Source organism: Nostoc sp. WHI (assembly GCF_015714725.1).
In the GTDB taxonomy this organism is placed as follows: Bacteria; Cyanobacteriota; Cyanobacteriia; order Cyanobacteriales; family Nostocaceae; genus Nostoc.
In genome coordinates, this window is the sequence record NZ_WBKM01000245.1 from 1 (window position 1) to 57,671 (window position 57,671).

48 protein-coding genes and 1 pseudogene (1 of these 49 running past the window's edge) are annotated in these 57,671 nt (G+C 41.0%); 20 read left to right on the forward strand and 29 right to left on the reverse strand.

Annotated elements, in window-relative coordinates; all coding sequences use genetic code 11:
• Together F8S12_RS24770 and F8S12_RS24775 are read left to right on the forward strand one after the other, a co-directional pair.
• Nucleotides 1-3,080: Ig-like domain-containing protein (locus F8S12_RS24770; RefSeq protein WP_196518960.1), on the forward strand; the 3,080-nt coding region annotated here is incomplete at its 5' end.
• A gap of 460 nt (nucleotides 3,081-3,540) precedes the next feature.
• Nucleotides 3,541-3,720 (forward strand): hypothetical protein, encoded by a 180-nt coding sequence (locus F8S12_RS24775; protein WP_196518961.1) that lies wholly within the window; start codon nucleotides 3,541-3,543, stop codon nucleotides 3,718-3,720.
• Between the two features lie 135 nt (nucleotides 3,721-3,855).
• Here F8S12_RS24775 and F8S12_RS24780 read toward each other — a convergent pair whose 3' ends face one another.
• Nucleotides 3,856-5,148 carry a dicarboxylate/amino acid:cation symporter gene (locus tag F8S12_RS24780; RefSeq protein WP_196518962.1) on the reverse strand — a complete coding sequence of 431 codons (1,293 nt, stop codon included), beginning with the start codon at nucleotides 5,146-5,148 and terminating at the stop codon, nucleotides 3,856-3,858.
• Between the two features lie 185 nt (nucleotides 5,149-5,333).
• Between F8S12_RS24780 and F8S12_RS24785 the strand changes: the two genes are divergently transcribed.
• From F8S12_RS24785 to F8S12_RS24795, 3 genes are all read left to right on the forward strand, one after another.
• Entirely contained in the window at nucleotides 5,334-7,964 is a 2,631-nt protein-coding gene (locus tag F8S12_RS24785; RefSeq protein ID WP_196518963.1) for a DNA polymerase III subunit alpha, read from the forward strand.
• A 111-nt stretch (nucleotides 7,965-8,075) separates the two neighbouring features.
• Nucleotides 8,076-8,282: a DUF433 domain-containing protein gene (locus tag F8S12_RS24790; protein WP_331001441.1), complete on the forward strand. Its 207-nt coding sequence runs from the start codon at nucleotides 8,076-8,078 to the stop codon at nucleotides 8,280-8,282.
• Nucleotides 8,283-8,393: 111 nt separating this feature from the next.
• Complete coding sequence (locus tag F8S12_RS24795; RefSeq protein WP_196518964.1) at nucleotides 8,394-9,338, forward strand: S66 peptidase family protein; 945 nt, start codon at nucleotides 8,394-8,396, stop codon at nucleotides 9,336-9,338.
• Here F8S12_RS24795 and F8S12_RS24800 read toward each other — a convergent pair.
• Nucleotides 9,333-10,112 carry a class I SAM-dependent methyltransferase gene (locus F8S12_RS24800; protein ID WP_196518965.1) on the reverse strand — a complete coding sequence of 260 codons (780 nt, stop codon included), beginning with the start codon at nucleotides 10,110-10,112 and terminating at the stop codon, nucleotides 9,333-9,335. The genes F8S12_RS24795 and F8S12_RS24800 overlap by 6 nt on opposite strands.
• A gap of 455 nt (nucleotides 10,113-10,567) precedes the next feature.
• Nucleotides 10,568-11,285, reverse strand: a pseudogene (locus tag F8S12_RS24805) (hypothetical protein).
• A 299-nt stretch (nucleotides 11,286-11,584) separates the two neighbouring features.
• On the opposite strand from F8S12_RS24805, the gene F8S12_RS24810 reads away from it, so the two are divergent.
• Nucleotides 11,585-13,678 (forward strand): hydantoinase/oxoprolinase family protein, encoded by a 2,094-nt coding sequence (locus F8S12_RS24810; protein WP_196518966.1) that lies wholly within the window; start codon nucleotides 11,585-11,587, stop codon nucleotides 13,676-13,678.
• A gap of 201 nt (nucleotides 13,679-13,879) precedes the next feature.
• Here the strand turns inward: F8S12_RS24810 and F8S12_RS24815 are convergent, their stop codons facing one another.
• On the reverse strand, nucleotides 13,880-14,365 hold the full coding sequence (locus tag F8S12_RS24815) for a GNAT family N-acetyltransferase (RefSeq protein ID WP_331001442.1): 486 nt from the start codon (nucleotides 14,363-14,365) through the stop codon (nucleotides 13,880-13,882).
• A gap of 36 nt (nucleotides 14,366-14,401) precedes the next feature.
• Here F8S12_RS24815 and F8S12_RS24820 point away from each other — a divergent pair, with 36 nt between their 5' ends.
• Both F8S12_RS24820 and F8S12_RS24825 read left to right on the forward strand, forming a co-directional pair.
• The gene (locus F8S12_RS24820) at nucleotides 14,402-15,976 is read left to right on the forward strand and encodes a hydantoinase B/oxoprolinase family protein (protein ID WP_196518967.1); all 1,575 of its coding nucleotides are present in this window, start codon (nucleotides 14,402-14,404) and stop codon (nucleotides 15,974-15,976) included.
• 124 nt (nucleotides 15,977-16,100) lie between these two features.
• Nucleotides 16,101-16,781: a Uma2 family endonuclease gene (locus tag F8S12_RS24825; RefSeq protein WP_196518968.1), complete on the forward strand. Its 681-nt coding sequence runs from the start codon at nucleotides 16,101-16,103 to the stop codon at nucleotides 16,779-16,781.
• Nucleotides 16,782-16,874: 93 nt separating this feature from the next.
• Here the strand turns inward: F8S12_RS24825 and F8S12_RS24830 are convergent, their stop codons facing one another.
• From F8S12_RS24830 to F8S12_RS24845, 4 genes are all read right to left on the reverse strand, one after another.
• On the reverse strand, nucleotides 16,875-17,015 hold the full coding sequence (locus F8S12_RS24830; RefSeq protein ID WP_196518969.1) for a hypothetical protein: 141 nt from the start codon (nucleotides 17,013-17,015) through the stop codon (nucleotides 16,875-16,877).
• A 226-nt stretch (nucleotides 17,016-17,241) separates the two neighbouring features.
• Complete coding sequence (locus tag F8S12_RS24835) at nucleotides 17,242-17,400, reverse strand: hypothetical protein (protein ID WP_196519010.1); 159 nt, start codon at nucleotides 17,398-17,400, stop codon at nucleotides 17,242-17,244.
• A gap of 104 nt (nucleotides 17,401-17,504) precedes the next feature.
• Complete coding sequence (locus F8S12_RS24840) at nucleotides 17,505-17,918, reverse strand: putative toxin-antitoxin system toxin component, PIN family (RefSeq protein ID WP_196518970.1); 414 nt, start codon at nucleotides 17,916-17,918, stop codon at nucleotides 17,505-17,507.
• Entirely contained in the window at nucleotides 17,915-18,154 is a 240-nt protein-coding gene (locus tag F8S12_RS24845; protein ID WP_196518971.1) for a hypothetical protein, read from the reverse strand. Before F8S12_RS24845 ends, F8S12_RS24840 begins: the two co-directional genes overlap by 4 nt.
• 270 nt (nucleotides 18,155-18,424) lie before the next feature.
• On the opposite strand from F8S12_RS24845, the gene F8S12_RS24850 reads away from it, so the two are divergent.
• Nucleotides 18,425-19,186 (forward strand): ferritin-like domain-containing protein, encoded by a 762-nt coding sequence (locus tag F8S12_RS24850; RefSeq protein WP_196518972.1) that lies wholly within the window; start codon nucleotides 18,425-18,427, stop codon nucleotides 19,184-19,186.
• Nucleotides 19,187-19,206: 20 nt separating this feature from the next.
• Here F8S12_RS24850 and F8S12_RS24855 read toward each other — a convergent pair whose 3' ends face one another.
• Together F8S12_RS24855 and F8S12_RS24860 are read right to left on the reverse strand one after the other, a co-directional pair.
• Nucleotides 19,207-20,028 (reverse strand): alpha/beta fold hydrolase, encoded by an 822-nt coding sequence (locus F8S12_RS24855; RefSeq protein ID WP_196518973.1) that lies wholly within the window; start codon nucleotides 20,026-20,028, stop codon nucleotides 19,207-19,209.
• A gap of 80 nt (nucleotides 20,029-20,108) precedes the next feature.
• On the reverse strand, nucleotides 20,109-21,380 hold the full coding sequence (locus F8S12_RS24860) for an MFS transporter (RefSeq protein ID WP_331001443.1): 1,272 nt from the start codon (nucleotides 21,378-21,380) through the stop codon (nucleotides 20,109-20,111).
• A 151-nt stretch (nucleotides 21,381-21,531) separates the two neighbouring features.
• On the opposite strand from F8S12_RS24860, the gene F8S12_RS24865 reads away from it, so the two are divergent.
• Nucleotides 21,532-22,884 (forward strand): pentapeptide repeat-containing protein, encoded by a 1,353-nt coding sequence (locus F8S12_RS24865; RefSeq protein ID WP_196518974.1) that lies wholly within the window; start codon nucleotides 21,532-21,534, stop codon nucleotides 22,882-22,884.
• Between the two features lie 480 nt (nucleotides 22,885-23,364).
• Here the strand turns inward: F8S12_RS24865 and F8S12_RS24870 are convergent, their stop codons facing one another.
• The 4 genes from F8S12_RS24870 to sbcD form a co-directional block, all read right to left on the reverse strand.
• Nucleotides 23,365-24,540, reverse strand: a complete 1,176-nt coding sequence (locus tag F8S12_RS24870) for an MFS transporter (RefSeq protein WP_196518975.1) — start codon at nucleotides 24,538-24,540, stop codon at nucleotides 23,365-23,367.
• 185 nt (nucleotides 24,541-24,725) lie between these two features.
• Complete coding sequence (locus tag F8S12_RS24875) at nucleotides 24,726-25,079, reverse strand: thioesterase II family protein (protein WP_331001444.1); 354 nt, start codon at nucleotides 25,077-25,079, stop codon at nucleotides 24,726-24,728.
• On the reverse strand, nucleotides 25,045-25,563 hold the full coding sequence (locus F8S12_RS24880; protein ID WP_230968252.1) for a restriction endonuclease subunit R: 519 nt from the start codon (nucleotides 25,561-25,563) through the stop codon (nucleotides 25,045-25,047). Before F8S12_RS24880 ends, F8S12_RS24875 begins: the two co-directional genes overlap by 35 nt.
• 93 nt (nucleotides 25,564-25,656) lie before the next feature.
• Complete coding sequence (gene sbcD, locus F8S12_RS24885) at nucleotides 25,657-26,910, reverse strand: exonuclease subunit SbcD (protein ID WP_196518976.1); 1,254 nt, start codon at nucleotides 26,908-26,910, stop codon at nucleotides 25,657-25,659.
• Between the two features lie 237 nt (nucleotides 26,911-27,147).
• On the opposite strand from sbcD, the gene F8S12_RS24890 reads away from it, so the two are divergent.
• Together F8S12_RS24890 and F8S12_RS24895 are read left to right on the forward strand one after the other, a co-directional pair.
• Complete coding sequence (locus F8S12_RS24890) at nucleotides 27,148-30,951, forward strand: AAA domain-containing protein (protein WP_196518977.1); 3,804 nt, start codon at nucleotides 27,148-27,150, stop codon at nucleotides 30,949-30,951.
• Nucleotides 30,936-31,292, forward strand: coding sequence for a hypothetical protein (locus F8S12_RS24895; protein WP_196518978.1), 357 nt, complete (start codon nucleotides 30,936-30,938; stop codon nucleotides 31,290-31,292). Before F8S12_RS24890 ends, F8S12_RS24895 begins: the two co-directional genes overlap by 16 nt.
• Nucleotides 31,293-31,410: 118 nt before the next feature.
• On the opposite strand, the gene cysH is transcribed toward F8S12_RS24895, so the two are convergent.
• Together cysH and patD are read right to left on the reverse strand one after the other, a co-directional pair.
• Nucleotides 31,411-32,136: a phosphoadenosine phosphosulfate reductase gene (gene cysH, locus F8S12_RS24900; protein WP_196518979.1), complete on the reverse strand. Its 726-nt coding sequence runs from the start codon at nucleotides 32,134-32,136 to the stop codon at nucleotides 31,411-31,413.
• Nucleotides 32,137-32,761: 625 nt separating this feature from the next.
• Nucleotides 32,762-33,115 (reverse strand): heterocyst frequency control protein PatD, encoded by a 354-nt coding sequence (gene patD, locus F8S12_RS24905; protein ID WP_196518980.1) that lies wholly within the window; start codon nucleotides 33,113-33,115, stop codon nucleotides 32,762-32,764.
• Between the two features lie 298 nt (nucleotides 33,116-33,413).
• Between patD and F8S12_RS24910 the strand changes: the two genes are divergently transcribed.
• Nucleotides 33,414-35,684: a RelA/SpoT family protein gene (locus F8S12_RS24910; protein WP_196518981.1), complete on the forward strand. Its 2,271-nt coding sequence runs from the start codon at nucleotides 33,414-33,416 to the stop codon at nucleotides 35,682-35,684.
• 150 nt (nucleotides 35,685-35,834) lie between these two features.
• Here F8S12_RS24910 and F8S12_RS42445 read toward each other — a convergent pair whose 3' ends face one another.
• On the reverse strand, nucleotides 35,835-37,475 hold the full coding sequence (locus F8S12_RS42445) for an RICIN domain-containing protein (RefSeq protein ID WP_196518982.1): 1,641 nt from the start codon (nucleotides 37,473-37,475) through the stop codon (nucleotides 35,835-35,837).
• 162 nt (nucleotides 37,476-37,637) lie between these two features.
• Nucleotides 37,638-37,919 carry a tectonin domain-containing protein gene (locus F8S12_RS24920; protein ID WP_196518983.1) on the reverse strand — a complete coding sequence of 94 codons (282 nt, stop codon included), beginning with the start codon at nucleotides 37,917-37,919 and terminating at the stop codon, nucleotides 37,638-37,640.
• Nucleotides 37,920-38,354: 435 nt separating this feature from the next.
• Between F8S12_RS24920 and F8S12_RS24925 the strand changes: the two genes are divergently transcribed.
• From F8S12_RS24925 to F8S12_RS24935, 3 genes are all read left to right on the forward strand, one after another.
• Entirely contained in the window at nucleotides 38,355-39,071 is a 717-nt protein-coding gene (locus F8S12_RS24925; RefSeq protein WP_196518984.1) for a class I SAM-dependent methyltransferase, read from the forward strand.
• A gap of 369 nt (nucleotides 39,072-39,440) precedes the next feature.
• Nucleotides 39,441-40,520 carry a M4 family metallopeptidase gene (locus F8S12_RS24930; protein ID WP_196518985.1) on the forward strand — a complete coding sequence of 360 codons (1,080 nt, stop codon included), beginning with the start codon at nucleotides 39,441-39,443 and terminating at the stop codon, nucleotides 40,518-40,520.
• A gap of 175 nt (nucleotides 40,521-40,695) precedes the next feature.
• Nucleotides 40,696-40,995 carry a protealysin inhibitor emfourin gene (locus F8S12_RS24935; protein ID WP_196518986.1) on the forward strand — a complete coding sequence of 100 codons (300 nt, stop codon included), beginning with the start codon at nucleotides 40,696-40,698 and terminating at the stop codon, nucleotides 40,993-40,995.
• A gap of 95 nt (nucleotides 40,996-41,090) precedes the next feature.
• On the opposite strand, the gene F8S12_RS24940 is transcribed toward F8S12_RS24935, so the two are convergent.
• The 3 genes from F8S12_RS24940 to F8S12_RS41750 form a co-directional block, all read right to left on the reverse strand.
• The gene (locus tag F8S12_RS24940) at nucleotides 41,091-42,236 is read right to left on the reverse strand and encodes a hypothetical protein (protein ID WP_196518987.1); all 1,146 of its coding nucleotides are present in this window, start codon (nucleotides 42,234-42,236) and stop codon (nucleotides 41,091-41,093) included.
• Nucleotides 42,237-42,584: 348 nt separating this feature from the next.
• The gene (locus F8S12_RS24945) at nucleotides 42,585-43,169 is read right to left on the reverse strand and encodes a hypothetical protein (protein ID WP_196518988.1); all 585 of its coding nucleotides are present in this window, start codon (nucleotides 43,167-43,169) and stop codon (nucleotides 42,585-42,587) included.
• A gap of 404 nt (nucleotides 43,170-43,573) precedes the next feature.
• On the reverse strand, nucleotides 43,574-43,744 hold the full coding sequence (locus F8S12_RS41750) for a hypothetical protein (protein ID WP_196518989.1): 171 nt from the start codon (nucleotides 43,742-43,744) through the stop codon (nucleotides 43,574-43,576).
• Nucleotides 43,745-43,961: 217 nt separating this feature from the next.
• Between F8S12_RS41750 and F8S12_RS24955 the strand changes: the two genes are divergently transcribed.
• Entirely contained in the window at nucleotides 43,962-44,222 is a 261-nt protein-coding gene (locus F8S12_RS24955; protein ID WP_196518990.1) for a hypothetical protein, read from the forward strand.
• Between the two features lie 394 nt (nucleotides 44,223-44,616).
• On the opposite strand, the gene F8S12_RS24960 is transcribed toward F8S12_RS24955, so the two are convergent.
• The 5 genes from F8S12_RS24960 to F8S12_RS24980 form a co-directional block, all read right to left on the reverse strand.
• Nucleotides 44,617-46,293, reverse strand: a complete 1,677-nt coding sequence (locus tag F8S12_RS24960) for an iron uptake porin (RefSeq protein ID WP_196518991.1) — start codon at nucleotides 46,291-46,293, stop codon at nucleotides 44,617-44,619.
• A gap of 125 nt (nucleotides 46,294-46,418) precedes the next feature.
• Nucleotides 46,419-47,051, reverse strand: a complete 633-nt coding sequence (locus F8S12_RS24965; RefSeq protein ID WP_196518992.1) for a Crp/Fnr family transcriptional regulator — start codon at nucleotides 47,049-47,051, stop codon at nucleotides 46,419-46,421.
• 470 nt (nucleotides 47,052-47,521) lie between these two features.
• On the reverse strand, nucleotides 47,522-48,190 hold the full coding sequence (gene phoU / locus F8S12_RS24970; RefSeq protein WP_196518993.1) for a phosphate signaling complex protein PhoU: 669 nt from the start codon (nucleotides 48,188-48,190) through the stop codon (nucleotides 47,522-47,524).
• A 32-nt stretch (nucleotides 48,191-48,222) separates the two neighbouring features.
• The gene (locus F8S12_RS24975) at nucleotides 48,223-49,542 is read right to left on the reverse strand and encodes a sensor histidine kinase (RefSeq protein ID WP_196518994.1); all 1,320 of its coding nucleotides are present in this window, start codon (nucleotides 49,540-49,542) and stop codon (nucleotides 48,223-48,225) included.
• Nucleotides 49,543-49,595: 53 nt separating this feature from the next.
• Nucleotides 49,596-50,348 (reverse strand): winged helix-turn-helix domain-containing protein, encoded by a 753-nt coding sequence (locus F8S12_RS24980; protein WP_196518995.1) that lies wholly within the window; start codon nucleotides 50,346-50,348, stop codon nucleotides 49,596-49,598.
• 1,176 nt (nucleotides 50,349-51,524) lie between these two features.
• On the opposite strand from F8S12_RS24980, the gene uvrA reads away from it, so the two are divergent.
• From uvrA to F8S12_RS24995, 3 genes are read left to right on the forward strand one after another with little or no spacing between them, the layout of a single operon-like run.
• On the forward strand, nucleotides 51,525-54,467 hold the full coding sequence (gene uvrA / locus F8S12_RS24985) for an excinuclease ABC subunit UvrA (RefSeq protein ID WP_230968253.1): 2,943 nt from the start codon (nucleotides 51,525-51,527) through the stop codon (nucleotides 54,465-54,467).
• Between the two features lie 37 nt (nucleotides 54,468-54,504).
• On the forward strand, nucleotides 54,505-55,698 hold the full coding sequence (locus F8S12_RS24990; protein ID WP_196518996.1) for an ATP-binding protein: 1,194 nt from the start codon (nucleotides 54,505-54,507) through the stop codon (nucleotides 55,696-55,698).
• Complete coding sequence (locus F8S12_RS24995; RefSeq protein WP_196518997.1) at nucleotides 55,695-56,759, forward strand: ParA family protein; 1,065 nt, start codon at nucleotides 55,695-55,697, stop codon at nucleotides 56,757-56,759. Before F8S12_RS24990 ends, F8S12_RS24995 begins: the two co-directional genes overlap by 4 nt.
• A 158-nt stretch (nucleotides 56,760-56,917) precedes the next feature.
• Here the strand turns inward: F8S12_RS24995 and F8S12_RS25000 are convergent, their stop codons facing one another.
• The 3 genes from F8S12_RS25000 to F8S12_RS25010 form a co-directional block, all read right to left on the reverse strand.
• Nucleotides 56,918-57,322: a helix-turn-helix domain-containing protein gene (locus tag F8S12_RS25000; RefSeq protein ID WP_196518998.1), complete on the reverse strand. Its 405-nt coding sequence runs from the start codon at nucleotides 57,320-57,322 to the stop codon at nucleotides 56,918-56,920.
• Entirely contained in the window at nucleotides 57,306-57,605 is a 300-nt protein-coding gene (locus F8S12_RS25005) for a type II toxin-antitoxin system HigB family toxin (RefSeq protein WP_196518999.1), read from the reverse strand. The genes F8S12_RS25000 and F8S12_RS25005 overlap by 17 nt, the downstream gene beginning before the upstream one ends.
• Nucleotides 57,606-57,669: 64 nt before the next feature.
• Nucleotides 57,670-57,671: a 2-nt sliver of a DUF2358 domain-containing protein gene (locus F8S12_RS25010; RefSeq protein WP_196519000.1), read on the reverse strand. Its footprint extends 427 nt past the window's final position; only 2 of the gene's 429 nt are visible here; its start codon lies off the right edge, out of view; its stop codon straddles the right edge of the window (only 2 of its three bases are visible, at nucleotides 57,670-57,671).

Consider the following 57,671-nt stretch of genomic DNA (forward strand, 5'->3'; position numbering starts at 1 on the left):
ATGGCAGTAACGGCTTTGTGCTCAACGGCATTGATGAAGGTGACGGCTCAGGCTCCTCAGTCAGCAATGCCGGAGACATCAACGGCGACGGCTTCGATGACCTGATTATCGGGGCATTTCGTGCCTCCCCCAACGGCAACCGCTATGCTGGGGAGAGCTACGTGGTGTTTGGCTTTGCAAGTACTAAAGTTCCTAATCAACGTCCAGTCGCGGTTGCCGACACAGCTACCACCGATGAAGCCACTGCCGTTAACATTTCAGTGTTAGCCAATGACAGCGACCCAGATAACAACCCCTTAACGGTGACAAACGTCAATGATAATGATAGTCGTGTGATTGTTGGTATTCCTATTACCCTAAGTTCCGGCGCTTTATTGACTCTTAATGCTGATAATACCTTCACTTACAACCCCAACGCTCAATTTGAAACTTTAGGTGTAGGCGAAATCGGCAGCGAGAGCTTTACTTATACTATCAGCGATGGTAGCTTTACCAGTACAGCTAGCGTTAACCTGACCATCAACGGGGTGAATGATGCACCCAGGCTTATTTCTATTTTCAATCTCTCTGACCTTAATGGCAGCAACGGCTTCGTAATCAACGGCATTGAGGTGGGTGACCGCTCAGGCGCTCCTGTCAGCGGTGCTGGAGACTTCAACGGTGATGGCTTCGACGACTTGATTATTGGGGCATACCGTGCCTCCCCCAACGGCAAAGGCTACGCTGGGGAAAGCTACGTGATATTTGGTAGCAGGAGTGACTTTGGAGCTAGACTCAATCTTTCGTCACTCGATGGCAGCAACGGCTTTGTGATCAACGGCGTTGATCAGCTTGACAACTCAGGCAAATCCGTCAGCAATGCCGGAGACATCAATGGTGACGGCTTTGACGACCTAATTATTGGGGCATTTATTGCCTCCCCTAACGGCAATAACTTTGCAGGGGAGAGCTACGTGGTGTTTGGCAGCAGCAGTGGCTTTGGAGCTAGCTTTGAACTCTCGTCACTCAACGGCAGCAACGGCTTCGTACTCAACGGCATTGATGCAGGTGACTTCTCAGGCAGCTCCGTCAGCAATGCTGGAGATATCAACGGTGACGGCTTTGACGACCTAATTATTGGGGCAAGTTCTGCCGACCCCAACGGCAATAACTTTGCAGGGGAGAGCTACGTGGTGTTTGGCAGCAGCAGTGGCTTTGGAGCCAGCCTGAATCTCTCATCACTCGATGGCAGTAACGGCTTCGTACTCAACGGCATTGATGCAGGTGACTTCTCAGGCTCCGTTAGCAATGCCGGAGACATCAACGGCGACGGCTTCGATGACCTGATTATCGGGGGAAGTGGTGCCGACCCCAACGGCAATGATGATGCAGGGGAGAGCTACGTGGTGTTTGGCAGCAGCAGTGACTTTGCAGCTAGCCTTAATCTCTCGTCACTCAATGGCAGCAACGGCTTTGTGATCAACGGCATTGATGGAGGTGACAGTTCAGGCATCGACCTTAGCAGTGCCGGAGACTTCAACGGTGACGGCTTTGATGACCTAATTATCGGGGCAAGCATTTCCGCCCGTTACGATTCATTTAATTTCGGGGAAAGCTACGTGGTGTTTGGCAAGGGCAGCAATTTTGAAGCTAGCCTTAATCTCTCCGATCTCAATGGCAATAACGGCTTCGTGATTAAAGGCATTGATGATGATGACAATTTCGGCTACTCAGTTAGCAGTGCCGGAGACTTTAACGGTGATGGCTTTGATGACGTGATTATCGGGGCATATAATGCCAAATCTGTTGGGGAGAGCTACTTACTGTTTGGCAGCAGTAGCGGCTTTGGAGCTAGCTTCAATATCTCGTCCTTGGACGGCAGCAATGGCTTTGTGATCAAGGGTATTAATACGTTTGAAAGATCAGGTTTCTCTGTCAGTGGTGCTGGGGACATTAACAGTGATGGATTTGATGACCTGATTATTGGGACACGTTTTAACGATCGCGTCACTCAGTCTGATGTTGACAAGAGCTACGTCATCTTTGGTTTTGGGGCTAATGCTATAATTGATGAAGATACCTCTGTTAATATCCTTGTCAGCACTATTATAAATATATATGCAGATGCCGAAAGCGATACCTTAAGCGTTAGTGGTTTCACTAACCCTGCTAACGGCACACTCACCTTCAACGACAATGGCACTGTTGGCAACACCAGCGACGACTACTTCACTTACACCCCAAACGCCAACTACAACGGAACTGACAGTTTTACATACACTGTCAATGACGGCAATGGCGGCATCATTTCTGGAACTTTTAACTTGAACGTCAAACCAGTCAATGACGCACCCGTTGCAGTCAATGATACTGTTACTGCTGCTAAAAATACTGCTGTAAGTATTCGAGCTAATACTCTACTAGCTAATGATACAGATGTCGATCGCACCAACCTTAGCATTACTGCTGTTAATAATGCAACCAACGGGACTGCGGTACTTAACAATAACGGCACTGCCAACAACTCGGCAGATGACTTTATCCTATTTACCCCAACTACCGGGTTTAGTGGTGCGGCTAGCTTCAATTACACCATCACTGATGATCAGCTTACCAGTACTGCTAAGGTTACTGTCCAAGTAGGCGATCGCATTTTTGGTGGCAACGGCAACGATGCACTCCACGGCACAAAAGGTAATGACTACCTCAATGGCGGCAATGGCAAAGACACCCTTAATGGTGGCAATGGTAATGATACCCTTGTTGGCAGTAATAGTAATGACATCCTCTGTGGCGGTAATGGCAAAGACACCCTTAATGGTGGCAATGGTAATGACAGATTGTTTGGTGGTTTTGGTAACGATACTCTTACAGGTGGCAATGGCAAAGATAAATTTGTCTTGGCTGCAACCCAAGGTACTGATACTATTACCGACTTCTGCAAGGGCACTGACTTGATTGGCTTGTCTAGTGGTTTAACCTTCAGCCAACTGAGTTTCTGCGGTAATCAGATTATTGTGACTACTACTGATGAAATCTTGGCAACGCTGACTAGCATTAATACCGTCACACTGACTGCCGCTAATTTCACTAGCGTCTAGTATCGAAGTCGGGGAGCAAGGTCTTGCTCCCCCAAAAAACCAATAATTAATATAAAATTAGCCTTTTCGTCAAACTGACTGTAAATTTATAGTTCGTAACATAAATAACAAGTTTTTTAAAAGTCGTAATTCATTACAGGCAACCGAGTTAAAATTTTGGATAGCAATGCGATCGCTTCCAAAAATCTTTGCAACAGATGTACGCCCTTTCCAACGTATCTGTAGCAGGAATGTCGTGAAATGGTATGACTTTTCACGGGATATCGAATCAGAAAAATGGTGTGCGGAATTTCAGTATTAAAGCGGAAGGAAAACGAATTCACTTGCTAAAATTCCGCAATTGCCGCCAAGACAATTGCAAAAACGCAGTGTAGTCTTTAACTATAAAAACACTATCAGGCGGTTCCTAGACAAAATGTCAACTATTCCCACTAAACTTTTATAATATTTTGTTGTTCTTATGACTCCAAAACACACCAAAATTAAATTCCCCCTTTGGCTGTATCTGAACCAGCCTTTATTTAGTCGTGATACTAAATTAGTATTAAATCCCCATCGCTTTGCATTAATCTGGCGTCTTCAACTTCTAGAACGCTGCTGGGCTAAAGAATGCGATGCTAAGGGGCCTCAACAGCATTAGATACCTTTAAAGCTGCTGCACTCAATTAAAAGCTGGCAAACTAAGTACAACATTTCATTTATTCGTAGCGAATTAAATTTGGCAAGACCTGCGTCCCCCTGCGTTTAAAAACGCTACGATTTTAAGCAAGATGTACTAAACCTCGTCTACAGAACGTGGCTTTTTGCCGTCAAGTAAAGCACTGACAGTCATATCTCCCATGACATTAATTGCAGTGCGGCAGCGATCCAGAAACCAATCTACAGTAACTAGCAAAGCGATGTACTGGGTAGGTAAGCCTACAGAAGTGAACACTAGTGTCATTGTTACCAGTCCAGCATTGGGAATATTTGCCGCACCTACGGATGCAAAAATCGAGGTAAGGATGACAATTAACTGCTGTCCTAAACCCAAATGTTGCCCAATCAGTTGGGAAATATACAACGCAGACATTGCTTCATAAAGGGCAGTGCCATCATTATTGAAATTTGCCCCGACTAATGCCCCCAAAGCAGCAGAAGATTCCCTTAAACCGATTTTTGTTTGTAAAACCTCAAAGGTTACGGGCATTGTAGCCGCAGAGGAAGAAGTTGAGAAAGCTGTCAAAAAGGCATTAGAACCACCAGAGAGGAATTTTAGCGGGTGTACCCAAGAACCGAATTTTACTCTGGTGAGGTAGTAGCAAGCTTGCAATGCCAGCGCTAACAGCACCGCTACGATAAATGCACCCAAAGATTTAAATGGTGCAAAGCCTTGCATAGCAACAGTCTTTGCTACAATCCCAAATACTGCCAAAGGCACTAAGGCAATTACCCAGTTGAGGACGCGGACTACCGCCTCAAACAAAATGCCGATGACATCCTCTATCGGCTGGTATCCCTTTTTCCCTTGGGCAATTTGTTCAGATTTTAATCCCCGCAGGACGATGCCAAAACTCAGGGCAATAACAATTAGTTGGATAACATTATTATCAACTAACGGCTTGAGGACAGCTTCCGGTACAGCATCTTTGAGTATTCCCCAAGGGTCAAGACTTTGAGGAGCTATTTCTGTATTTATTGAGGTAGCTACATTGCCCCAAGTCCCCGGACGCAGGACATTTGCTACAAAAAGTCCTACTAAAATAGCTACGGTTGTGTTGGTTAAAAGCAGCACTGCTAGCCGCCGTCCGGCTGTACCAGGGATATCTGTAGTCATTAAGGTATGCAGCACAGCTACCAGAATCAGGGGTGTAGCTAAGGCACGGAGAGCCTTTAGTACTAATTCAGCCGGAATTGCTAAATTGTTGATTAAGGCGGCGTTACTTGGATTGGGATTCCCCGCACCAAGGGCAATGCCGACGCTGACTGCGGCTACTAGGGCGATGACAATTTGCAAAGTAAGAGGGATACGCTGCCACCAAGGGCTAGCTTTGGTTTCAGGCGAAGTAGTACTCTCTGTTTGACTCATTGGCTAGATACTGGTTAACTGCTGTAACTATTAAAACTTCACTTTCGGAAGTGAAAATTTCGCAAACAAGTTAATCTAAGATTCCGTTGCTTTGCAAAATCCGGCTCGAAAGGGTGTGCGACTGGGTAGATCCCTAGAGATCAGTTGATTAGCATTGAATTTTAATTTTTAATTTTGAATTGCTTATGTCATTTATCCCTTTACATATTCACAGTGACTACAGTTTGCTCGATGGGGCAAGTCAGCTACCAGAGTTAGTGGATCGAGCGATCGCACTGGGAATGAAAGCGATCGCCCTTACTGATCATGGTGTCATGTATGGGGCCGTTGAGTTGATCAAAATCTGCCGTAGTCAAAATATTAAGCCGATTATCGGCAATGAAATGTATGTCATTAACGGCGATATTGAAAAACAAGAACGCCGTCCAAAATATCATCAAGTTGTTTTAGCTAAAAATACTCAAGGTTACAAACATTTAGTCAAATTAACTACAATTTCTCACCTTAAAGGTGTTCAAGGTAAAGGAATTTTTTCTCGTCCTTGTATTAATAAAGATTTACTAAAAGAATATCATGAAGGCTTGATTGTTACTAGTGCTTGCTTGGGTGGAGAAGTTCCCCAGGCGATTCTTAGCGGTAGACCAGATGCAGCTCGGAAAGTTGCCCAATGGTATAAAGATGTATTTGGTGATGATTTTTATCTAGAAATCCAAGATCACGGCTCTCAAGAAGACCGGATTGTAAATGTTGAAATAGTCAAAATTGCGAGGGAGCTAGGGATTAAATTTATTGCTACCAATGATTCTCATTTTATTTCTTGTTTTGACGTTGAAGCCCACGATGCTTTGCTATGTATTCAAACTGGCAAGCTAATTGTTGAAGACAAGCGGATGCGTTATAGCGGTACAGAATATCTCAAATCTGGCGAGGAGATGAAGCAGCTATTTCGTGACCATTTGCCGGATGAAGTGATTGAAGTTGCGATCGCTACTACTGAAGAGGTTGCCGATAAAGTCGAGCCTTACAATATTATGGGTGAGCCTCAGATTCCGACACCACCTATTCCCTCTGGTCATACTGCTGATACTTACGCCGAAGATGTTGCATGGAGTGGACTTTTAGAACGGTTAAATCGTAAATCCCGCCAGGAAGTTGATTCCATCTATAAAGAAAGATTGGAATACGAATTAAAAATGATTCAGCAGATGGGTTTTTCCAAATACTTTTTAGTTGTATGGGACTACATCAAATTTGCTAGAGATAATAATATTCCTGTGGGGCCTGGTAGAGGTTCGGCGGCTGGTTCATTAGTTGCTTATGCGATGCGAATTACTAATATTGACCCTGTACATCACGGGCTACTATTTGAGCGTTTTTTGAACCCCGAACGTAAATCCATGCCTGATATTGATACGGATTTCTGTATTGAACAACGGGATAAAGTTATTGAATATGTAACTGATAAATATGGTGCAGATAGAGTTGCCCAAATTATTACTTTTAACCGCTTAACTTCTAAAGCAGTTTTGAAAGATGTCGCCAGAGTATTGAATATTCCCTATGGGGAAGCTGACAAAATGGCGAAATTAATTCCTGTGGTGCGGGGAAAACCAACAAAACTCAAGGTGATGATTTCTAATGAAACTCCAGAACCAGAGTTTAAAGAGAAATATGATAAAGAACCCCATGTTCGCCACTGGCTTGATATGGCAATGCGAATTGAAGGAACTAATAAAACTTTTGGAGTTCATGCAGCAGGTGTAGTGATTTCTGCCGATCCACTTGATGAAATTGTGCCGTTACAGAAGAATAATGACGGTTCTGTAATTACCCAATATTTCATGGAAGACCTGGAATCAATGGGTTTGTTAAAAATGGATTTTCTGGGTTTGCGGAACCTGACGCTAATTCAAAAAACCGTTGATTTGATTCAAGAAACGAGAGGATATCGAGTTGATCCTGATGAAATTCCCCGCCAGGAAAGAAAAGCCCAGAAGATATTAGCTAAAGGTGAACATAGTACTTTGCCAAAAGATGTGCAAAAAACTTATGAATTATTAGAAGCGGGTGAGTTAGAAGGGATATTTCAATTAGAATCTTCTGGTATGCGTCAGATAGTGCGAGATTTGAAGCCTTCTAATATAGAAGATATTTCTTCAATTTTGGCACTTTATCGACCGGGGCCATTAGATGCGGGACTGATTCCGAAGTTTATTAACCGCAAACACGGGCGAGAAAATATTGATTATCAACACACCATTTTAGAACCAATATTAGACGAAACCTATGGAATTATGGTCTATCAAGAGCAAATCATGAAAATTGCTCAGGATATGGCTGGATATTCATTAGGACAAGCTGACTTGCTGCGTCGAGCAATGGGTAAAAAGAAAGTTTCGGAGATGCAAAAGCAGCGAGAAAAATTCGTTGATGGCGCAGCAAAAAATGGGGTACAGAAAAAAATTGCGGATGAATTATTTGAGCAAATGCTAAAGTTTGCTGAATATTGTTTAAGTTATGACACGGAAATATTGACTGTAGAATATGGATTAATACCGATTGGGAAAATTGTGGAAAAACGCATTGAATGTACTGTGTACAGCGTTGATAATAATGGGAATATTTACACGCAACCTGTAGCACAGTGGCACGATCGCGGACAACAAGAAGTATTTGAGTATTGTTTAGAAGATGGTTCAATCATTCGAGCAACAAAAGACCACAAGTTTATGACTGTCGATGGTCAAATGTTGCCAATTGATGAAATATTTGAACGGGAATTAGATTTGATGCGGGTAGAGTGTTTACCAAATTGAGAGGATAAGTCTCAATACAGTTCAGATAAGACCAAAACATTTGTAGAGACGGCGATTTATCGCGTCTCAAAAACCCAAAATTTTGTACCAGTAGTCCTTAACTGAACCGTATTGGATTATATGGCCTATGGCTGGTCGGTTGAAGAGATGTGCCGCCAGCATCCTTACTTACACCCTGCTGAAGCCTACGCAGCGATGGGATATTACTTTGACCATCAAGACGAGATTGACAATGAAATTCGCGCTGAATGGGAACAAGCACAGCAAGCGAAAGTTCAGGCTCCAGCCTCTCCCTTTGCTATACGAATGAGGGCTTAGAATATTTTTCAACAAAAGGGCATCTAAAGAGCGATCGCTTTGAAAATAATTCAACAAAATTTTATCGGAATTATGAGTTATAGTCTTTATTCTTAACTCTTAACTTTTTTCATGCCATCCAAAATCTTACCACTGCCCCTGAAACCCGGTGACTTACTACGAGTAATTGCACCTAGTGGTGCTTTGCGAGAATTGGACACATTTGGGCGGAGTGTAGAAATTTGGCGATCGCGTGGTTATATTGTAGAAATCAGTCCTCAGATAGATGACAAATGGGGTTATCTTGCTGGAACAGATGAAAGCCGCCGTCATCAGCTAGCGACAGCTTGGCAAGATCCCCATTGTCGCGGTATCCTTTGCGCCAGAGGCGGTTTTGGCAGCACCCGCATCTTAGAAGATTGGAATTGGCAAAAAAACTCAGCACTTCCCAAGTGGTTGATTGGTTTTTCTGATATTACAGCCTTGTTGTGGAGTCTTTACACAGCAGGAATTTGCAGCGTTCACGGTTCGGTAATGACAACTTTGGCAGATGAGCCAGATTGGTCAATTGACCGATTATTCGACTGGGTAGAAGGTCGTCCTCTCGCCCCTCTCAAAGGTCGCGGTTGGGGCGGGGGCGTAGTTACAGGTACTTTACTACCAGGTAATCTCACGGTAGCTACTCACCTTTTGAGTACACCAATCCAGCCACATCTTGATGGTGTAATTCTGGCATTGGAGGATATTACAGAAGCACCCTATCGCATCGACAGGATGCTGACGCAGTGGCGTTTAAGCGGTGCTTTGTCTAAAGTCTGTGGTATCGCCTTGGGGGGTTTTACTCGCTGTGAAGCGCCACCAACTGTACCTAGTTTTAGTGTAGAGGAAGTATTACGCGATCGCCTGGGTGATTTAAATATTCCGATTGTTTCTGCTCTGCCTTTTGGTCATGATAGCCCCAACGCAGCCTTACCAGTGGGTGTAGAAGCAACTTTAGATGGAGATGCAGGGATATTAGCGATCGCGCATCCCCATCTAAAGTTAAAATCAGATCCGCTTCTGGTTAAACAGTCATAATCCACTCACAGAATAATCTTCTAAATGCTTTGGTAAATTCCAATTAATTTTCGGATCTGGCTGATGTTTTACTGGCTCAACATTTCCGCGCCAAGCAGCCCCCATAATTTGCATAGTTTGGTAAATAATTGTATTCCAACCTTTTTCTTTTAAGTAGTCTAAGCCTTGTGCTACATCAGGAGAATTTAAATCATGGAATAAAATTAAAGCATCCGCCTCTGCCAATGGTTCACAAATAATCGTATCATTGAGCGGAGCCGATGCTTCATGATCCCCATCAATTAAAATCAATGACCACTTGCGTTGTAATTGTTTAGCCAACTCCTCTACCTTTTGTGGACTATAACCGGCTACTAAATTAACTGAGTCGAGAACACCAGCAAGTCGTAGGGAACTAGTTACACTTTCGTAAACATTTTCTCTGGCTAAAAGAGGATCAATTACATCTAATTCCACTCCACCTAATGCCAGGTGACAGGCAGACCAACCCCGTAAACAACCAATTTCTAAAGCTTTTTTTCCAGCAAATTTGAGTGCTGTATTATATAAAATATGTGCCTCATCTCGGTTAAGAAACCCTATAAATGGCTCATCTCTATCCACATACCAGTTATGGGGAATCTCTCGACGTAAATAAGACCAATAACAATTATTGAGGTCTCCAATAATCATATTGGGGAAAGATGAATCAGGATGAACTATCTCAAACTTGGGTGAAATATAGTCCCAACTAGATAATGAGATATTTGGAACAACTTCATTAGTTTTTGTCATTATTTATTTTTCTCCAAAGATTCATTATGTACTAGTTTTGTTAACTTTACCAATTAGATTACGTAATTCAGGATTAACAGTAACACACTATCGGAATCCTACTTTAATCTTGCTCAATATAATGAGAAGGAAATCTTTGGATGGCAAGCTTCTAGGCAGCTTAGTTGTGCAAAAATCAAATAGGAGTCCTATATGGTTCAATAGTTAATACTGAGATCAAGTCAAATCCCCAAGAGAAGGATAATCGCCCTGCGGTAATTAGAGACATCTAGGCGAGGGTGAAAAGAAAAGCAATGTCTACGGCGGCAAGCTACACAGAGCTATTCTGTATAAATTAGCCGTAGTGTAGTATTGCTTTGGGGGTCTTTTGCTAAATGTGAATCACCGCCAAGCTGTACTAGCTTTACTGTAGAAAAGGAGAAAATCTTTGGGAGCATCTCACCTTTGCAAAAACATCAGGCAGCAAGCTGGCCGTTGAGATAAGCACATCTAAGCTGTAGCATCCGAGGCACATTTTCTAATTTCCACTGTGCGCCAGAAATTTTTAAACGTTTGCCAATTTGTTTGACGGCAGATTCAACAGCGCCGGAACCAATGGAACATAAGCCTTCTTGAGAGAAATACAGATAGTTGACGATCCTTTCCGAATGCTTTTTAAGATAGTTGATGAAGTTTTTTGCCTGCTTTTTTGTCAAATCAACAAACAGAGCGTAGGCGTAGCCCGCCGCAGGCATCGCTTCCTGAACCTGGCCAAGCCATAAAAATGTTTCTGCTGCCTTAAGGCGTTTGATTGACCCACCGACTTTATAGAGGTTTTCTTTCATTTTTTCTACATCTTGAAATGATTCATTCCCACTCAACAGCAAACAGTTTTTCTCAAACAGTGGACTTAGCTGACTATAAGGCTTTAATCCCAATATTTGTGCTTGTTTCTCTGTGACTGTAACCTTTCCTACAATGCTTTTGACTACTCGTTCTCTGCCTTTTTCTGTCCCTGTGACTTGTTTGATAAAAAAAAGCGATTTTTGGACTTACTTGCTCTAGCATCTTTGTCCGTACCGCTTTTTCCAAACTCTCAAAGTTTGCTAGCTCTTCAGGCTGAGTATTCCGATAAAGAATTTCTGCTGCCTCTAGCAAGCAGGCTTCCAGACGTTGGGAGTCTTCAGGGTTCATAGTAATTGCACTTGCCTGGGTATTGTGAGTGTAACTATCTTCCCTCAATTACACCTATATTTGCAAAAGTGAGATGCTCCCGTGCCTTTTCCATTTTCTGATGCATCAGCCACTACAAAGACGTCCTAATATTATTGCCACGGTTGATAAAAGTAAGTAGGTAAGAATTAACCAAACTATGTTAACCAATGTAAAATTCTTGGACTTTTTGTAGTAATGGCTTCATCGCTTACTACAAACCTGTAGTTATTCACGCCTACTTATTTATACTACCTTTATAGTGTTAAGGAAATAGAGCAATGTTAAAAGTTTTTGCCGATCGCGGTGGTACATTCACTGATATTGTTGCTGTTACTAATAGTCAGGACATTATAAATGGACTGTCAAGACATCCTGAACGTTTTTTAATTGTTCCTCTACCTGATCAACAATGGATTATAGTCTACAAATTACTTTCAGAAAATCCTGAACAGTATCAAGATGCAGCTATCCAGGGTATTCGAGACATTATAGGTCTTTCAGATAATGAACCAATTCCTACTGAAGCGATAGAAGTGGTAAAAATGGGGACAACAGTAGCGACAAATGCACTGTTAGAAAGGAAAGGCGATCGCGTCGTTCTTTTCATCACCAAAGGGTTTAAAGATGCACTGCGAATTGGCTACCAAAATCGTCCTGATATCTTTGCCCGTCATATCATTTTACCAACTATGCTTTATGAGCAGGTGGTTGAAATAGATGAACGCTATGATGCTCATGGAAATGAATTAATTTCTATAAATATTGAAAAAGCAAAAAGTGATTTGCAAGCAGTTTACAACACAGGAATTCGGAGTTGTGCCATTGTTTTTATGCACAGCGATCGCTATCATTACCATGAACAACAAATAGCCCAGCTTGCTCAAGAAGTTGGCTTTATGCAGATATCTGTATCCCATCAAGTTAGTCCTTTAATGAAATTGGTCAGCCGAGGAGATACAACAGTAGTAGATGCTTATTTAACTCCTATTCTACGTCGCTATGTCAACCAAGTAGCGAGTCAATTACCCGGAGTCAAATTGATGTTCATGAAATCTGACGGCGGTTTAGTCGCAGCCGAACAATTTCAAGGAAAAGATAGTATTTTGAGTGGCCCGGCTGGGGGTATTGTTGGTGCAGTCCAAACTAGCAAAAGGGCTGGTTTCGAGTTAGTTATTACTTTTGATATGGGCGGGACAAGTACAGATGTTGCTCACTTTAAAGGAGAGTATGAACGACAACTAAATTCGGAAATTGCTGGGGCACGGATGCGAGTTCCCGTATTAGCAATTAATACTATTGCGGCTGGTGGTGGTTCAATTCTCTTTTTTGATGGTTCTAGTTATCGTGTCGGGCCGGAATCTGCTGGATCAAATCCTGGGCCTGCTTGTTATCGTCGTGGGGGGCAATTAGCGGTTACTGATGCCAATGTGATGTTAGGCAAAATTCACCCGCAATATTTTCCCTCGGTTTTTGGGATTGATGGCAATTTACCTTTAGATAAAGATATTGTCATTCAGCGATTTACACAATTAGCCAAAGACATTGTATCTGCTACAAAAAATCATTGTACTCCCGAACAAGTAGCTGCGGGATTTATTGCGATCGCAGTGGAAAATATGGCAAACGCAATTAAAAAAATTAGTCTGCAACGGGGTTATGATGTCAGCCAATATGTGCTTTGTTGTTTTGGTGGTGCAGGCGCGCAAGTTGCTTGTTTAATTGCCGATACTTTAGGAATGAAAAAGATATTTTTACATCCTTATGCTGGTGTTCTTTCTGCTTACGGAATGGGATTAGCTGATGTCCGGGCGATTAGAGAAGGAGGAGTTGAACAACCTCTCACTCAAGGGTTAATTCCTCAATTACAGCAGTTAACGGAATATTTAGAAACTCAAGCTATAAATGAAATAGATGAAGTATATAGCCAATTAGAAATAGTCAAAAAGCTTAACTTAAAATATGAGGGAACTAACTCCACTTTAACCGTTGATTTTGTCGATGATGTGGTAGGAATGCGACGACTATTTGAGGCTGAACATCAATCTCGTTATGGTTTCATTCAATTAGAAAAAACCTTAATTATTGAATCCGCCTCAGTGGAAGTTATTCAGAAGATGGAGACTCCTGAAGAAGCCTTAATTATTCGTAACCGACCTTTAGATGAAGTTCCCGTATCTGTTGAGACAGTAAGGATGTTTACTGCTGAACAATGGCATGATACTCCTGTTTTTCGACGGGAAGATTTACAACCAGAAGATAATATTAATGGGCCTGCGATCGTTGTCGAAAAAATTAGCACAATTGTAGTTGAATTTGGCTGGGAAGCCAGATTAACTGAACGTAATCATTTAGTTTTACAGCGTAAAGATTGATTAATTTATCTTCCTTAATTTTTATTTGCGAGATAATTATCAATGTTAGTTATTTTGTAATAAACCCAAATAGAAATTAAATGTCACCTTACCATCCGGTCATTGAAATCGTACAAATAGAAACTACATTCTTAGAATTGGCGAAACAATGGCGACATTAGACAAGAATGCTCTCCGTTATCTCCAAAATATCAATAACACTTATGGTGCCCAGATGAAAAAACAGCGATTTTCTTTCTGTTCTATAATGTTTGCACCTAGCTGATAGTAAAAACTCAGTCCACGAGTGTTGCGAGCATCAGCATTCCAAGCAAGATGGGTACAGTTATTACCCTTTGCAACTTGAGCTAAATTACTCATCAATGCTGCGCCCGCTCCCTGACTTCTCATATCTTCATCCACATACAAATCATCAAGCCAGATACTTGGTTGACCTGCAAACGATGAGTATCTGAATCCATATAAAGCAAATCCAACCACACGCTTTGAGGTTTCAGCGAATAAAACGTAGGAGAAAGGTACTGCTATAAAAATTGTTTTGTGTATTTTATCTTCAGTGACTTGAATGACACCAGAATAAGCACCAATTTTTCTATCAAACTCAGACTTTTTTTGGATAAAGGAATAAATTAGTGGTACATCATCAGGTGTAGTAGTCCGAACCTTCATTAAATTAATCTCAATCACTTTAGTAGCTAATCTTAGCAAATATAGGAGCCAGAAATGTACACAACATCTCAACCCGACCCCATCCGCTTAGAAATATTCAAAAACCTCTATCAATTTATCGCCGAACAAATGGGTATTGTTCTCCAAAATACGGCAACATCGGTAAATATTAAAGAAAGGCTTGATTTTTCCTGTGCTATTTTTGATGCTTCTGGATTATTAGTCGCTAACGCTCCTCATATTCCTGTACATTTAGGCTCGATGAGTGAAAGTGTCCGCAGTTTAATTAATGCTAAAGGCGACATTATAAAACCAGGAAATGTTTATCTATCGAATAATCCTTATAATGGGGGAACACATCTTCCTGATGTAACTGCAATTACCCCTGCTTTTGACGCAGACAAAAAACAAGTTATTTTCTACGTTGCTTCTCGTGGACATCAAGCTGATATCGGTGGGATTACTCCAGGTTCAATGCCTCCCCACAGTACCACAGTGGAAGAAGAAGGAATTATTTTTGATAATTTTCTTTTAGTTGAAGAAGGAAGTTTTCGAGAAACCGCAGTAAGACAGCACCTCTCAAATCATACTTATCCTGCTCGTAATATTGACCAGAATATAGCTGATTTTAAGGCACAAATTGCTGCTAATGAAAGAGGAGTTCAAGAACTTCGTAAAATGGTTTATCAATACGGACTTGAGACTGTTCAAGCTTATATGAGCTTTGTACAAGCTAATGCCGAGGAGTCTGTGAGACGAGCTATCAATCTTCTAAAGGATGGTTCATTTATTTATGAAATGGATAATGGGGCGATAATTCAAGTTAAAGTCACGATTCACTCAGAAAATCGCAGTGCTACCATTGATTTTACTGGAACTTCTGAGCAACTAAATAGTAATTTTAATGCTCCCAAAGCTGTAACTCAAGCAGCAGTTTTATATGTTTTTCGGACTTTAGTAGATGATAATATTCCTCTCAATGCCGGGTGTCTTAACCCGTTAGAAATTATTATCCCAGTAGGCTGTATGTTGAATCCAACCTATCCAGCCGCAGTAGTAGCGGGTAATGTTGAAACTTCTCAAACTATTGTCGATGCTTTATATGGTGCTTTGGGTGTGATGGCTGCTTCTCAGGGAACAATGAATAATTTTACCTTCGGTAATGAACAATATCAATATTATGAAACCATCTGCGGCGGCTCTGGGGCGGGAATTGATTTTGATGGAACTGATGGTGTTCATTCCCACATGACTAACTCCCGATTGACCGATCCAGAAGTTTTAGAAACTCGTTATCCTGTACTTGTAGAAAACTTTAGTCTTCGTCTCGATAGTGGTGGCAAAGGAAGATATTCGGGTGGTAATGGAGTTATCCGCCGGATCAAGTTTTTAGAACCTATGACAGCTAATATTCTTTCTGAACATCGGCTTATTCCTCCTTTTGGATTAAATGGTGGGGAGGCTGGAAAAGTAGGACGCAATTGGATACAACGTCAGAATGGAAGTGAAGAAGATTTAGATAGCACAGCAACGGTAGAGATGAAACTTGGGGATGTTTTTGTGATAGAAACTCCTGGGGGAGGGGGATTTGGTAATTTGTCTCACGCAGAGGAGCAAAGAGTAATATGAATCAAGGGGTTTGGCTCAAAACTGTATGCTAATTGATGATCTCGATCATTTTGATTGCCAAATACTTTTCAAACAACCTCTAATACAATAAAAGCTGTAGGTCATCCCAGCATCATCATTACTTATGGTGAAATCAGACCCTCGCCAATTGCCTAGCAGTGCTGAACTTCCTTGTTCAGACGATACTCCTGTGGATAACGAAGACCAGAACTTTATTCCTAATTTGCTTCTCTTCTTGCTACAATATATTTGGGCAAACCGTAATGACTGGTTTTTCAGCGTGGATATGGGCGTTTACCATACCACAGGGGTTAGTCCACTTGTGCCGATTGTCCCAGACGGATTTTTGAGCTTAGGTGTAGAACGCCGCAAAGCAGGTAAATCTCGTAAAAGCTATGTTCTCTGGGAAGAAGACTACATTGTACCTATTTTGGCTTTAGAAATTGTCTCTTTAACTCCGGGTGGAGAATATGACAAGAAATTAGATATTTATGCCAAGTTAGGCGTACTGTACTACATTATTTATAATCCAGAGTATTGGCAACGCGATCGCCACCAACCTTTTGAAGTTTATCGTTTAGTACATGGTAGCTATCAATTACAAATTGGTGAACCCTTTTGGATGCCAGAAATTGCTTTGGGAATCGGTAGAGGGCAATACGTATCTGGTAATATCCAGCGTCAAGTTTTGTATTGGTATGACCGACAAGGAAAGCGCTATCAAACTCCAGAAGAACAGCTTGAATTAGCGCAAAAACAACTTGAGCGTTATCGTCAGCAATTTGGAGAACTGCCAGAAGCGTAAGGGGTGATTGTTCATATTTGTTATTAACAATAGATTAGCCCTCACCTAGAAATTTAGGATGAGGGCTGACATAGCTGACATAAAGGTGGTTAGTTAAATCTTAGGCATTCCTTTAATATAAGGGTTGATAAAAGTTCCATCTTTCTTGATGTAGCCTTTAACAACTTTTACTTTAGGTATTTTAATTGCCTTGGGCGGTTTTGGTGGCTTTGATGGCTTTGGTGTTTTAGACATTTTCTTACTTCCCTCTAAATAAATAGCTTCTAAGACTCTTTTCTATCGTGAACCCAGAAACAGAAAACCACCTCAGCAAAAATTCTAATTTTTATAGATAACTTGTAAAGATAATATGAATATGTGTTAAAAGCTTAAAAAGCACATCGTTCTTTTTTATAGTTAAAATCTTTGTTTTGATCTGATTAGCTCATCCTTAATATCAAATCAGCACAATTTAAATATTTCATTCTCTCTGTCTATAAGCTTCAACTTCTGCTGCTATTTCTTCATCAGTTAAGGGATTATCTGCGTGTATCGCTTGTATTTCTTTGAATAACTTTTTTAATTCTTCTGCTAAAGTAACCCTTTGATTAAACTTTTTCCCCGACTTTTGCAACTCCATCGCATAAAACTGCCGACTTCAGCCGACTGACAAAAGAAAGTGCGATCGCTTAGTTTGGTACGGTGTGTTATGCTGCTATCTTACGCACCCTACCAGATTGAAGCTTATTCCCTCACATCACAAACTAACCTTTTAAATAAAGACAGAGAAATAATAGTTGTGTTTAACAAAGTTTGCGCTTCATTAAAATCAGCATCACCCGTAATAAAAAAATCTGCTCCTGCTGCAATAGCACAAGCTAAAAACTTTGCGTCTTTCCTATCTCTGGGGAAATCAACCTCTACATCCACATTAATTAGTGTTGTCACTGAATCAATTAAATAAACCCATCTTTCGTATTGTACCTCAGTTAATTTTAAACGAGGACGCTTTAAAACTTCCTTATACTCTGCGATAATCTCTGCCGATACAACCCACTCAAAAGCAGAATTAGCAACCACAAATAAAATTACTGCCTCTGGATTTTTATCAGCTATAGCAGCAGAGACTACGATATTAGTATCAATAATAACTTTCATTCTCCCAGTCTATAAGCTTCAATTTCTGCTGCTATTTCTTCATCAGTTAAGGGATTATCTGCGTGTATCGCTTGTATTTCTTTGAATAACTTTTTTAATTCTTCTGCTAAAGTAAGCCTTTGATTATCGTCTGTCAAAATAATCACCTCAACTCTCTGTCCTGCTTTAAATGGTAAATCAGATAATACTAACTGCTTTGGATCTGCAATGGTGATATATCTTTTATAAACGTTCATGATTTATCCTGTTACTCAACTTTTATCTACCCTTGTTCTAACAATTTCGCCACATTCTCTGCAATTCTCTCTTCTAACTTTGTAAAGTAGCCCTAGAAAAGCGAGTTTCTAAACCCAAATTTTCTATAACCAACTTTTTTCCCGACTTTTGCAACTCTATCAGATAAAACTGCTGACTTCAGCTGACTGACAAAAGAAAGTGCGTAGGCATAGCCAGCCGTAGGCATCGCTTAAGCTATGGGCATAGGATAAAAACCAAGTATAAAAAGTATGCTTAATACTCTCAGCCCAGTTACAGAAGACTTAGCAGGTCAAAGCTATGCCCATCCTCACTACTTCCAAACACAGCATCGCCTTCGTTCCCTCATAGACAAATATCTTGCAGTCGAAAAACTACACGATCGCCTGCAAGATTTACCGTTACAGTTTGCCAATCCTCAACCACGTCCTTGGAAGCCCATCGACTGGCAAACAATTAACCGCAATCAAATTATCGGGATAGATCCAGAAATATTCTTATCTATCTTGATAGGTGCGATGGATACAGAAGCCCCCATTCGTGGCTATACCCAAACCAGTCGCCAGTATTTGGAAAAATTGCATCCTCAGATGGCTCATTTTGTTGGTGGAACAGTCGCTGAAGACGACAACCTCCTAGAAATTGGTTTGTGGGAAAAAGAAGAACGTCAGCACACACCTGCATTAATTAAGGTCTACACCCAACTAACAGGCGAGAAAATTACCCCCAACCATCGCACCGTTAGAGCCTACCTCCCCACAGATGACCCTTACGAAGACTTATATCGCCAAATTGGGCGCACACTCATCAAAACGCGATCGCCAAACTATCAGCGTAACAACCTCATTCGTACCCTACGCCGGATGATGGCTACCCTCAACTGGAACGCTTGGTCATTCACAAACAAAACAACCCTCCTCTTCACCTTCACCTACACAATGCATCGTCTGTGGACTTGGAACAACACCCTCCCCCCAAAGTACTTGCAAAATTTATTTGAAACTAGTCATTAATAAAAAAAAAGGACAAATTACTAAAATCCAAAATTGGTATAAGCTGGCTCTAACTTCCGTAGGAAATTGAGCATGGCTGAAACCACAGTATCCGGTGACTCAATTAAGAAACCATGACCACCACGGTCGAGGACTACAAGTTCAGCGTTGGGAATACCTTGAGCAAGTTGCTGGGAAAATTTTGGCGGGGTAAGAATGTCTTGTTTTCCAACCAGAACTAAGGTAGGACAATGAATCTGTTGAAGACGGTTTGTTGTGTCACAGTCAAGCATGGCTCGGCTGTGATGATAGAGTGAATGAGTCGCAGGGGAGAAGGGATTTCTAATGGCAAATTCGATCAGACCTTCGATCATCCCAGGAATCGAGTAGAACGTATCTGTAAATATCCAGGGCAATACAACTTTTTCATAAAGTTTCAGGTTTACATTACCGGGGAGGTCGCCCCAAGTTTCAATGATGCTATTGAATAGTCCATCACCCTTTGCCAAACATGAGAGTAGCATCAAACTTTGTACCTTTTCAGGGTGTGCTAACACCACTTCTTGGGCTATCTGACCACCCATTGAATGACCTGCTAGATGCACTTTATCGATCGCAATGTGATCGAGCAATGCTGCAACGTCACTAGCCATCTGTTTCAAATTATAAGGGCTTTCGGGAGCAGAACTTCTTCCCATGCCTCGGTTATCTAAGCGAATGACTTGATACTGCGAAATCAGTGATGGCATGATCAGCGACCAATAAGCATGATCGCAAAGGAAGCCAGCTATTAATAGCAAAGGCTCACCCTTTCCTTTAATGTCGTAGAACAAATCAATTCCGTTAATCTGAACCTTGGGCATAGTCAAGAGTGCGAATTAGTCACGTTTCTATTCCATTTAGTTTCCCATGATTGGGAAACTTCTAGATTGTAATACCGTCCTTAATGGTTTTGCTTCTGCTTGACTAGCCAAAGGGAGAGCAGAGCGATCGCTACACCAGCTAGAATAAAACAATAAATGTAGCCGAAATTATCCACAATTTTACCGAATACTGCTGCGCCGATTCCCTGGCCGATAAACAGGCTGAAGACGAACAGAGAAACAGATGTACCTCGTGCTTCAGGCGTTAGCTCAGTGGCTTGGGTCTGAAGAGTGCCGTGCATCATATAAAAGCCCAATCCCATTAGGATATTTAAGGGGATAAATAATATCCAGTTTTGGAACAAAGCGATCGCTAAGAAGCTAGTACACATTAAGCTCCCTCCCACTCCCATCAAACCAATCTCACCCAGCCGTCTTACCAACCACTTAACTGAGCGAGTGTAAATTAGTCCACCCAATCCAAACCCAGTAAGCATAAACCCGATTGCTACATAGGATAAAGTATAGCGATCGCGCAGAAATGCGCCGACGTAAGCGAATGCCCCAAACAGGCAAAGACCTTCGATAAATACCCCCACAACCACAGCACGCGCCATCGGTTGACGCAATAGCTGGTAATAAGGCCGGAATGTTATCCTACTTACCCGACCTTGGGGAGGATAACCATCGCTAAGGTGACGTGTCCCCCGCCATAAAAGTCCAGCAATACCAAGGGAGACAAACCCAAATACGAGAAAGATGTAACGCCAACCAATATATTCTCCAAAGATTCCTCCCAAACTACCGCCGAGGATTTGACCCAACACCAGTGCACTGAGATACTTGCCGAGCGCTGCTTGGCGTTCTTCATAAGGAAAGTTATCACCAATATAAGCTAAGGTGATGGGAACAATCCCAGCAGCAGCCATTCCTGTGAGAAACCGTAGCAAGGTAAGTAAAACGATATTTGAAACAAAGGCACAAACAGCCGTACCGACAGCAAATGCTGTTAGTGCTACTGTAATTACTTTCAGTTTGCCGATGCGATCGCCTAGCGGCCCATAGACTATTTGAAATAGCCCATAGGGAATGGTGTATGCCGAGATAATCACCGCAGCACTGCCAACACCAACTTTGAACTCGTCGGCAATGATGTGCAGTAGAGGATCAATTACCCGGACATCGGCAACTACCATGAAGGCAGCAGCGCCCAACAGTCCTAATGAAACAGGTGTTTTGCTTGCTGTATCCTTTGCTAACCTGCCCACTGCTATGTTCTCCTGGTGTTTGAGTTTTCGCACTTCTAGAATAGACTTTTTGCGTAGGTAAGCAAGCCAATGCTGGATCGTCACAGGAGTTCTACGACGAGAATTCAAATATTCATTAAAATTCTTAATGGTGATAACTTGCTATCACAAGCTGTATTGTGGTGCAAGTTTGAGCTTCGGACAATTTCTGATAAAACAGATGTTGATCTGAATCTGCTGGGGCAAAATAGAAAACATGACGATTGAATCCAATTCCTCAAATCTACCAACCCCAGAACCTATCCCAGAACACGACTTGCAGCCAGATGATTTTGACGGTGGCGATTCTGAGAATAACTTAACCTCAGAAGCGCTAGCGACACAACAAGCCCTAGCGGCGATCGCATCTTTGCAATCTCCGCAACATACAACTGCTCTCAAACAAGCTCGTTCTGACTTCAAGCAACCCAGTACCAAGCAATTCACAGTTAAGCCGAGGGCATTGGTGATTACTCTGATAGCGATCGCCATCACCTTTATCGGAGTTATCCTCAATAACTGGATCATCGGCCTTATCGGAACGCTGATGACTCTGGTGTTATCTCTAGCGATACTATTGCCTTGGTTACAAGAAGTTTTAGACGAGTGGTTTTCAGCCCAAGAACGCACGCTGTTTGTTGCCTTTTTGGGAATAATAGTAGCGATCATCGGCTTGATCAGGTTCACAGGCGTAGGCGATCGCTTGTTGCTTTGGGGACGCCAGATTAACTGGGACGTTACCGGAACTCTAGCAGAATGGTTTGGTGCTTTGGGGCAAATTCTTATCGCCATCATCGCCGTTTATGTGGCGTGGCGACAATACGTTATTTCCAAAGACTTGACAATTCAGCAAAATCTGCTTACAGTTCAGCAAAACATTATTACCCAGCAGCAGACAATTGATTCTTATTTCCAAGGCGTTTCAGACTTGGTATTAGATGAAGAAGGATTATTAGAAGATTGGCCCCAAGAGAGAGCGATCGCTGAAGGACGCACTGCGGCAATTTTAAGTAGTGTCGATGGCAGTGGTAAAGCGAAAATTCTCCGCTTTCTTTCACGTTCCAAGTTGCTGTCACCCTTAAAACGCGATAGCCGATTAGGTCGAGCCATTTTCAACGGGAATGGCGGTTACGCGGAAGACCGACTAGAAGGTGTGCGCGTAATTGATTTAGGTGTAATGCTAGCGGGAGCAGACCTTTCTGGTACTGATTTGCGTTGGACTGATCTAAGCGAAGCTAATCTTGTCCGCGCTAATCTGAGCGGTTGTGATTTAGTAAAAGCCAACCTCTCGCGCACAATTTTATATCATGCCAATCTCAATGCTACCGACCTCAACGGAGTTCGCCTGTTTTACGGTGTAGTGGACAAAGCATCACCCCGCAGCCGCACCCAAGCACCAGATTATGAAACCGGCGAACGCACTGGCGCTGTGGTAGAAAATGCCGATTTCACGAATGTGCAACGGATGTCTGAGTCTGCACGTTACTACTGTTGCGCTTGGGGTGGCGAAACAACCAAAGGCACTATTCCTGGTGGTTGTGAAGGTATTCCTAACAAGTTAGGACGATAATTATAGTTGAGTTCTAAATAGTCAGATTTTGCCCAATAATTAAAGGTTTGTAGTAAGGGCTGAAGCCCTCACTACGAGCAAATTTAATTAATTTTATTTAACTGTTACAGCTTATTTGCAGTAACCAGAGTTTGTTTGCAGTTCGCTAAACATAGTGATTGAAATCTTTCATATCATGTCCGGTTGAACACAAGTCAATTGCGAAGGTCGTGTTCGCGGAGCGTCTCTAAGAGTTGCAATCTCCAAACCCTTGCGATTGCTTCATTCCACTGCCAATACGGTTCGGTTAAGGTTTTTTGATGAAAATTCTAGATTAGAAAGACGCGATAAATCACCGTCACGACGAAAGATTGATTATTGTAGAGACGGCGATTTATCGCGTCTCTTGCCTTAACCGAACCGTATTGATTCCACTGCGTTACACTCGCAATGACATATCGTAAGTGATTAAGCGGACATGATATCACCGGAATATAAGTTTTAATCACTGTTGATAGGATAAAAACGTTTTTTATTCTCTATACTCATGTAAAACAAAAATACTGCAAAGCCCATTATTACTATGCTAAATATGTAACCATCGCCAAAAACTTTGATGGCTATTGATGAAAGTATTGGGCCAGCAGTACATCCAAAACTATATATAGCTGTGAACAAAGCACTTCCAGAAGATAGTTCATTTGTAGAAAGTTTTTCTCCAATTAGTGCCATTGTTAAAGGAAGAATCGGACTTATGCTAGCTCCAGCAATAAATGCAAATATGTGGGTAGCCGTGGAGTTTTGAATCAATGAAAGACACAAAAATGACAATAGTACAATAGAGACACTACTAAAAAGAATTTTTAGTCTGCCGAATCGGTTTGCTAGGTGAGTAACTGGAACAGTAGAGAGCAAACCGCCAACTACAAATATGGCAAAGGTATAGCCTATCTGCTCTATATTGTAATTCTGTCGTAGCAGATAGACCGGATATAAAGAAACTAGCGTAGATTCGGCAAAACCATAGATAAAAGCACCCTGAAGAGGAAGTTTAAGCTTGCTGAAAATTCCCGAACTTGAAGATTTTTGGAAAACAACAACTTTGTTGGGTAAGGCTATCCAGACGACAATTACACCGCTAAAAATTAAAGCACTACCCAAAGAAAATGAAAGTTTGGGGGAAACGTTATAGAAAGCAGAACCGAGTACTGGGCCGATACCAAACCCAAAAGTAAAAGCTAGAGCATTCAAACCGTTGACGATCGCTCGATTACCTTCATGACAAAAATAATTTAATGCCGTGTTTCCACTGACTAAATATAAACAACAAGCAATGCCCATGATAGCACGGATGACAAACCATGCAGGCATTGATGTAGTCATAGTAAACAAGGGAGCGCTAAAACCCATAAGTGCCAAGCCAAGCATCATAGTTTTACGAAGCCCCAACTTTGGTAATATTTTTACTACAAGGGGTGTTCCCAAAGCTATGACTAGAAAATACACTGTAGAATTTGCTCCTATCCATAGATCGTCAACTTGATGTTGTGCCATGAACGTTGAGATAAAGGGATTAAATAGCCCTATAGAAATACCAGACAAAAAAGCTATGATATACAAAGCTGGTAATCCAGTAGAGAAAGGAGAATTTGATTTTGTGGAAGTCAATTCTGTCATAAAACTTTAGGGTAATTGAGAAAACGCGTGGTTTTAGCGCATGGTAAAACTACGATGCAGCAATCGTTTTATTTAAAAATGACTAGGTAACAAATAAATAGCCATTTTTGCAATAAATTTATTTTTTTAACTCTATTTTAAGAGAGTTAGCTATTTAGGAAAGGGTATTTGTGTCTCTAAAGTGCTTAGTTATTGTTTATAGCTAACACCTGATGCAGATGTTGAGATAATGACTCCAAAAAGAGTGATTTAGAATTGTGCAAAAAGAAATGGTCGCCAGAAAACATTTGCAGATTGAAGGAACTACACGTCTGCTCACGCCAAGCTTCTAAATCATCAACCCTAATTGCTTTATCCTGTAAACCTCCAAATACAGAGATTGGGCAGTCGAGTGGCATTTTACTTGTGTAAGCGTATGTTTCAAGCATCGTAAAGTCTGCGCGCAGACAGGGGAGGAAAAGTTGCAGGAGTTGTTCATTCTCCAAAATTGCCTGTGGTATTGCATTATAACGATAATTTGACAAAAATAAATTCTCCACCGCTGCTAATCATTCCGAAACTAGGCTGATTTGGATGAGGATTACCTAACATATAAGCTAATATTTGTGCGAGTCCTCTTTCAATGGAATATTCTGCTTGTTTCGACTCAATAACCATTACCCAAAATTGGTCTTTCAGAACTAATGTATCTATTTTGCCTTTGATGATAATTTCTTCATCTTCATCGATAATCTCTATTGGTTCCTCAGCTTTAATATGTAAAGGTACTAAATAAAAATCCCCAATAAAAAGTATTGGGTCTATAATTGCCATTCTGACAACATCTTCTAGTAAAGGTGGGTAATTAAGAAGATTAAAATAACCTGTTTTTACTTTATCTAAAAGTTGTTTATCTAAATCAGTAATTTCTAATAAATCTTCTTGCCATTCGCAGAAGAATTGATCATCCAAAACTAACTCAATACTAAAATTTTCGATTAAGTAGCGTAAATTGATCTCTTTTGCTTGGAGTGTTTGCGTCATACTTTTTGCAAAGTGGAAAAAGTGAGTTATGCTATGATACTTTATTTTCTCGCGATCGCTCAGTTAAAGATGAATTCATAATTGGCATCTATCCTATTCATTAGTTGCTGCTTCTAGCCAAACTTCCACATCATCTGTTAGCAATTTGTGTGCTGCTTCTAGCATTGATGCTGCTATATCTTTGAGGTCTTCGCGGTTGTTCAAATAAGTTTTCAATGCTTCCATTGGGTCGATGCTGCTACTTGCACTCAATTCGGGAATGCGAGGTCTAGCTAATTGACTGACTAATTCTGCTTGAATAGTGTAGGTGTGAGCAAGACTTAAAGCAGTATGTAAGGAGGAACTGTCAATTAAATCCATTTGTTCCGAGCGGAGTTTGTAAATTAGCCGCACTACAGCATCTTCAATATCATACTTGGCGATCGCTTTCATTAATACTGCTTGGGGATCATCTGCTTTCGAGATATCCACTTCAATGGTGCGAAAAGTCCGAACTGTTAAGGGACAAAATTCCCATTCAGCACTCCCCCGCTCCAGTTTTAGCATCACATAGCCTTTGTCTTCTTTTTCTTCACTAAAATCTACCCGCTCAATACTCCCTGGATAAATCACAGGCGGCTTGTTAGATTTATTCAGATTTTGGTGGCGGTGGACGTGTCCCAACGCTACATAATCAAAACAAGGCCGCGTCAACAAAGATAGGGGTAAAGTAAAACCTTTACCTACTGCCAAAAAGCGTTCTGCGCCCAAGGTAGCATTGTCAGCCATCAAGTGAGCTAAAAGCACAGTTGGTACATTGGGGTCAAGACGGCGAATTTCCCCTTCCAGGACAACTCGCAGGCGTTCCGTTAACAGTTGGTTGACTTCCGCCAAAGACAAACCTTCAGTCTCTTGGCGAGTCATCAGAGTCGAACGCGTCAGCCAAGGGAGGGTGATTACTTGGACTTTGCCATTGCGGGTTTCGATACAGTGAGTAGTTAATGTATCACCGACAACAAATCCTGGCACTCCCAAGGTGCGGTAAATATTTAAACTCGCTCCTCCCTGTCCTTGGGAGTGTTGATCATGGTTGCCTACCAGTAGCACTGTGGGAATATTCGCATCCATCAGACGACGAAACTGGCTGGCAAAAGCATATTGTACATAGGGTGGTGGTGTAGCATCCGGGAAAGCGTCACCACCAAATATGACCAAATCCACGGTATCTGCGATCGCTCGGTCAATACATATAGATAGGGTATTGACAAAATCCTCCAATCGTGTATTTAATCCAGTTGCAGGATTAATTCGTCCGTGGGAGAAACCGCTTCCCATGTGGATGTCGGAGAGGTGGAGGATTTTTATCATATTTGTCCTTTGTTCTTTGTTTACATATTAATGGCAAATAACTATTGAGAACTGTCTAAATGTCTCAAACCTACTAATTCGTGACCAGTTTTCTACCTGTTTTTTGATGTTTTTGTATATTTTATTGCAATAATTTATGAAGTTTGTACAAAATTATTCATTTCGTAAGGAATTTTACTTAAGATATTAAGTATCAGAAAAAAATTGTTTTGATTAACTACTAGTAATCGGAAGTCAATGAGTAACGGCATAAATCCTGTAATTCAGCAAAAAATCAAGGATTGGAGAGATAAACTTGCTGGTTCAAGTAACAGTAACCCACTACTTGACTTCCGAAAGAGCAATAAGCCAAAAATTGAGGTTCTTACACCACCTTTAATCTTATTTAACAACCTCGCTGGATATGAATCTGAATCAATTTCCTTTAAGGAGTTGAGAACTAACCCAACTGAAGCTGACCTCATTAAGCTTCTCGATAAACTGGGTACAGAAGCAAAAAAAACAATAAAAGAAAAGGGTTTCATTAGTCTGTTCCTAATCCTTGGTACTTTGACCTGGTTTGATACAGCAAAGCCTCAAGAAAAAAAGGAGAAGGATAAGTTAGTATCTCCTCTATTGCTCATTCCAGTGGAATTACAAAAGAAAGGTAAAAAGCCACCAGAATATACACTATGTTCTACTGATGAGGATATTTCCATTAACTTTCTTTTAGTAAACAAGTTACGTGACGAATTTAATATCACATTGCCTGAAGCTGAAACACTTCAAAAATTTGGCTATGAAGAATTTATAAATGCAGTGCGTATTGCTATAGGCGAAAAGCAGGATTGGCAACTAGAAGAAACTGCTTATATTACTTTATTTGACTCTATTAAAACAGCGATGATTAAGGATCTGGAACAAAATCAGGAAATCATCGCCAATCACCCGCTTCTGCAAGGGCTTGCTCTACAAGAAGCACCAGAAAATCGTAATTATATTAAAACAATCACAGATAAAGAACTGGATACAATTAATCCTGAATTGATATATCAAATATGTAATGCTGATTCTAGCCAGCAACTAGTAATTGAAGCTGCAAAGGCAGGGCTTAGTTTTGTAGTGCAGGGGCCTCCAGGGACAGGAAAAAGTCAAACGATTGCCAACATAATTGCCGAACTAATAGGCAAAAACAAAAAAGTTCTGCTAGTTGCAGAAAAGGAGACCGCCTTAGATGCTGTATACAAGACACTACGAGATTCTGAGCCTAGCCTTGAAGACTTATGTTTAAAACTACATCATAAAGGTACAACTATCAAGGAGTTGGTAAAAGAATTAAATCAAACTAAAAGTCATTTGTCACAAAGAAATGAAACTGAGTCACAACAGGAAAAGCGAGATATATTCTTTCAAAAATTGCGTGACTGTCGGCAAAGCCTTAATAGCCACACTACAAGTTTACATCATAAATACCAGCCAATAAACAAATCTGCTTTTGAACTTTATGGTGAATTACTAAAACTGGGACGAGAGTTAGATACGATACTCGAATTTAATACTTATAATCTTGAAGAGTGGTCAGAACAAAGATTATTATTGCAAGCTAAAGATTTACTGAATAACCTGGGACAATTTGAGCCATTTTTTCGAGGAAGACAGAAAACTGTATGGTCAAGTAGTCCTATAAGGAGATGGAATTCTGATGTTAGTAGGGACTTACGTCAGAATATTGACAACTTGCAACAAGGAATTCAACTTGCCACAAGAACTACTAATCGTTTGCGAGAGTTATTAAATATAGAACCTGCTAACACTTTATTAGCTTTAGACAAACTTCAGCTAGCGATAGCTCATCTTATTGAAGTACCTCCACGTTTTCCTAAGAATTGGTTGCGAGGAACAATATTAAATACTCTGCAACAAAATTTTGATGAACTTAAAGATGATATTGTTGAACTTCAACGTATAGGCTCAGATTTGAGTACTAAATACATCAATGAGTTTTTAAGCTGGAATTTACCAGAACTGAGGAAATTTAAGCAACGCTTTCAGAATTATAGAGGGAGTTTTCGCTGTTTAAGATGTGGTTATTGGCGCACTCGTAGAAGCCTTGTTAGCCTCCAAAAAGTAAAAAATCGAGTGACTGACCAAAAATTGCTTGAAGACATTGATAATGCATTGAAGCATCATGATATTTTGAATAAATTGAAAGATACTACACATCAATATCATCGAGCGTTTGGTTCATTCTTTGAAGCAGAAATGCCAAGCTTAGATGCTATTGAGCAAGCATTGAATTGGTTGAAAGGTCTACAAAGTTATTCACTGCCTTCAAAGGAAGTTGCAGTAGTTGTCTCTTCATCCGAAAATTTGCAAGAACTTAGAACTTTATTAACAAATTTACAGACTTCACGAAACTTGATAATAGAAGGCTTTGAATTCCTCAAACAACATTTTCACCAGGAACCAATGACAAAACCTGGTGAATTAGAAAGAAAATCTTTATATGAAGTAGAAAATTTCCTTAATAAAGCGCAAAAAGAACTAGTTCTGTTCCAACAATGTTTAGACTGCGAACAGCTAGTAGAGAAACTAGAAGATATTGGAGCTAAAGATTTTTTATTAAAACTAAGAGAGTCTAATATTCAACCAAATTTTTGGTTTTTAGTTCTGCAACAAGGTATTTATAAGGACTGGTTGCAATATATCTTAGATAGTACTGAATTGCGGAATTTTAACCAAAAAAGGCATGAGCAGAAATTAGAGGAATTTTCTCAGCTTGATAATGAACAGTATCAAGTAGCAATACAGCGTTTGAGACAACTCCACGCTGAACGCTGGAAAAAGTGGTCTGAACAACCAGAAGCAAGGACGCAAATACAATTACTTGAAAAACAAAACACATTAAACAAAGGGCATAAAAAAATCCGTCAATTCATCAAAGAAGCTTCTAAACTTGTGACTACCTTAAAACCTTTTTGGCTAATGAGTCCACTTGCTGTTAGTCAATACATAGAACCGGAGGTTGTAGAGTTCGATGTAGTAATTTTCGATGAAGCTTCCCAAGTTTGTACCGAAGATGCAGTACCTTCCATTATGCGAGCAAAGCAGGTAATAGTCGTTGGTGACAATAAGCAACTACCGCCAACTTATTTCTTTAAAAGCAATGCTTCAGGTGGTGAAGATGAGGAGCAAGAAATATATGACAGCTTGCTCGATGAATCTTCAATATTTCTAGATAAAGTTAGGCTGAAGTGGCACTATCGCAGTAAACACGAGAGTTTAATTGCCTTCTCAAATCAAAATTTTTATGATTCAGAGCTTTTGACTTTCCCAAATCCAGCAAAAAATCCTAATCTAGGCGTTCATTTTAAATACGTTCCAGAGGGAATCTACACCCCTGGTGATAGTGGACAATATAATATCCGCGAAGCACAAACAGTAGCAGAACTGACAATACAGCATTGTCTGGAACATTGTCGGGAACATCAGGATCTTTCTGAACTTTCTTTAGGAATTATTGCGCTAAATGAATCTCAAGCAGAAACGATTCGAGACAAACTACAGCAACTCAGTTCAAATTATCCAGACATACAAGAATTGTGTCAAGAAGATTCGCGTAATTTCTTTATTAAACCACTAGAAAGAGTTCAAGGAGACCAGCGAGAAGTAATTATTTTTAGCTTTGGGTTTGGGTTTTATGAAAATAAAGAGGATCTAAATCACAACTTTGGGCTTCTAAGTAAATCAGGAGGAAGGCGGCGGCTAAATGTGGCAATAACTCGCGCTCAAGGTAAATTTGTGTTAGTAGCTTCCATCAAAGCAGAAGATTTTCAGCCTAAAAAACCAAACGAAGAGATAACACTGTTGAAAAAGTATTTTGCTTATGCCGAAAATGGTGGTGAAAAATTAGAAACGCAGTTTGATAATAATTTTTCCGAATATGATTTTCTTTTTGAAGATGATGTATATCAAGCTCTAACACAGCAAGGATACAGCGTGAAAAAACGGGTAGGTCGTTCAGCCTATCCCAAGGTTATAGTTATATGCTTTTTCGTATAGAAAAGCGTAAACAGCAAGATTGGGAGTCATTAGAAACTATAAAAGAGCTAGTTACTCAAGCTCAAAATGCTATTTATTCAGGAGAATATGAGAAAGTAAAAAAATTTATTTTACCTGCTATTGAAATAGCTATTCTCCAAAGTCCTGATGTAACGAAAGCTGACCGAGGCAATATGAGATTAAAAATTGGAGAGGAATTGAAGGAACTTGGTTTGCAATCCACAAAAGTGCAAAAGCGATCGCTTTACTCAATTATGCAGCGACCTTTGCCACAGATTGACGCAGCAACAGAAGCTGAATTAGCTTCTCTAGAGCAGCTTTTCCAGCAAAGTTATCAATAAACTAGCCTCTAAATCTGTTGTGTAACACTGTTATCTAAGCGCAGAGTAAGCAGAGAAGGGGAAGTCGGGGAAAATTCTTCTTTTCTTATATTCCCGACTCCCCACTCCCCACTTCCCCTTAAATATGAATTCCACATTCTGTTTTATTACTTCCCCGCCAGCGTCCGGCGCGTTCGTCTTCGCCTTCGCCGATTTTGGTGGTGATGGGTTCGTCGCCGATGCTGGGATAACCTTTGTCGTGTAGAGGGTTGTAGATGACTCCGTGTTCAGCCACGTAAAGCCAGCTGTGTTGGCGTGTCCAGGTAGCTATAGGATTTACTTTCAGCCGGCCTTTACCATCTAATTCAAATATGGGCATATTAGCACGGGTTACTGCTTGATCACGGCGGCGTCCGGTGATCCAAGCGACGCTGTTGAGTTCGTCTAGACTCCGTTGCAGTGGTTCAATTTTTGTAATGTGGTGGAATTGAGTAATATCTTTGTCCCAGAGTTTTTCGCCATATTTGGCTTCAAAGGCTTCGCGGGTGTCTACATCTGGAGTTTTGTAAGTTTGCAGATCCAGATTGTAGACTTGTTTAGCTTTGGCAACTAATTCTAGGCTTTCGGGGAAGTGGTGCAAGGTGTCGAGAAATATCACAGGAACTGGATGCTTCAGTTCACTGTAAAGAATATGAGTAATTATCATGTCATCCACATTAAAGGCGCTGGTTTGCACCAGTGCCGTTGGGATATTCTCTATAGACCATGCCAGTATGTCTTTTGGAGTGGCAGTTTCAAATTGCTGATTTAATTGCTCTAAGTCAAAAGCGATCGCTTGGGTTCTAGATGCCGTGGAGACTGTCATGATAATCTTCTTTTCAAATAATTTCTACCTTGATTAAGATTTATCTTACCCCATAAAGGCGCGTATTCCGCTCGGAAATTAGGTAATTATTATGTTCGGGAATTACTACATTATGGGCACTGAGCGCTGTTCTATTTTTAATACTCAGTAAAAACGAATACACGAGGAATAATTCTCATATTCATTAAGAAACTTTACGGTAATTTAAGTTTTACAGGAATTTTATCAATATTTATACTGATGTTGATATGGTTAAGAAACTATTAATAAACAGGATTTTACTTACAATGAAAAATTCAAAATTCCCCAATCCATTAGGCGAATCGATGATTATGGGTGCTTTGATCATGTTGACCAGCGTTAGCATCATTACGATAATGAACTTTTTCTAAGATAAAGACTTCTAATTTTAGCAATAAAACTTTACAAAGCCCGGCTCGTTTTGAGCCGGGCTTTTACATTTTTTATCCAGACATATTTGCCTATTAGCACTGGTTAAAAGGGCATTGGTAAATTCAGCGTGTCCCATGCCCCTTTACCGAATTTAAACTTGTTACCAAAATAACTGTCCATGAACGGTTGTAAATGAGATGATGGAGTAATTAGAGAAAAAGGTGAACAATTGTTATCTTTCTCCTTCCGCTTTTTGTTGCAGAATGGCATCACAGTATTGAATGAGAATTGTCAAGCGATCGCTAATCGTTTGAAGTCTCGCTTGTACAGTAGATGCCTGCCGCGCTCCTTGGAAAAACATCACATCTATTTCCAACAGGTGCAGTTGCTTGCTTATCTCCGTTTGATAAGACTGCACTTGCGAGTTTTCATCAGCTATAGGCACAATCTGCTGCCGGAAAAATTGCTGCAACGAGGCTACGCCTTGCCGCAGTTCGCCAGCATCAATTTGGGTAGTTGTGGCATCGGAGCGTAATTGCTCTAGCAAAGTTACGAGTGCCAGATATTTCTCACGGTTTAAAGACATCCAGTGCTAGTTAAGATAGTATTAATGTCAAGTAATTTTTCTTCTACAATAAACTTTCTTAAACACTTATCAGCACTAAAAGCCTCAAATCGTTATTGTTTGAGGCTTTGTTTGCCATCAATGGATTTTCAATCTTATGATCCTTGAAACTCACACTGGATGACTACTATAGGTACTTGGAGAATCATCCTGACACTGTTTTTTCTACCCGTCTTTGGGCAACAGCGTCTTTTGACGGCGATGCTGCTAGTCTTGTCTATTTCACACTTATCCACCGATCCCCTATCAACCTAATTGTATGAGCAGCATAGCTATAAATTCATCAGTTGATCTTGCCATTCCGGAATGGTTAAAAAAATGTCTAAAGGAGTCATTGACAACTAGCGGCGTAGCGGAAGATGACCGAAGACATAGTGATGCAGTCTTGATTGGTCGCGCATTTGAATTTGCTTACCAATTGCATCAAGGTCAATATCGCAAATCGGGAGAACCATATATTGCTCATCCCATTGCCGTGGCTGAATTGCTGCGTGATTTGGGGGGTAGTGCTGCTATGATAGCAGCTGGATTTCTCCATGATGTAGTTGAAGATACAGAAGTTACAAGTGAAGAAATAGGAGAGCGCTTTGGCCCAGAAGTGCGGCAATTGGTCGAAGGAGTCACCAAGCTTTCTAAAATCAATTTCACCAGCAAAACCGAAAGCCAAGCCGAAAACTTCCGGCGGATGTTTTTGGCAATGGCGCAAGATATTCGGGTAATTGTGGTGAAATTGGCAGATCGTTTGCATAATATGCGAACTTTACAATACATGTCAGAAGCCAGCCGCCGCCGCAGTGCTCAAGAAACGCGAGATATCTTTGCGCCCTTAGCTAATCGCTTGGGGATCTGGCGGATTAAATGGGAACTGGAAGATTTGGCTTTTAAATATTTGGAACCGGAAGCTTTCCGCCAAATGCAGGAGTATGTTTCCGAAAAACGAACGGCGCGAGAAGAAAAATTGGCCAAAGCTACAGACATTTTGCGGGAACGTTTGCAGCAAACTGGAATTCACTGCCAGGATATTAACGGTCGTCCCAAGCATCTTTATGGTATTTACCAAAAAATGCAACGGCAACAAAAGGAATTTCATGAAATTTACGATTTGGCCGCGCTGCGAATTATTGTTCAAACCAATGAGGACTGCTATCGGGCGCTGGCGGTGGTTCATGATACTTTTCGCCCAATTCCTGGGAGATTTAAGGACTATATTGGACTGCCAAAGCCTAACCGTTACCAGTCGTTGCATACTGGGGTGATTGGCTTAACTGGTCGTCCTTTAGAGGTGCAAATTCGGACGATAGAGATGCATCATATCGCCGAGTATGGGATTGCAGCCCATTGGAAGTACAAAGAAACAGGAGGTTCTAGCATTAGCCATTTGACAACCGCAGATGACAAGTTTACTTGGCTGCGGCATCTGCTGGAATGGCAAAGTGATCTCAAGGACGCACAAGAATATCTTGATAGTGTCAAAGATAATTTGTTTGAAGATGATGTCTATGTCTTCACCCCTAAAGGTGATGTTGTACCTTTAAGTCCTGGAGCTACAAGTATAGATTTTGCTTATCGCATTCATACCGAAGTGGGGAACCATTGTGCAGGGGCGCGGGTGAATGGACGAATAGTACCTCTATCAACACGGTTGCACAATGGAGATATTGTAGAGATTATTACCCAAAAGAACTGCCATCCGAGTTTGGATTGGTTGAACTTTGTCAGAACTTCGGCAGCGAAATATCGGATTAAACAATGGTACAAGCGATCGCGCCGCGAAGAAAATGTAGCCCGTGGACGAGAATTGTTAGAAAAGGAACTTGGTAAAACTGGTTTTGATAGTTTACTGAAATCAGATGCGATGGAGACTGTCGCCGAAAAGTGCAACTATCACAGTGTGGAAGATTTACTCGCTGGTTTGGGTTACGGCGAAGTTACGTTAAACCTAGTGCTAAATCGTTGGCGAGAAGTTGCCAAGGGACAACAACCAGTTTCCACTGCGCCGCCATTTATCCCTAAAGAACCAACTACATCAAAAGCTTTGCGAGATGCACCTGTAACTACCTTCCGCTCCACAGATTCGCCAATTGTTGGGGTAGAAGGTTTGGTGTATTATTTAGCTGGGTGTTGTACCCCGATTCCTGGCGAACCGATTATTGGTGTGGTGACGCGAGGTAGGGGGATTTCGATTCATCGCCAAGGCTGCAATAATCTGGAGAGTGTGGAGTATGAGCGCCTAGTACCAGTCAGGTGGAACCCAGCCTCGGAAAATAGTGGTCGTCCGCACACATACCCAGTGGATGTGCAAATTGAAGCACTTGATCGCGTGGGAGTGCTAAAGGATATTTTGTCACGTTTAAGTGACCAAGGGATCAATGTGCGTCATGCCCAGGTGAAAACCGCTATTAGTCAACCTGCATTGATGGACTTAGGAATAGATATACGCGATCGCTCTCAACTAGAGCAAGTGTTTGTCCAAATTAAGAAAATGAGTGACATTTTGAATATCCGCCGCGTTGGTCAAATTGACGAGTAGGTGTGCCAATTGGTAGGGTGGAATAGCACTTACTAAATCGCTGAATTTTAGATCCCCGACTTCTTTAAGAAGTCAGGGATCTTGGCAACAACTTGGGCTTAAGGGTTGCTCATTTCACCCCACAGCTAGCTGTGCGCTCCTACGAGGATTTCATTCAACTGACAAAGTTTCTAGCTTAACAATCAGGTCATCAAAGTCTTGATCTCCGCCACCGTAAATATCCTCAAAACCGTATTCATTTGGCGATATGACTTTGACATGAGATTTGCCATCAGGATTAGCACCAGTATTGAAAAAGTAAGCTAGAGGCGGTTTAGAACCTTCATTTTTGGGGTTTTTCTCTAAAAATAGTGCTGGAGTGCCGTTAGCAATCAGGAACACACTATATTTAGGCCCACCCGGTAATTTATATTGGAAAGTTTGCCCTTTTTGATATGAACCTTGATCAGCATTTGGTAGCGGAATACGATTTTTAACCACGGTAGCAGCATAATCAGGATCTCCCGGTTTGACTCCAGCAGTGCTGCCATCATCATTGATCGCAAAGATACCAAAGCTATTGTTATAACCAATATTAGCAGGAACATTAACTGTGATTTGAACCTTGTAGGTTTTTCCAGCTTCAGTAGCTATGGTTCCCTTATCTGAAATCGGAGTGGCAGGTGTGGAAGTATTGGACGTAGAAGATGGTGGTGGGGCAATGGGTACGACAGAATAAGGTACTTCCGTAAATTTCCAGTACTGACCTAAATAGTCTCCTGTATCTGCTATTGTAGGTTGCTTAGTGCTAGGGTTTAAATCTAGGGATTGACCATCACCCAACGACTTAGTTGTCAATCGATAATAATCTTCATATCCACTACTATCAATTGGTGTGATTTTCCAGTACTGACCTAAATAGTCTCCTGTATCTGCTATTGTAGGTTGCTTAGTGCTAGCGTTTAAATCTAGGGATTTTTCTGACCCTAACCACGCCGTTGTTAGTCGATAATACCCATCACTAACAGAAGTAAATTTCCAGTACTGACCTAAATAGTCTCCTGTATCTGCTATTCTAGGTTGCTTAGTGCTACCGTCTAAATCTAGGGATTGACCATCACCCAACCACTTAGTTGTCAATCGATAGAATTTACCTTCTTGTATTGGCACAACCTCAAATTTCCATTTGAAGTGATCGACTTTTTGGTTAGTCCATTGTATGACATTGGTTCCATCAGTTTTAACACCACCATATACAGCTAAAGCTTTGCCACTGTGTTTGGCGATGAGGTAGAAATAGCCTTCACCTGCATCCTCAAATTTCCATTTTTCGTTATTATCACTGGTTTTTGCCCACTGGATGACATTAGCTCCGTCAGTAAACTCACCACCAGAGACATTTAAAGCTTTGCTACTGTGTTTGGCGATGAGATAGAAATAGCCTTCACCTGCATCTTCTAAGTGCCATTTCGAGTTATTGGAACCTGTTTTTTGATACTGAATGACATTAGCCCCATTCTCAATCTTCTCTCCATCCACAGATAGAGCTTTGTCACTGTGTTTGGCGATGAGGTAGTAGTCTTTTCCTGCGGTAGGTAGTGTTGAAGGCGAAGTGATTTCTTCCAACTTGAAAATATCGTCGTTGGCATTGACACCCCAAACAGTACCATCTGCTGCAACTGAAACGTGTTTCAGGCTCCCGCTAATAAGTTCCCATGTATTATTAACATATTGAAAGATTTGATCGCTAGCATTAACACCCCAAATTTGAGAGGCAGAACCAACGGATATCTGTTTGAGTTGACCACTCATTTGCTCCCATTGCTTATTTCCCAAATACTTGAAAATATTGTCGTTGGCATTGACACCCCAAACAGTACCATCTGCTGCAACTGAAACGTGTTTCAGGCTCCCGCTAATAAGTTCCCATGTATTATTAACATATTGAAAGATTTGATCGCTAGCATTAACACCTCAAATTTGAGAGGCAGAACCAACGGATATCTGTTTGAGTTGACCACTAATTTGCTCCCATTGCTTATTTCCCAAATACTTGAAAATATTGTCCTTGGCAGTGACACCCCAAACAGTACCATCTGCTGCAACTGAAACGTGTTTCAGGCTCCCGCTAATAAGTTCCCATGTATTATTAACATATTGAAAGATTTGAGCGCTAGCATTAACACTCCAAATTTGAGAGGCAGAACCAACGGATATTTGTTTCAACTTGCCTGTTACTGGCTTCCATGTAACCATACTTTTCCTTTTTTTAATTCAGTTTCGGACAATTTTTGAGCTGCTTTTTACAACAATAAGAGCAGATCCACAGTTCTCAATATTTCAGAATATTGATGAGAAGACAAGAACACTTAAGACATTTAAGACAGTTAAGCAAACATTCATCTAACCTTCATATAACAGCTTGATTACTTTATGCTAACTTTACAATACCTTTTTTATTGGCGTTGTTGCGTGAATAGGCAAAATGGCAAATTTTACTTATCGCCTATATTCTCTTGCCGCCTAGCCCAACGATGAAGACCAAAGCCCATATCGCCTTGGCAACCGTTGTGCTTAGAATGGATATTAGATCAACACAAAGAAAAGAAACCTAAAGACCCGACAATTTATGTACCTCGATAATGATGGATGATTAATATTGATGAGTGTCTATATTGATTCCAAATCCCTATGCAAAATGTATTTCCCGGAGAGGTATTCGCCAATACTGCTGATTTTGACACTGGTATTCGCCAGTTTTTACCGCGATACGATGAGATGTTGGAGGTAATTACTCTTTGTATATCTTCTACAAGTCGTCGCATTTTAGAATTAGGTTGTGGTACAGGCGAACTTAGTCTTAAGATACTCAATCGCTATCCAGAGGCCCAAGTAATTGCCCTAGATTACTCACCTCGAATGCTGGAATTTGCCCAAGATAAAATCACAGCAGCTGGATATCAACAACGCTGGACTGGTATTCAAGCAGACTTTGGCGACTGGGCAAATAATCCAGAGAACTTGGATATTGGTAGCGAATTTGATGCCTGTGTCTCATCCTTGGCAATTCACCATCTCCAAGATGAGATGAAATTGAAGTTATTGGAGCGAATTGCTGCTAGTCTCACTCAAGACGGCTGTTTTTGGAATGCAGACCCTACTTTACCAGAATCACCAACTTTAGCAGAAGTTTACAAGGCGGCACGAAAAGAATGGGCAGTTGAACAGGGAATTAATTTAACAGAGATTGGCGCTAAACGTGGCGCGAGTAGCACCCAAGGTTACTCTAGTCAAGACCAACTAGCTAGCTTAGATGCTCATTTACAAATGTTGAGCAAAGCTGGATTTAAGACAGTTGCAGTACCTTGGAAATATTATGGTCTAGCGGTGTTTGGTGGCTGGCTGTGAAAATTTTAGGTTTTGGATGCCTAGATTTGAGATTCGCCTGTCTTTCATCTATGGTAACAAAACAGCAATAAATAACATTATTTCCCTTGATAAGAACTAATATATAAACGCTTTGGGTTTATAAAGGTGGTTTTGCTAACTCATGCAAGGATTCTAGCTGAAACTTGCGGTATTTAAGCTGCCCTTGGGTTTTTAGGTAATATTTCCACATCAAAGTACTCCATGAGGGTACTATCCATACTCCACAGATTTATCCGAAAATACAAAGTAGAAAATTTTTTTCAGAAAACAAACCAGGGACACGCGATTTTGATTCGTTTTTCTGCTCCTTTGTTTGCTATCACTTAGTTTCAAAAGGAGAATATTTTGATGGCTCGAAATAAAAAGAAATCAGCCGGATTTAAGTATGAGCATCTACTTTACTCTAGATGCCCGATTTGTTGTATTATCCCGCCCCATATGCTGGAAAATGTGGTGGTGAATGGTAATCCCGAACAGCGTAGTTGGGCTTTTCGTACATTAAATGTTTCGGCACAGCTTCGCGGACGCAGAGATGTTGTAGGTAATGTCTCCTTTGCACCTTCTCCAGGTGAGAAGCGCCGCACAATCTACGATGCGAAATCTGGACAGCAACTCCCTGGCACATTGGTACGAGCTGAAGGAGATCCACCAAGCAGTGATCCAGCAGTGAATGAAGCCTATGATGCGGCTGGTGCTACTTATGACCTGTTTTATGAGATATTCGATCGCAATTCTATTGATGACAAAGGACTGGGTTTAGATTCTACCGTGCATTATGGCGTCAAATACGATAACGCCTTTTGGAACGGGGATCAAATGGTTTATGGTGATGGCGACGGAGAACTGTTTCAACGCTTCACCAAGTCAATTGATGTCATTGGACATGAGCTAGCTCATGGCATAACACAGCATGAAGCGGGTTTACTGTATTATGGCGAGTCAGGGGCACTGAATGAATCCTTTGCTGATGTCTTCGGTTGCCTGGTGAAACAAAAAACCAAAAATCAGACTGCACAAGAGGCAGACTGGATCATTGGTGAAGGTCTTTTAGCACCTACCGTTAAAGGTGTTGGCATTCGCTCCATGAAAGCACCAGGAACAGCATACGATGACCCTCTATTGGGTAAAGACCCCCAACCAGGCCATATGAAAGATAAATATACTGGTGTTGAAGATAATGCTGGAGTGCATATTAACTCAGGAATTCCTAACCATGCATTTTATCTAGCGGCTATTGAGATTGGTGGTTATACCTGGGAGACAGTTGGTAAAATCTGGTACATAGCTTTACGCGATCGCCTGCGTGCCAAAGCAGATTTTAAAAAAGCTGCCAACGTCACTATTCAAGTTGCTGGCGAACTCTATGGTAATGACAGTAAGGAGCAGAAAGCTGTACAGAACGCTTGGCAAAAGGTAGGAGTTCTCTAGTAGAGACGCGATTAATCACGTCTATTGCGATTAATCGCGTCTGTTAAAAATGAAAACTCACAACTCTTAACTTTTTGGATGTGCTGTTTATTGTTGTTAAACTGGGAGGTGAAAACTATCATCTCCCAATTTTTGTATTTATCCCAACTAAGTAGCACAACGGAGAGCAAAAAAAATGCGGATATCCTTTGAACGCACGGGCGGCTTTGCTGGGATTAGCAAGAAAACAACCGTTGATACAGCCGATCTCCCACCAAATGAAGCCGCCACCCTTCTCCGACTGGTAGAAGTTGCTGATTTATTTAGGCTACCTGAACAAATTACCTCGCCGAACCCTCAGAGCGATCGCTTTCAGTATAAGTTAACAGTGGAAGACAACGGCAAGCAGCATACTGTAACTGTCAGTGAGTCAGCATTACCAGGAACCTTAAGACCCCTAATTGAATGGCTACAAAACACAGCACAGAAAAGCTAAAGAAATGTAAAGAGAGTAAAATAAGGCGATCGCTTCATCTAAAGATAAATCAAGAAGTAATGTAGTATCCTTCAGGACAATAGATTGAATTTATATTATGAGTGTTGTTGTTTTTTGAACATTGACAACAGCAAACACATAAGTCCCATTACTACCAGTGATACCGAAGAAGCGGGTTCTGGGACAGAATGAGGATTTTGCACAGGCTGATAAGCGATCGCATTCTCTGGAATAACGCTGAGTGATCCCAAAAGTCGTTCAATGTTGCTGGATATATCGGTGTCATTAATACCAACACTTCTAGAAGAGATCAGCCGATTAAATGTCTCGGTACTTGATAGATCAAAATCTCCTGTTAACACCAGAAAATCCTGACCTATTTTACCTATGAGGGAGTCAATCAGATTGTTAACATCAGTCTTGATCCCTTGCGAGGATAATTCTAAACCGCTAATATTTTTGTCACTATCTACTAACCACTTGCCATTACCAATAATTTCATTTCCACTGGTAAAAACCCAGTTACCATTTCCAATAATTGTATTATTACTACCGAAATCCCAGTTGCCATTTCCAATGGTGGCGTTGTTACTGCCGAAGTGCCAATTACCATTACCTAATGTTGCGTTGTTAGTACCGTTATCCCAATACCAGTTACCGTTACCAAGGGTTGTGTTACCCTTTCCAAATAGCCAATTACCATTACCTATGGTTGCGTTCTCATCATTAAAGTTCCAGTTTCCGTTGCCAATGGTTGCACTGTTACTGCCATAATCTGAATTAAAATTACCAATGGTTGCGTTATCATTACCAAAGTTCCTGTTGCCATTACCAACGGGTGCGTTGCTTTCATTAAAGGATGGACTACCAGTATTAGATGTGTTGCCACCGTTACTAAAGGGTATATTGTTACCAAGGACTTCTCTCAAAGGATCGAAAGGCGATCGCTGAAGCAAACTTTCAGTATCTACAATAGGACTACCATTGCCAGCAAAGGGGTTGATGCCTCCTGCCAATGCGTTGTCAGTGTCCTTGAAAAAATTTTCACCCAGAATTAACTTCAAACGATTAAATATTAACTGCTGAAGCTGGCTTCCACCATCGCCTGCAAAGGGATTGATACCGCCACCTGGAATAGTACCATTGGCAGTAATGGAACTAACGCCATACAGGTTGCTATCGCCACCTGCACTAAAGGTGTTAACCCCACCATTAATTGTCTCGAAAGCAGATGTTTCCATTATTACTAATTCTCCTATCTATTAGTTAAAAACTTTTAAGGTATTCAGTACTTGTTATGTTAAATATTATTTTGCTAAACCCGAAATCTCTTTGATAAAGCCTTTAATCACCTTCATTATCAAACTGACAGGAAAGATTGCCGAAAGTCTTTACTAGTAAAGACTTTCGGAGGTAAACATAGTAAACTAGTACAACAAGGCAGAAGGCATATCACTTAATTGATAACGCACACTTTTCAGCTTTATCAAATGGTATGTTTATTTGCGCCAAGCTGTACTAGCATACTATGTGCTGAAGAACTCATCATTGTTCTTCTATGCTTATCTGCTATTTTCGCAAGGATTATACTAAGCGAACGGGATTTCACCAGTACCAAATGATGGGATTCCACCAGTACCAAATGATGGGATTCCACCAGTACCAAATGATGGGATTCCACCAGTACCAAATGATGGGATTCCACCAGTACCAAATGATGGGATTCCGCCAGTACCAAATGATGGGATTCCACCAGTACCAAATGATGGGATTCCGCCAGTACCAAACGATGGGATTCCACCAGTACCAAACGATGGGATTCCACCAGTACCAAACGATGGGATTCCACCAGTACCAAATGATGGTATTTGAATATTATCCGGTATCTCAGTTGTGCTAATACTACCGACTACGGTTGGATTTACACCACCTGCAAAGATATTCCAGAAATTTTCATCAGCGAAAGGATCAACACCAGATGAGAAATCAATCCCATTATTACCACTGCCACCCAATGGACTACCGCTACCTTCTCCATTACCAAGACCACTGAATATATTCAAGAGGTCTTTATCACTTATAACTTCACTTAAGGGAGCGAAGGGTGTATTTATAAACAAGCTATCGCCACTAGTGGAGGAGTTACCGCTACCACTATCAATCAAATCTTCCATCAGGATTAATCTTCCTAGTTATTAGGATAAAATTTTGTTAGCTTAACAATATCAAATACACAAATTTAAGTCTGCTGTCTGACTTTTTTGTTTTATTTTTGTTATTAAACTAGTTAGTAGCTCTTGCTCTGCTTGATTATCTTATAAAGTTTAGATAATCAATTTTTTATCAATGCCACTTACATTAATAATTTATGTTAAGTAAGTTCTAAGGGCAATGATAAATGTTTTGAAACATTTATCAAAATTGTAGATATTTTTAGACGATGAGTTAGAAGATTTGACTAAAATCTTTTGATAATAAAATTTGATTTATGTTAAATACTATATTGCAATGAAAAATATTTGGATAAATTTGTCATATTTTTAGATATTTAATTAATCTGTCTTGGTCTGGGGTTGCATCACTCAACATACGCAAAATCCGCGCATGGGCGAGACTCCCCGGTAAAATAATCGGTAACTGGGCTGTGTATGCTGCGATCGCCTTTGCCCCAGGGAGTAAGATCAGGATTGCACCTACAAGTGACGCGGATGCGATCGCAATTAATGGCGATAGAATTGGTAGCAGGCATTTAGTATTATTCGTGTTAACCTTTGATTTGTAAGATGCTCTCGCAGTCTTTCTAAATAGCTGTTCTATTGATGTGCGATTTGTGAATAAACCAGATCAAGGCATAAGAATATTGATTAAGTAGTTTGATAGTGTGGCAAGATTTTATAGTATTCCTTTGCCCCCAAGTTCAAAACCTCAAAGTTTTGGATAACCATTGATACTACACTTGTAACGACATGGACGCTTTTGCTTCCCTCGCGCCTGAATGGACAAATAAGGCAATACATGCCTATGAGTTTTGCTGTCCTAGCTGCCGATCAAGTAGCCTAGATGCTAAAAAAGTTTGGCTCAATCGGCGATCGCCTGTGCTTACAGAAGACCATCGTCGCAAATGGCAAGAGTTCTACTATTGCCACTGTGGTTCTGTGTGGTGGGCTTGGAGTAGCGATCGCCCCCCAAAAGATATATCTAATCGATCAGATTATAATCCTACATAGCCAATTTTTTCACATGAATGTGGATTTATTAATCTCCCTCTCCTTAGCAAGGCTACGGTGTACACGCAAGTCCTAAAAACCTCGATTTCTCATTATTCTCTCGTTCCCATGCTCTGCATGGGAATGACTGATTAGAGGCTCTGCCTCCAGTCAGATATTGAGCCAGAGACTCAACGAATGCGTTCCCAGGCGGAGCCTGGGAACGAGGAAAGCCTTATCAAGCTAGGTAGGTTTTTTAGAACTTGTGTGTACATCGTAGCTCCTTAGCAAGGAGAGGGTTAAGGTAAGGTTTTAAAGAGCTTTCTACGAAAGTGAGTGAAAAATCTAAACAAAAGCCCACCTCAAGGCGGGCTTTTGTTTATCTAATTCTGAGCTTTATTTGCCATCACCAATTTTAGAAGGTGAAAGTAGTACGCAGAGTACCTACATAGATAGTATCGTTGGCATCGTTGTGTTCTGGATTGAAGATTACCAACAAGCCAGGGGTAACTTGAATATTATCCGAAACCCTGAACTTGTAAAGACCCTCTAAGTGATAAGAAGGATTGTCATCTAAGTTAGTGTTGGCGGCGACATTTTTGATGCTACCACCAGTAACTCTGGGTGGTTGACCAAAAATAACACCTAAGACGTTGCCTTCTCCACCAAAGTCTTTCAGAGCAAGTGAGCCAGCCCAATACCAAATTTCTGCATCTGCACCAACGTTATTACCACCACTCCTAGCATCAACAGTTGTGTAACCTCCCCAACCACTAAGAACCAGCGTAGGACTAAATTGGAAGCTAGCCTGTACACCATAGTTATTGGCTTCGGTACGAGTGTTAGCTCCAAAGGGATTATTTGCAAAAGTACTACCTGTACCTTGGAAGAGGTTGTTGGCAGTGTTACCAGTATTAGTTTGATAGGTGCGGGCGTAGGTTAGACCAATATTTAAGGCTTGGTTGAGTTTGAAAGATAACTGACCAAAGATGGCGTTATCACCATTTAACAGCCCACTATTATTTGCAGGGTCGTTAGCAGTTCTAGCTAGATAAGCACCACTCAAGGTAAGTGGACCATTAGGATTCAAGGTGACAGTCACACCAGCGCCACCTTGACCTTGACGATAAATAGGGCTGAAACGTCCATAACGAGAGAGCGCACCTCTAGCAGAGCTAGCAAAGTCAGGGTTAAAATTGGTAACGTTTTCGTATAATTCAGCACCAGTAGCTTCAACCTTGACACGTACTGCATCAGTAAAGTTGAAGGCATAGTTGACTTTATCAATCGCAACGTTGTTGGTGGTATTACCGTCATAACCCAAACGGGTCATATTAGTACCAGTGCCAAAAGCTGGTGTAGTCGCAGTTGCAGCACTACCGACATTGGAAATGATATTGCCAGCATTCAGACGGATTTGCAACTGGTCTTTACCAGTAAAACTGCTGAACAGGTTCAAACGAACGCGGCTATCAAAAACGGTATTGCTGTCTAAGTCAGGGTTATTGTCAGAGTTAGTATCTGTATCAGCTCTTTGTTCACCAAAAGGCTGAGACACGTTAAATATTGCTTCCCCAACCAACTTAGTGGTAGTAGAGAACTGATTGGCTTCCAACTCCGAAGTGCGGGCTTCTAGTCCATCCACACGACCGCGCAGGGTTGCTAGTTCAGCAGCAAACTCTTCTTGTAAGCGCTGTAAGGTAGTCAGGTCTTGTTTGCTTACCAGGTCAGATGTCGCTGTAGCAATCAGTTCGTTAACCCGGTCTAAACAGGCATTCAAACCTGCGGCAAATTCATAACGGGTCAAAGCACGGTTCCCACGATAGGTACTGTTGGGATAACCTGCAATACAGCCGTAGCGCTCAACTAGGGATTGTAAAGCCTGAAATGCCCAATCTGTGGGCTGCACATCCGAAAATTGAGAAACTGATGTTACCTGATCGATGTTGTTAGACTCTTGAGCTTCAGATAATTGGGCAACACTTGTTCCCTGTTCGTTAACTTCAGCAGCTAAGGCGCTATTTGCAGCGAAGAATGTAGCAGCTACAACAACCGGACTGACCTTAATAAGATTCCAGAATCGTTTTGTCATGTTTTTACTTTCACTCACACCTAATTAATCCAAATTATGGTAAAACGCTTGAGACATTTTACTTTCGGGGATTTTACACACAATCACAGCGATGATTATACTTCATATTCTGCGATTAACACAAGTCAGTTTAAGTATGTTACTGAATTATAATTTTCAATTAATTTATTTGGTAGCCGCAAAATAATGCGACGTTTGTGACGCAATACTATTCCTTCTTCTTCAAGATGCTGTAGGAGCCTTGTAACTGTTACTCGCGTTGTATTTAACACTTCAGCAATATCCTGATGAGTAACATTCAGATCAATCAGCTTACCTTTATCTACGTCACGTCCAAATTTTTCACTTAACCACACCAAAAATTGCCATAAACGTAGTGAAATTGGTTTACGATGCACTATGCTTAGTAGATCCTCCGCCTGTTGAATGTGAGACAACAAGGCATTAACATCTTGATGCCACAGATGAGGTGGCACAATGCTCACTTCCACCCCTGTCAGACATTCAATCTGGTAGGGCTTGACTTTAGACAAAGGATAGCCAATCAGATCCCCTAGTCCCCAATAACCAAGAGTGATCAATGTTCCGTCTTCACTCCACGTTAAGGTACGAACTGCACCGCGCTCAATACGCCAAATTACGTCATTTAGAGGTGGGATTACTTCCCGACGGCTAAATAATTGTTGGGGTAATTGTCCACTTAAAGCATAGCTATTTAACACGGCAGAAGAGTTTGAAGTAGGAGTTGTGGAATACATAATTAACCGTAACCACATAATTATTAGGGAATTCTACTATTGAAATTATTAAGAAATTCTAAAGTAGAGATAGCAACTAACTCAAAATCTTCCGATATTAACAACTTTTAGCTTGAGGCATCTAGTTACTAATATTATGTCCAGTCAAAGACTTATCATTAAGACCGCAGGGGGCAGGGAGAAAAACTTTTGACCATTTTCGTACAGATGCTCCAAATTATAACCAATAAGCGGACTTCATAGAAAATGGAAAGGAATTTTAGTTATTTATTACTTTAATTGTGCAAGTTTAAGGAGAGGTAAGCTTTTCGTAAAATGTTGAATTAACTTATTTTTAATTATTTTAGTATTTTCTTAAAACTAGTACAGCAGGCGTAAGCCTTCCAAATTTGCAGTAGAAGCCTAAGTCCTCAACCTTTATCTGTTGTAGAGCCAGTAGTTTTAGCCTGTGGACTGATCTGAATCGTCAATTAAGAGCGTTGACCGGTAACAATATATGCTACCCTCTGACCGATATTAGTGGCATGATCTGCCATGCGTTCCAGACAACGAATCGCCAGTGCCAGCAGTATAATTGGCTCAACTACGCCTGGCACATCCCGTTGTTGGGCTAAAGTCTGATAAACGCGATCGTAGGCATCGTCTACAGTATCATCCAGGTGCTTTAAAGCTCGCCCACCAACTTCATCGAAATCCGCCAAAGCCACCAAGCTAGTTGCTAACATTGCCTGCGCGTGACGGGACATGATTTCAATCTCTGGTAAAGACGGATGAGGCGCATAAGGAAAGATTTTAATTGCAATCTCAGATAAATCCTCAGCATAATCGCCAATGCGCTCTAAGTCTCGCACTAACTGCATAAAAGCACTCAAGCAGCGCAAATCTTGAACCGTGGGTGCTTGCAGCGTCATAATCGCCGTACAGTCTGATTCTATTTGTCTATAAAAGCGATCAATCTTTTTATCTAATCGGGGAAGTTCCTCAGCTGCTGTTAAGTTACGGGCAAATAATGCTTGGTGGCTAAGGCGAAATGATTGTTCTACCAAAGCTCCCATGCGTAATACATCTCGTTCTAAGCGCCTAATAGCGCGCGCCAGTTGAGGTCTTTGAGGATTTGGGTTATAATAAACAGCTTTCACGCTTGTTATCTCAAAGGTGAAGATATTTTTAACTATAAGTCTTGGCTTAGGGAGTTTGCCATAACTTCAGGAAATTGAATTTGCATCCAAGCCCCACCAGTTTCTGGATGGTTCATAGCTTTGATTGAACCACCGTGGGCGAGAAGAATTTGCTGAACGATCGCTAAACCTAAACCATTCCCAACGATCGCCCCGATAGAATTATTATCTGGCGGTGAATGCGTCCGCGCCTTATCTCCCCGATAAAATCGCTCAAAAACGTGGGGTAAATCTGCCTCAGAAAAACCGACTCCAGAATCAATAAGATTTATTTCAAGCACTTCAGGAGCAGCATTGCCCCTATTATTCGGTGATAGGATTTTTGCCTGGACGTAAATGCTTGTACCAGAAGGACTGTATTTAATGCTGTTGTCTAACAAATTGAGAAAAACCTGATAAATACGGGCTGGATCTGCCTTAATCCAAAGATTTTCTGGGCCAGAATAAGCAAGAGACAGATTTTGTCGCTGTACTAGAGGTTCTAGTGTTTCCCAAACAGATGCAATTAGCGATCGCACTTCCACTGCTTTGGCTTGTAATTGAGTGCTTGGGTTTGCTTCCATTTGGGTGAGTTCCAACCAACTTTGCACCAAGCTAATCAGCCGATCAACTTCCTGCATTAGGCGGTTAACCCAGCGATTTAAAGGTGGCTCCAAACGGTTTTGTAAAGTTTCCACAACCAAGCGAATCGAAGTTAGTGGTGTTCTAAGTTCGTGCGCTAGATCAGAAAAAGAGCGATCGCGTGCTTGATTTATGTCTAATAAGGGTTGACGATTCTCTAAAAAGACTCCTACTTGTCCATTGGGTAAAGGCAAGCTAGATGCCCGTAAAGTTAAAGATTTTATTGTAGATATTTCTTCGGCATTATCATACGTGGGGTGAAATACCCACTCCCGCACCTGTGATTTTTGCCAATCACGAGTTTGCTCAATTAAATGGTCGAGTTCGTAAGACCGTACCAACTCCATTAACAAGCGCACCTGTCCTGGCTGCCACCTTTGCAAATACAAAATTTGCTGCGCTTGTTGATTGCACCACAGGAGTTGATTTTCCTCATCTACCTGCAAATATCCCACTGGTGCAAAATTTAACAGGTCTTGGTAACTTTGCAAGGACTGGTGCAAATCTTGTTGCTTCTGCTTCACCATCTCTATTTCCTGCCACAAACCAGGAGTCAACAGCAGTCCCATTTTGTAAGAATGTGAGGTTAACGGTCGGACTATGCGCCCCAAGTAGCGGTTAAGTTGAACCTGTTGCCAAACCCAAAACCCAATGCCTACCGCTAAACCCAGAAAAAATCCCAATAAGAGCATTTGAGTTGTTAATTTCTTGGTGATTACTAAAAACTAACAACTATCACAACTAATTATCCAAACCTATACCCAAAACCTCGTACAGTCACAATATATTCAGGATGACTGGGGTCTTGCTCTAATTTTTCACGCAACCAACGGATGTGAACATCTACGGTTTTACTATCCCCGACGAAATCTGGCCCCCAAACTTGATCGAGCAATTGCTCCCGTGACCATACCCGACGCGCGTAACTCATAAACAGTTCGAGCAGGCGGAACTCCTTGGGAGAAAGACTCACCTCTAGACCACGAACCAGCACACGACATTCTTGGGGATTCAAAGTGACATCCTTAAATTTTAATACTGGTAGTTGTGGTAAATTACTCAGACGTTGGCGGCGGAGTAAAGCGCGACAGCGAGCCACTAACTCGCGCATACTAAAGGGTTTGGTCAGATAGTCATCTGCTCCTACCTCTAACCCCAGAACGCGGTCAGTTTCACTACCCTTAGCACTGAGCATTAAAATTGGTACTGGGTTTCCTTGATGACGTAGCAAACGGCAAATATCTAGGCCATTGATCTGAGGCAGCATCAAATCAAGAATGATCAGATCAAAGGGAAGTTCTCCTGAGTTGGTTTCAAAACTTTTGAGATACTCTACAGCAGACCGACCATCGGGGGCAGCTATCACTCCATAGCCTTCCTCTTCTAGGGCTACAGCAAGCATTTCCTGAATTAGTTCTTCATCTTCTACTACTAGAATACGGCTGGTTTGTCCAATGTCCGTTCTGGCAGAATACTTGGTCAACTCACTGGTATACATTGATATCACAATACTCTAGCCTATACTTGTATCAATCAGGGTGATTATTCTATTATCTATCCTTAGTGCAACTGTGCTTTTACTAGGGTTAATTCTTTTATATCTCCTTTACAAAAAGTAACATTACCACATTGCTGTTTGTAGTAAAAATATACCATTAACCTTAAAAGAAAGACACTAGTGTGAATAATTCGTACCATGACTATAGTGTCATATATTGATCATTTCAGTATTTTAACTGCGTTAAAAAAGCTGATTCAAAGGCTACTCTGATGTCTGCATAGGGTAGTCCTGATGTTTCTAAACAATTTGAATCTGCTCTTAAACAAGTTCAAGATTTGGCAGTTAAAGCTATTGAAGGTACTTCAAATATTAGTTCATATCAAGCAATCAAAGAAATAGCTTTACAACAGGCAAAGAGTCAAGTGAAAAATAAGCTGATTTATTTCTCATGATAAATTTTAGAGACTTAAGTTAAGTTTAAGTCTCTAGCAGGAATCAAAACGGTTTTTATTCAGTTTTATTTGGTCTCTTTATGTCTGGAGGAGGTTGTGGTTTTTTCTTCCTTTTCTTTGTTCCATTAGCCTGTGTTTGATTAAATGCTTGATTGGAGTTTTGCTCTTGACTAGACATAATATTAAATTTTGAAGTCTACGACAATTTTATCTACATTACTGGTATTGTCGATTACAGAAATATTTTATAAAAAAATAGAGACGCTGTGATTTGAACCTCTCCATCACATATAGGAATCCGGTTTGATTACTGAACTTCCTTATGTAGGCAGGCAAGAGGCAAAAGGCAACAGGCAAAAGGATTCTGGAAGATTAAGGTCTACTGAGTTTTTTCAAAAATCAAATAGGAGTCCTATATAAAACCTTTTATCTCTAAATATCACAGAGAACTGAACTCTGTTTTTTTGCTTGGGCGATCGCTGCTGTGCGATTAGTGATTTTGATCACAAGCAAGATTTGGCAGGCTGAAAACCTTGATTTTCCGTAGTTGGGGCGACGAACTTAGCCTGTTATCTATTGGTGCAAGATAGGAGTAGGGATCTCTGCGGCATGAATCTAGAGGAATAACTATCTAAAACAGTACGATTGTTCTACTATAAAGCGATTAAAGATAGTATTATTAAGGACTGTTTCATAAGAAACTCCCTCTCAGCCGCCCAATATGTCAGACAAACAGCTAGCAGCATCCCTGAAGTTCCATTCGGAGGAAATCGACGCTCAGACTTCTCTCTTGAACGGGCATCTTCCACATCCTAGCCACAATAGCCAGAATACCATTCGGATTCGGGGTGCTAGGCAGCATAATCTGAAAAATATTGACTTGGAATTGCCACGCGATCGCTTGATTGTGTTTACTGGCGTTTCTGGTTCAGGTAAGTCTTCCCTGGCGTTTGATACGATTTTCGCTGAAGGGCAACGTCGCTACGTGGAATCCCTCAGCGCCTACGCCCGGCAATTTCTAGGACAGTTGGATAAGCCGGATGTGGAGGCGATTGAAGGCTTAAGTCCAGCAATTTCCATTGACCAAAAATCAACGTCTCATAACCCGCGCTCTACCGTCGGTACGGTGACAGAGATTTACGATTATTTGCGGCTGTTATTTGGTCGGGCAGGTGAACCCCATTGTCCGATATGCGATCGCTGTATTGCACCCCAGACAATTGATGAGATGTGCGATCGGATCATGGAATTAAGCGATCGTACCCGCTTCCAAATCCTAGCACCCGTTGTCCGGGGGAAAAAGGGGACACACCGTAAGCTTTTGTCAAGTCTGGCATCCCAAGGTTTTGTGCGTGTGCGGATCAATGGTGAGGTACGCGAACTGTCAGATTCGATTGAATTGGATAAAAATTTTACCCACACTATCGAAGTGGTAATTGACCGCTTGGTGAAAAAGGCTGATATCCAAGAGCGTTTAGTTGATTCGCTTTCTACGTGTCTCAAGCAATCGGGTGGGATTGCGACCATTCTTGTGAGTCTGCTTGGTGACGACGGACAAGAAAAAGAAGAAGAATTAGTATTTTCGGAAAACTTTGCTTGTCCAGAACATGGGGCGGTTATGGACGAACTATCGCCGCGATTGTTTTCGTTTAACTCACCTTATGGTGCTTGTCCGCACTGTCATGGAATTGGGACTTTAAGAAGATTTGCGCCAGATTTGATCATACCTGATCCAGAAGCGCCAGTTTATGCTGCGATCGCACCTTGGTCAGAAAAAGATAATTCTTATTATTTGGAATTACTATATAGCATCGGTCAGGGTTATGGGTTTGAATTACAGACAAATTGGAGCAAGCTGACAGTAGAACAACAGCAGATTGTTCTGTATGGAGAGAAAGATGAACGAATCGCAGAGGCACAAAGGAAGCAGAGTTTTAAAGGTGCTATTCCAATTTTGCAACGACAATATGAGGGTGGTTCTGAATTAATTAAGCAAAAATTAGAGCAGTATTTGATTGATCAACCTTGTGAAGTTTGTCAGGGAAAACGGTTAAAACCGGAAGCTTTGGCGGTTAAGTTAGGTCAATATGGAATTTTAGAATTGACTGGGGTATCAATTCGGGATTGTCGGGAGAGAATTGATCAATTCAAGTTAAGCGATCGCCAGTTACAAATTGCTGATTTAGTCCTCCGAGAAATCAAAGCTAGATTGCAATTTTTGTTAGATGTAGGTTTAGATTATCTCACCCTTGATCGTCCAGCCATGACCCTTTCTGGTGGCGAAGCCCAACGAATTCGTCTAGCAACACAAATTGGTTCTGGTTTAACAGGAGTTCTCTACGTTTTAGATGAACCGAGTATTGGTTTGCATCAACGAGATAATGGACGGTTGCTGAAAACTTTAACTAAATTGCGCGATTTGGGTAATACATTAATTGTCGTTGAGCATGATGAAGAAACAATTCGTGCAGCCAATTACATAGTTGACATTGGGCCTGGTGCAGGAATTCACGGTGGAAATATTGTTGCCCAAGGTGATTTTCAGGCGTTATTAGCAGCAGAAGATTCCTTGACGGGTGCGTATTTATCAGGAAGGCGAGTAATTACTACACCAGCAGAACGGCGAGAAGGAAATGGGCGCAGTTTGGGAATTAAAAATGCCCATCGCAACAATTTAAGAAATATAGATGTAGACATTCCGCTAGGTAAACTCGTCGCAATAACTGGTGTGTCTGGTTCTGGCAAATCTACCCTGATTAACGAATTACTTTACCCATCTCTGCAACACCATTTAACTAAGAAAGTTCCCTTACCTAAACATTTGGAGAAAATTCAGGGATTAAACGCCATTGATAAAGCGATCGTTATCGATCAATCCCCTATTGGACGCACACCACGTTCTAACCCTGCAACTTACACAGGCATTTTCGATGCTATTCGAGATGTATTTTCCCAAACAGTAGAAGCCAAAGCTAGGGGTTACAAACCCGGACAATTTTCTTTCAACGTTAAAGGTGGACGTTGTGAAGCTTGTAGCGGACAGGGTGTGAATGTGATTGAAATGAACTTTCTCCCGGATGTTTACGTGCAATGCGAAATTTGTAAAGGTGCAAGATACAACCGCGAAACTTTGCAGGTTAAGTATAAAGATAAGTCTATTTCTGATGTTCTGAGAATGACAGTTGAGGAAAGTTTAGACTTTTTCCAGAATATACCCAAAGCGATCGCGCGTTTGCAAACTTTATTTGATGTTGGGTTGGGTTATGTCCAACTAGGACAACCTGCAACGACTTTATCTGGTGGTGAAGCGCAACGGGTAAAATTGGCAACAGAATTATCACGACGCGCTACAGGTAAGACACTTTATTTAATAGATGAACCGACAACAGGGTTATCTTTTTACGATGTCCATAAATTATTAGATGTGTTGCAAAGATTAGTAGATAAAGGCAATTCAATTTTAGTAATTGAACATAACTTAGATGTAATTCGTTGTTCTGATTGGGTGATAGATTTGGGCCCCGAAGGTGGCGATAAAGGAGGGGAATTGATTGCTGTGGGAACACCGGAGGAAGTTGCAAAAAATCCCAGGTCTTATACTGGGCAATATTTAAAGCAGGTTTTGAAGCAGTATCCGGCAAATACAACTATTATAAAAACATAGATAGACAAGCTGACGGGTCTTTAAAAGGAGAAGCTCAATGAATGATCGGGAGTTAGAAATTCTCCTGAATGACCTCGAATCAGATCGGGTAGAACGTAAGGCTTCGGTATCTGACAAAGGTAAGCTTTGCGAGGCAATTTGTGCATTTGCTAATGACTTGCCTAACCACCAAAAAGCAGGAGTTTTGTTTATTGGGGTTCATGATAATGGCATTTGTGCAAACCTTCCCATAGATGATAGGTTTTTGCTTACACTCTCAGCTATCCGATCTGATGGCAACATTTTGCCTTTTCCTACAATGATTGTTCAAAAGCGAAGTATTGGTGGTTGTGAACTAGCTGTAGTGATTGTAGAACCATCAGATGCTCCACCTGTACGCTTTAATGGACGTGTTTGGATTAGAGTTGGCCCCCGTCGAGCTACTGCTACAGCAGAAGAAGAACGTCGTTTATCTGAAAAAAGACGCTCAAAAGACTTGCCTTTCGATTTACGACCCCTATCATCAGCCAGTTTAGATGACCTTGATTTAGAAATTTTTCGTCGAGTTTATTTGCCTTCTGCGTTGGCAAACGATATTCTTCAAGAAAATCAACGCACTGTTGAACAACAACTTCAATCAATGCGTTTTGCAACAGTTGATTTGTTGCCTAAACCAACTATCTTGGGCGTGCTAGTTGTGGGTAACGATCCTAGACAATTCGTTCCCAGTGCCTATGTTCAATTTCTTCGCATTGATGGCATCGAGTTAACAGATCCTATTAAAGATCAAAAAGAAATTGGTGGCCCGCTTCCAGATTTGTTGCGGATGCTAGACGAAACTTTTCAAGTTCATATTTCAGTGGCGACAGATATCACTGCTCAACCAATAGAGTTGCGACAGCCTGACTATCCAATAGTTGCCTTGCAACAATTAGGAAGAAATGCAGTTATGCACCGTACTTATGAAGGAACTAATGCCCCAGTAAGAATTACTTGGTTTAATGACAGGATCGAAATTCAAAATCCCGGCGGCCCTTTTGGGCAAGTAAATCGGCAAAACTTTGGACAATCAGGCATAACAGACTATCGAAATCCTCACCTTGCCGAAGCCATGAAAAATCTTGGCTATGTTCAGAGATTTGGTATAGGAATTCAATATGCTCGGCAGCAACTTCAAAAAAATGGTAACCCACCTCTGGACTTCACCGTGGAAGATGCACATGTCTTAGTCACGCTCAAGATAAAACCATGAGTACAAAGATTATTGCTTTCTTCAATAATAAAGGAGGAGTTGGTAAAACTTCCTTGGTTTATCACTTGGCATGGATGTATCAAAATTTAGGGCTGCGGGTAGTTGCAGCTGATCTTGATCCTCAAGCTAACCTCACTGCTGCTTTCTTAGATGAGGAACGCTTGGAACAAATTTGGTTAGAAAATGGTCAAACAACCACCGTTTTTGGTTGTGTACAACCCCTGTTAAAGGGTATTGGTGATATTGATAATCCACATTTAGAATATGTTCAAGAAACTGAGTCATCACGGCAGTTAAGCTTGTCTTCAGAATTAAATTCATTAGCTCTTTTAGTTGGAGATTTAGCGCTTTCTGGTTTTGAAGATGAGCTTTCAGCACAGTGGCCTAATTGTCTGGGTGGAGGTGGTCAGGAACGAGCTTTCCGGGTAATCTCTGCTTTTTGGAGAATTCTCCAAAAAGCAGCTGTTAATCACAATGCAAATGTAATCTTGATGGATTTAGGCCCTAATTTAGGTGCGATAAATCGTGCAGCACTAATTGCAGCTGACTATGTTGTTGTTCCTCTTGCACCAGATTTATTTTCTCTACAAGGCTTGCGTAACTTAGGTCCTACATTGCGAACTTGGCGTCAAGAGTGGCAAGAAAGATTAGCCAAAACAAGTTCTTTAGGTAAGAAAGGTCTTGGATCAGATTTACAGCTTCCTCAGGGAACAATGCAACCTGTTGGTTATGTCGTTTTACAGCATTCAGTAAGATTAGATCGTGTAGTAAAAGCATATGAACGATGGATCGCTCGTATTCCAACAGTTTATCAAGAAGTCGTTTTAAATCAGCCTAGTGCAAATCAAGTCTCTATCAAAAATGATCCAAACTGTTTAGCTTTGCTTAAAAACTACCAAAGCCTGATGCCAATGGCTCAAGAAGCTCATAAACCTATGTTCTACTTAAAACCTGCTGATGGTGCTATTGGCGCTCATACTAAAGCAGTGAAAAACGTTTATGGTGATTTTGAGAAATTAGCTTATAAGATAGCAGAACAAACGCAAGTGGAAATTTTATAATTCCATTTATTATCAAACGTAAAAGTGTATTTTTCATTATTTAAACAAAATTGCGTAGGCGTAGCCTGTCGTAGACATCGCACCTCTTTCTAAAATGATCTGGCGCAACTTGTCGGTATATCTATATAAATTTATTGTCTCCACCAAAAAGCGATCGCTTATTCTAAAATAAACAAACTTGCATCAACATGAAAAAACTTTCCCAAAACCTCAGCTTGTTTTTTAGTGATTTCTAGTTCGCCATTCATGATTTTAGTAAAAATATCGCTCGAACCCAGAATTTCTACCAAATCAGCTTGTTCCAAACTCCTAGCTTCCATCAAATGCAAGAGTCTTGAATAAGGTGTTGAGGAATTAAGCTGATAGTGCTTATCTTCAAAATCCTCAATCAGTTTTACCAATAATTCCAACAAAGCATCTTCTTCAGGAGTCAGATTAGAACGAGAAAGCAGTTCTTCAACAGTTTCTAAAAATTTCTCGTTTTCCTGTTCAGTCTTGATAATCCGAGGTTGATGTTGAGACAGCAATTGGCTGTAAATGTCTGAGTTAAAAGTAAGGGTCATTTTTCCAGGAGTCTTTGTCATATTCGGCATGAGTTAAGACATATTTTATATAGATGACCTGCTTTAAAAAGTTAATACTAGCAATTAAGCGGTATTTATTACCTTTAATGTTGAAAACTATAAACTTGCTTACTGCTTCGGCTTGAGGATAAATAGTTTGAACTTCTAGCAAATTAGCCCAGTCTGCTTTACTAACGGTTATGTACCAGTCATCAAGTGCTTCACAGCAATCAGCGTGTTTTTGGCAGAATTGTCGTAGCTTTTTCCGACTGATGACATGCATTAATTTCTTATTTCGGCGTTTCTCTGCTTGTTCTGGATAAATTTCTAACTCACTATATATCTAATT

Bases quoted from the DNA above. Each gene is read 5' to 3' on its own strand.
- F8S12_RS24775 (WP_196518961.1), top strand. From the start codon at position 3,541: ATGACTCCAAAACACACCAAAATTAAATTCCCCCTTTGGCTGTATCTG.
- F8S12_RS24780 (WP_196518962.1), bottom strand. From the start codon at position 5,148: ATGAGTCAAACAGAGAGTACTACTTCGCCTGAAACCAAAGCTAGCCCT.
- F8S12_RS24785 (WP_196518963.1), top strand. From the start codon at position 5,334: ATGTCATTTATCCCTTTACATATTCACAGTGACTACAGTTTGCTCGAT.
- F8S12_RS24795 (WP_196518964.1), top strand. From the start codon at position 8,394: ATGCCATCCAAAATCTTACCACTGCCCCTGAAACCCGGTGACTTACTA.
- F8S12_RS24800 (WP_196518965.1), bottom strand. From the start codon at position 10,112: ATGACAAAAACTAATGAAGTTGTTCCAAATATCTCATTATCTAGTTGG.
- F8S12_RS24810 (WP_196518966.1), top strand. From the start codon at position 11,585: ATGTTAAAAGTTTTTGCCGATCGCGGTGGTACATTCACTGATATTGTT.
- F8S12_RS24820 (WP_196518967.1), top strand. From the start codon at position 14,402: ATGTACACAACATCTCAACCCGACCCCATCCGCTTAGAAATATTCAAA.
- F8S12_RS24825 (WP_196518968.1), top strand. From the start codon at position 16,101: ATGGTGAAATCAGACCCTCGCCAATTGCCTAGCAGTGCTGAACTTCCT.
- F8S12_RS24830 (WP_196518969.1), bottom strand. From the start codon at position 17,015: ATGTCTAAAACACCAAAGCCATCAAAGCCACCAAAACCGCCCAAGGCA.
- F8S12_RS24835 (WP_196519010.1), bottom strand. From the start codon at position 17,400: ATGGAGTTGCAAAAGTCGGGGAAAAAGTTTAATCAAAGGGTTACTTTA.
- F8S12_RS24840 (WP_196518970.1), bottom strand. From the start codon at position 17,918: ATGAAAGTTATTATTGATACTAATATCGTAGTCTCTGCTGCTATAGCT.
- F8S12_RS24845 (WP_196518971.1), bottom strand. From the start codon at position 18,154: ATGAACGTTTATAAAAGATATATCACCATTGCAGATCCAAAGCAGTTA.
- F8S12_RS24850 (WP_196518972.1), top strand. From the start codon at position 18,425: ATGCTTAATACTCTCAGCCCAGTTACAGAAGACTTAGCAGGTCAAAGC.
- F8S12_RS24855 (WP_196518973.1), bottom strand. From the start codon at position 20,028: ATGCCCAAGGTTCAGATTAACGGAATTGATTTGTTCTACGACATTAAA.
- F8S12_RS24865 (WP_196518974.1), top strand. From the start codon at position 21,532: ATGACGATTGAATCCAATTCCTCAAATCTACCAACCCCAGAACCTATC.
- F8S12_RS24870 (WP_196518975.1), bottom strand. From the start codon at position 24,540: ATGACAGAATTGACTTCCACAAAATCAAATTCTCCTTTCTCTACTGGA.
- F8S12_RS24880 (WP_230968252.1), bottom strand. From the start codon at position 25,563: ATGACGCAAACACTCCAAGCAAAAGAGATCAATTTACGCTACTTAATC.
- sbcD (WP_196518976.1), bottom strand. From the start codon at position 26,910: ATGATAAAAATCCTCCACCTCTCCGACATCCACATGGGAAGCGGTTTC.
- F8S12_RS24890 (WP_196518977.1), top strand. From the start codon at position 27,148: ATGAGTAACGGCATAAATCCTGTAATTCAGCAAAAAATCAAGGATTGG.
- F8S12_RS24895 (WP_196518978.1), top strand. From the start codon at position 30,936: ATGCTTTTTCGTATAGAAAAGCGTAAACAGCAAGATTGGGAGTCATTA.
- cysH (WP_196518979.1), bottom strand. From the start codon at position 32,136: ATGACAGTCTCCACGGCATCTAGAACCCAAGCGATCGCTTTTGACTTA.
- patD (WP_196518980.1), bottom strand. From the start codon at position 33,115: ATGTCTTTAAACCGTGAGAAATATCTGGCACTCGTAACTTTGCTAGAG.
- F8S12_RS24910 (WP_196518981.1), top strand. From the start codon at position 33,414: ATGAGCAGCATAGCTATAAATTCATCAGTTGATCTTGCCATTCCGGAA.
- F8S12_RS42445 (WP_196518982.1), bottom strand. From the start codon at position 37,475: ATGAGTGGTCAACTCAAACAGATATCCGTTGGTTCTGCCTCTCAAATT.
- F8S12_RS24920 (WP_196518983.1), bottom strand. From the start codon at position 37,919: ATGGTTACATGGAAGCCAGTAACAGGCAAGTTGAAACAAATATCCGTT.
- F8S12_RS24925 (WP_196518984.1), top strand. From the start codon at position 38,355: ATGCAAAATGTATTTCCCGGAGAGGTATTCGCCAATACTGCTGATTTT.
- F8S12_RS24930 (WP_196518985.1), top strand. From the start codon at position 39,441: ATGGCTCGAAATAAAAAGAAATCAGCCGGATTTAAGTATGAGCATCTA.
- F8S12_RS24935 (WP_196518986.1), top strand. From the start codon at position 40,696: ATGCGGATATCCTTTGAACGCACGGGCGGCTTTGCTGGGATTAGCAAG.
- F8S12_RS24940 (WP_196518987.1), bottom strand. From the start codon at position 42,236: ATGGAAACATCTGCTTTCGAGACAATTAATGGTGGGGTTAACACCTTT.
- F8S12_RS24945 (WP_196518988.1), bottom strand. From the start codon at position 43,169: ATGGAAGATTTGATTGATAGTGGTAGCGGTAACTCCTCCACTAGTGGC.
- F8S12_RS41750 (WP_196518989.1), bottom strand. From the start codon at position 43,744: ATGCCTGCTACCAATTCTATCGCCATTAATTGCGATCGCATCCGCGTC.
- F8S12_RS24955 (WP_196518990.1), top strand. From the start codon at position 43,962: ATGGACGCTTTTGCTTCCCTCGCGCCTGAATGGACAAATAAGGCAATA.
- F8S12_RS24960 (WP_196518991.1), bottom strand. From the start codon at position 46,293: ATGACAAAACGATTCTGGAATCTTATTAAGGTCAGTCCGGTTGTTGTA.
- F8S12_RS24965 (WP_196518992.1), bottom strand. From the start codon at position 47,051: ATGTATTCCACAACTCCTACTTCAAACTCTTCTGCCGTGTTAAATAGC.
- F8S12_RS24975 (WP_196518994.1), bottom strand. From the start codon at position 49,542: ATGCTCTTATTGGGATTTTTTCTGGGTTTAGCGGTAGGCATTGGGTTT.
- F8S12_RS24980 (WP_196518995.1), bottom strand. From the start codon at position 50,348: ATGTATACCAGTGAGTTGACCAAGTATTCTGCCAGAACGGACATTGGA.
- uvrA (WP_230968253.1), top strand. From the start codon at position 51,525: ATGTCAGACAAACAGCTAGCAGCATCCCTGAAGTTCCATTCGGAGGAA.
- F8S12_RS24990 (WP_196518996.1), top strand. From the start codon at position 54,505: ATGAATGATCGGGAGTTAGAAATTCTCCTGAATGACCTCGAATCAGAT.
- F8S12_RS24995 (WP_196518997.1), top strand. From the start codon at position 55,695: ATGAGTACAAAGATTATTGCTTTCTTCAATAATAAAGGAGGAGTTGGT.
- F8S12_RS25000 (WP_196518998.1), bottom strand. From the start codon at position 57,322: ATGACCCTTACTTTTAACTCAGACATTTACAGCCAATTGCTGTCTCAA.
- F8S12_RS25005 (WP_196518999.1), bottom strand. From the start codon at position 57,605: ATGCATGTCATCAGTCGGAAAAAGCTACGACAATTCTGCCAAAAACAC.